Here is a 57,671-nt window from a genome sequence, read left to right as displayed (position 1 = left end):
GGTAGTGGGTTGCCAAAATCATCTGCCAACCTTGAATATGGATAAAGTGCTCTGCCGCCCGCAACGGTTATGTTGCCATACCCTCCGGGACTGTTATTATAACTATTGATTCTTGTATAACCCGCGCCAAAATCAAGTTGCAGATTTTTTATCGGTATAAGAGTATTCTCAGATCGTACGTTGATCCTGTCATCCCTATTGCCAACAAGCGTTGCCGTATTGCAGTCATACCCCCCGGAAATTAAATACGTAAAGTTGTTTCCACCCCCGCTTAAGTTTAGCCCGTATTGCCGGGTCACGTCCGGTCGGTACAAATATTTTTCAAAATCCTTTCGTACGTCCTGCTTTCGTAGTGCATTAATTTGTGCGTTTGCATCGGCATCACTAATCGCTCCGGACTGCTGCTTAGCCAGTATTTGCACCACAGGGCTTACCGGTGTATAGTTATAAGGGTCGTTTATAACTCCATCGTAATATCCCTGCTTAAAAAGCAGCTGCTCTACGTCAATATATTCTGAAGGGGACATATCTTTTTTGGTAAAAAGATCAGGCCTTGCAGTATAGATCAGGTTAGTGGTAAACGAAAGCCTTGAATGCTGGTTCAACTGGCCTTTCTTCGAGGTAAGTACGATTACGCCGTTACCAGCTCTTGCTCCCCAGATAGCGGATGCGGCTGCATCTTTTAAAATGGTGATGCTCTCTATGTCGTTGGGATTAATATTATTGATATCACCCTCATAAGGAAAATGATCCAGGATAATTAAAGGCGCGGTGGAAGCCAGGCCAAGGGTGCTGATTCCTCTTATTTGCACGGGAGCATCTGCATTATTACGGTGATCAAAAAATACCGAAGGCGCTATTCCATCCAGCCGGGAAAGGATGGAAGTACCGGTGCTACGGTTAAGCAGTGCCTTATCTATCTGCTCATAGGAACCTGTGGCGCTTTTCTTATCAAATTCCTGGTAGCCGGTAGATACGGTTACGTCATTTAACTCGACCACGCTTTCCGTTAGGATCACGGAAAGCGGCGTTTCACTGACGGAATCTACCCGAATTTCCCTGGAAATAAAACCCACATGGGTTACCACCAATACCTGGTGTTGCTGTACGGGTATTACAAAATCACCGCTAGCACCCGTTATGGTTGAAAACGTTGTTCCTTTTACGGTTATCGTCGCTCCGGGCAATAAACGGTTACCGGTGCGGGAACTAACGGTTCCGGATAGTCGAATATTTCGCTGCGCCATCGCATGACCGATCAAAAAGAACGTTATTAAAACAGCTGTTGTTATTTTCATTTCATTTAGTTTGGTTTGAAGTATATTTTGATTGTTTATCGGTGATCACAAGAATGGTAAGCAACCTGTCTGTGAATTTTATTTGAAGGCCGTGACACTTTAGCATTTCCTGCAGCAGGGGCACGCTTATGTCCTCAGCGCCGCTGATTTTTTTTAGGATCATATTACCCAACCCGCTTTCGTCTATTACCGGTATATTGCCGTAATTATTATTGAGCGAATAAATAATGCTTTCCAATGAAGAGCCTGCCCCTTGCGTGGGAGAAACTGCTATATCCCGGGCTGTAACTGTGAGTGTGGAATTAGCGCTAATAACCCAGCAAGGCATTACCCTTTTTTCCAGCCTTCCATGCAGCTGCAAATAAAAATCGAGGTCTTCATTTATTTTTCGTGTAATAGCTTCTATAGGCAGGCTTGTTGCAAACGAGGCCTCATAACACCAGGCATTTTTTTGAAGCCATTCCCTGGAAACGGGCTTCCCCCGTATATAGGCATACCTGCTTTTATCGGCCATACCAAGCTGAATAAAAGCAGGCTGCAACCTTGGCCCATACAGCGCACGCATGTACAAATCCACCACCGGTACATTCACCATCGAAATTCTTCGAATACCCCTCACCGTATCTATAACTGTAGTAAACCGTTCGGGAACATTATCCATGTAAGAAGTAAGGGCACTGTACATTACTGAGGCAGGGTAACTGAAATCAGGGATAGTAGTTTCATTGAGGTGCAACAATGGGTGCTGGTAACTAAAGTTGTCTATGTCCCGCTTAACAGGCAACTGCAACTTATCGCCCGCCAGTATTGCACTAATGTTAGCCTCCGTAATATATTCAGGATACGTTATGGAAATAACGGTATCGTTTCTAACCAGTATTTCGTGTGGTATGTAGGTATGGGGAAACAATTGCGCAAGTACTGTATCTTCTGCTATCACCGCCAAATTAAGCGGAGCTATATTTTTCCTTTTCAGGAAAGAACTAACCTGCCTTTCAGATTCGGGGGTTACCATTAATACCTGCAACTTGCCTTCGAATTCTTTTTGCAGCGAATCGAGGCGCGGCATTGCTTTAATACAGGCAATGCATCCCGTGGTCATAAAATCTATCAGCACCAGTTTATTGTTCAAATCTTCGGTTTTGATTTCAGAGGTGGTATAGTGCATAACCTTTAATAATGTTATCGGCGGCATTCTGTCACCAATACCAAGAGGTTGTAAAGAAGTCAATTGCCCCTTGCTCATAAGCGGGCATAGCATTATCATTAAGCAATAAATCTGTTTCATTGCATTGGTTTTATTGGATGATTAAAGCGGTGAATGGGGTATAGGTAAATACTGCCTAAGTGGGGTTCTTAGGCTTGCGCTCGTAGAGATTTTTGAGCCATTGTACCAGTGGGTTTACAGAACCGTTTTCCATAAGAATAATAATTTAACGGGTGGTTTCATTATTGTTCGGTAAAAGGGGTGGTTGTATCTCCTGCCTGTAAGGAACTTTTATTACAGGCCGGTCAAATATTTGAGATTGTTCCCAATAAAAGCAAAGATGCCTTAGGTCTCTTTGTAATGTTCTGCGCAATTGGGCACTTGGTTCCTGCTTATCCAAATCGTATTGATCATTTAATACCTGTGTTACCAGGTGGGCTGCTGCAGTTGCATCTTTCACCAGGCGCAAAGCATACCGTTCCAGCAGGGGCCGGTAATAAGCGCCGGCGCTTACCGTGTTAGTTTGTGTTTGTGTCATTGCCGTATATTTTGGGGCTGCTAATGAATTATAAAAAGGGGCAGTGTTTTTATACCAATAGTGTATAGGAGTAAACAATGCGGGAAAAGAAGGCGCGTACACTACCTGCGGGAAGCTAACTGCTGTTGCCTGCAAGGCAAGGCAGGAATAAAGAGCGGAGCCCAAATTTTCATTACTAAGACCTGAGAAAATGTCCCTATAACAAAATGAGCAGCCGCTCCTTAAAGAGTTATCTGTATTTATTTTTTGTCTCATTGCCCGGAATTCTCAGGCCCCAGTAATGAGAGTTAAAATTGAATCCAAATCAAATATAGTAAAAAAAATATAATGACGTACATGTACGACAACACTTTTTTCTTTCTTTCATTACTTACGTTTCGAAATGAAAGTGCAAGATCATATAAGTCCTATTGAACAGTACGTAATTGATTTTATCAGAAAATTCCGAATTGATAAAGAACTTTCTCAGGAAGATATCGGCAGTATAATAGAAGTTTCCAGATCGTATATTGGAGATATAGAAAATCCCAACAGCAGGGCTAAATATAACTTAACACATATAAATGCGTTGGCAGACTATTTTGATATTTCACCACAAATTTTTCTTCCAGAGAAGGCTTTAATAAAGAAGCAAAATAAAATGAAAGGTATTACTGCAACTTCGCCAAAAAATATAAGGCAAAGTGAAAAGATTATTAAGAAGAAGAGGAACATTAGTTCATCTGGATCAAAAAAGTAAGAGCAACTTATTATCCATTTAACGTATCTATATACTCCGTACAAATCTTTTGAACGACAGCTTGCATTTGATAAATACGATCTATTAGTTTTTTTAATTCCTCTTCTGTAATCGAATAATCATTCTTATACCGTGCATCCACGTAACCTCTTTTCAGAAGTTCAAATAAATGTATCTCTTCACTATCATCTATAGGAAATGGGAATATAGTAAATAACTCCTGCGATAGTTGCTTTGCATAATGTCGAAGCTTATCCAGGTTATGGGTCTTGGGCTTGTATCCAGTGAAGACCAACAATACCGTATTATAAAAATGTTCTGCCGCCTGATGCAACAGAAATACCGATTTCTTAAATTTCTTTTTGTCAAGATACAGCAACACGCCGTCAATAAAATCTGAGGCATCAACAAACCAAATATCATAATACATTTGGGCAATAGATTTCATTTCCTCTTTAGATAATATCCTCGGGCTAGAAAATTCAATTGTTTCATTATCTGATAATAAAACTCCTTCATTAATGATGTCGGTGAAAAAGTATTGCCCAATTTCTAGACCCTCATTGACGTATTTAACATCATGTATAATTGCATTTACTGGCGTCTTAAAAAGGCTACGACTTCGATTTACAATTTTATCAATTATATCGTATTCCTTTAATACGCTATTCTTGGTTACAATTAAGAAATCGTAATCGCTTATATATTCATAATCTGTACCATTTTCAAAATATCTGTGCTCAACCCAAGTGTTTGTTGCATGGCTGCCAAACAATATAACTTTTTCAGGCGCGGCCACTTCTTTAATGATCTTTACGATTTGAAGTATTTGCTCCTGTTTTATTTGAGGAAGATGGGAGAGGGAAGTCTTCATAAAGCAAAAATAAAATTATAATATTAGTATCTTGAATTTTTGAAGAACAAAAATTATCTTGTAGTATGACGCTTTATGAATTTAATGCATTGGATGAAATGGAGCAGGCCGAGGCTGTTTGGGATTCTGTTTTTATTGCAGACCGTGAAGATTCCGAGCACAATATTTTATTATACCAACGAGATGCGTTTTATATCGAAGTTTATTATCACAAAGAATATAATGTAATAAGAAGATTTCGATCATTTTCATCAACAGAACAATTGAATCCGTATTTGGAAAAAATGAAGCTAAAAAATAAATTTTAATTTCCAATACCGGTTGAATTTAAAAATGACAGACTTTCAAATCTTTAAACAAGTAGTTGTTTTATTGTATTCAAAAATTTTCCCTAAACATAACGGAGGAGAGTACACGTTTTCGCAAATGGCTTTTAAGCTAATTGTTATTTGGCTACCAATTTTAATCCTGCTGATTTGGTTAATAGCAAAAGCCCTTCATAAATTTTAAATAAGGGCATCTTATGATAAATATATATTCCAAATAATGCAATTTCCTTAATACAATATGATAGGCCATTTCAAACTAACTCAACGAAAATTTATAGTATCTTCACCGTATTATAACGCTGACGGCTACACGAATCATTTCTTTTTAATACGGGGTACAATTTTTTGTCCTCTGTGACCTTCTGCCGGGCGGTTTATATTGGCAGACACGTGGGTTGAAATCATGAAGTTTTTCGCAGTAATTTTAAACAGAAGAAAGGAAAATGGAGAAGCTTAGGAGAGTGAATAATGATTTTGTGTAAGGAAGAACCCTCGTCGGTTGCCATTTAATTTACAATTTCCAATCGTAGTTTGTTTTATCACAACCACATCTGATTCTTTTTTTTACTGTATCGTAATTTTTGACTGAAACAGGTTTTTTACATGCTGTTAACTGGCAATAAAACAGTGCTTCCATAGCGTTCAGATCTATCCAAAAAGCTTTGATATCTCCTAACTTTGGAGAAATTGAATTGTCATGCGAAAGCAGGTTTCCTAAAATGTTTGAATTGATTATTCTGTCAATAATTGGCATTTGGGCCTTTAATTCATTGCTGCATTTGTTTATTTTGGCCTTAAGTTCATTTAATAATTCGTCTGGCATTCGCTTCTCATTTAGCTCATTAAATCTAAAATTTACTTTCACTTCAAGATTTACAGCAATATCTTTTAGCAAATGTTCAAGGTATTTTCTGATGGGATTTGCAAGTATGCTAACATCACCCTGAGCTAAACTAGCTTCGATAATTGTTCTTAACTCGGATGGCTGGTCATCGACGTGTGTTCCATCTGACTCATTGTATTTTAACTCATTGATTGACCAATTTTTTCTTTTTGCAAGTTGGGATACATACTGATACCATTCGTGTTCGTGGGTTAATAAAATTATTTGGCAATCAGCGAATTTTTCAAAAATTAAATCTGCGAATCGCTTTCTATGATTAGTGTCAAAACTTGAAATAACGTCATCTAAAACCACAAATTTATTTTCCTTATTGAATGCGGCAACTGACGCTAAAAAGAATGATAATCCAAAACAGTTTAAGTGTGATTCACTAAAATATTTTTGTGGTGGAGATGTGGGGCCACCTTTGTATTGATACTGAATTGTAATCCCGTTTAACTCATCTTCCTCGCCAATAGTAATAATCTTCAATTCCTTGAATTGCTCTCCTGGGTTCATAAACTGATAGTATTCATTTATTGTATCTGAAAATGTGCTTATGAAATGCTGCAATCCTTCTTTTTGCTTTTTCACAAATTCATTGTAAATGAGTTCCATAGATGCTCTTTGATCTTCAAGAACTTTCTTTTCTTTTTCAAACTTCTTTATTCTTAAAAAAGCTTCTTTTGCAGATGATATATTTGAGTAGGTTACAGTATTGTTATCCTTTTTTAATGATGTTTGTATAACATCTATTTTCGTCGCTAGGACTTCTACAGTTGCAAAGTCTACTTTGGTAAGTTTCAATTTCGAAGGTTCTGAAATCATATTGCCGGATGTGACCTTTTCTTTTCCTTCTTTCTCGTACATTGAAATTTTAGTGATTAAATCCTCAATCGCTTCTTTAATAGATTTAAACCTTTCATCATTATAATAATTATCAATTCTTAAATTATCGAGCCTCTTTATTCTTTCGGTTGCAATTTTCGTAATTGATTCTTTGGTTGAGTCAAAGGCAGCTTTCATTTTTAAAGACTCTTCAATTTCCTGTAATCTATTCTTAATGTCTTGAACTAGCTCATCCTTTCGCTTGGGTTGTAAACATAAAGGACAAGTATCATCTTTATGAAACTTTTTTTCAATAACTGTGCTACCAGCTTTTAGCAAATCGGCAAGAAAAACTTTCATTATATTTTGAACATTGTCAGCAATTTTCTTATACTCGTAGTAGTACTTACTATACTCTGAATTAAGAAGTTCGATTTCACTTTTAAGAACCGTCAAAGCAGTTTTACTGTTTTCAAGAAATCTAAGCTCGTTTAGAATCCTAATATTTGCAGGCGCTTTTAGTAAGGTCAGAACTGAATCGATATCATTTAAGGAGTTGACAACTATGGCTAAATTCAATGGAGAAATAATGTGATTAATTTTCTCAAACAAATCTTTCTCTACACCGATCGAAGCGCCTATTTTTTCAATCTGTAATTGCTTTTGAGTATTAATCTGTGATTCGTAGTTCTGACTTTTTATTTCAGTTTTTAATGAGTTGTACCCTTTTTTCAGAACTTCTTTTATTTTATTAACTTCAGCATATCCGATTACATCCGACAAGCTTTTGAGTTTTTCACCTTTCGGTTTATCAATGAAGTCTCGAAGATGTTGATAGCGAAGAATAAGATTTTCTTTTTGAGTTTTACTGATGTAAGAAATAAAATCGGTGTCCTTATTGGAAAACTCAGAAACTAACTTTCCTTTTTTAGATGTAAGGGTTTTTGACGAATTAAAACGGTTCCTTGTAAATTCAATTTCAACAAATGAAGTATCTGCATCGGAACAAGCAGAACTTCTAAGGGCATCATTGAGAACAATCTCGGAACCCGACAGGTGTGTAACCTCATCATTAAAAAACCATTCTAAAGAATCGGATATGCTACTTTTTCCCGTGCCGTTATCGCCATATAGCAGAATAGACTTTTCAGAAAGCGACAACTCTATTTTATTTTTAACGCCGCGAAGGCCTGATATGACTATTTTTTTAATTTTTGTTGACATCTTTATCTCGTAATTTTTGAAGTTCATTTTTTAGATTTGTGTCCGACAACTTTCCCTGTTGATACAACTTCGCAAGAGAATCCGCAAGTACTTGGTCGACATTTTCAATGTTAGTTATGTTCAAAAAGAAGTCTTCCAAAATTTCAATTCCAGATTTTACTTTGTTATCCATATTGTAGTTTATTTAAAATAACTCCAGTCAATTTTAAAATTTACATTTAATTCGCTGCTATGTATTTCAGCGCCAGTCTTATTATTACAGATAGGGTAAACACCAAAGTGCTCAACAAAACTTAAAATAAAATAGCTTTCAAGGTCTTCAATTCTGAAATGCCAGTTTGCTTTAAGAATATCAAAATTTATGTAAGTAAAAAGCAAAGGAGATTTTTTTCTATAATTCATTAAACCAACATTTTTTGATTTTCCGCCAAAATGCCCAATCAATCTATTCCTAATATTATTTGTTTTCCTTTCACTCATGCCTATGTAAAGCAACCTCGACTTGTCAAACGGGTATTCTATAAATGTGTTTTGTGAAAAAATAAAGTACAGCCCCACTACTCCGCTTAAATATTCTATGTTGGTGGCTTCAAAAGGCTTTGCTTCATCAAAGTAAATTGAAATAGTTTGCATTATTTATATTGTTCAAGTTTCATTTATCCAAAAGGGATACAACATTTGGAATTAAACTATAATGGATGCTAAGCTAAAAGATAAACTTGATAACCAAAAACTGGTAATTATATCTTATTGCCTTTTTAAAAATGTAGCATTACCTGCTCACCAAAAAAATCAGCAAGCTCTTTCATTTCATTTTTAGGATTATTAAAAACCATCTGTCTGTATACATTAACATTCCATAATAATATTTATTAATCATAGGGTGCCAGACCTAGGCTTGCCCGCCGACACTTGATGGCATTCTCCTTTAAAATACTTACCATTAGATTCGAATGAGACGAGGATACACCGGATAAAGATTATTAAGAAATAGTTGTTTTGAAATCACTTCGTTTGTAGATTAGCTCATGTCTAATATAAATCTCCCTAAATATGAACACCCTATTATAAAATATAGCGAGTTGGCTTACAAACGTAGAAGTTTAATATTAAATCAAACTATTGACCTTGAATCTGCAATGAGTAGATATATTTCTATTTTTTATGTATGAGATTTATACACGATGGAAGAACTAACCCAACTAATTTTAAATAATATCACTTTCAATAAAAAAATACTTATAGTTAAAGAAATAATATCAACAAAAGACACCCTTTTCTTAAAGGCGCATCCAACAATTTTTAAAGATTTAGTGAAAATTAGGAAAGTAAGAAATGAAATGGCTCATACTATTCTTTACATTCAAGATACATTTGTTGGCAATAGACATAAATTAAAACAAGACGTTACTAAGTTGGGTAATAAACAAATAGAGTTTGATGAAAAAAAATAACAGAATTATCAGAAATGATAAATAAGTATTTTACCGTTTTTTATCATTGGACTAATATTATCCCACCGCCAAAAAAATGAGCTTCCCCTGCTTCTTCCTTCGCCTAGGGTACTTGCAAATACAGATTATCACAACCTATGCGATGAGGTTAAACTAATAAAAATGGCTTTTAAAACAATGGTTATTTTGGACTGATTTGGTTAATAACAAAAGCCTTTCATGAGTTTTAAATAAGGGCATCTTATCATCAAACCAACTCTTCGAAATTTATAGTATTGCATTTATTACAACGGTAACGGCCACACGAATCATTTCTTTTTAATACGGGCTAGCATCTTTTGTTCTCTGCGCCTTTCCGCCGCGCGGTTTAAATTGCCCAGCATGCGGCTTGCAAGCTGAAAATTTTTGTACTACTAGAATAAAACGAAAAAGTGGCGCTTGCCTCGAAATGGGAGGGGCCTTACCGCCCTTCCGGTGTATGGCGATTCATTCATCACCAGGTAATGCTGTATATAATCTAGCTTCCGCTTCGGGACGTTTGATTGTGAGAGGGTGTTGTCTCCCATAATGCTGAAATAAATGATAGAAAATTTAGCCAATGTCTAACATTCAAATTACTTTAATTTTTTTAAACAAGCAACAGGTCAGTCTAGCTTAAAGTGCTTCGAAAACATAACGGTTAGGTTTGCACGTTGTTTTCTCAAGTGGCGTTTAATTACTGTCTTGGTGTAACTTTTAATTCTACTGATTTAGCCAATAACGAAAACATTGCTAAATCCGAATCGTCGTCTGGGGATTTAGTTAATAATTGTTGGTTTTTAAATCGCCTTGTATTCGTCTTCGCATAGTCTTTCATAAAAATTTTACCTTGTGAACCGCTTCATTTATCAATAAAAAAATTAACTTAGGTGTTCTAATTGTAACATCCCACCGGAAAAGAGAACTGCTTTGTGCTTTTAAACAGTGCAAATCGTAAGAGGTATTAAATAAAAAGCCCCACAGAGCGCAAGCGATGCAGGGACTGAGAAAATCTTCGGCTTTGGCCTTGCGGCGCGAGCCTTATTGTGATTTGTCTTTCAATTCAAATGTACATCAAAATTTAAAATAAAAATACGATGCCGGAAAATCAAATTTTATCTCTCGACCTCGGAAGCAATTCTATAGGAGCCGTTGTAAGAAATGCAATTGAAGAAAACCAGTTTGGAAAAGCTACGGTTACTACTTTTGAAACCGGCGTAGGAAAGGACAAAGAAAATAAATACACCATTTCTCTTGCAGCTAACAGGACCAGTAAGAGAAGTATCAGGCGGCTTTATCAATCGAGAAAATACAAATTATGGGCAGTATTGGAAGCGTTGATTAAAGACCCAAATAATTTGTATTGTCCCATCAAAGGAGAAAGCCTGAAACGTTGGAAACATTACAACAAAGAGGAAGCACAGAAAGAAAATGGTGGAAGGCAATATCCGGTAAATGATGTACTTTTCGCCAACTGGATCAAGTTAGATTTCAACAATGACGGAGTTCGGGATTACATCAGTCCTTACCAATTACGTAACGAGTTAGCTAATGTAAGGCTCGACTTTACCGTTGAAATAAACAGGTTTAAACTTGGAAGAGCTCTTTATCATATTGCACAACACCGTGGGTTCAAGAGCAGCAAAATTGTAAATAATAAAGATGATGAAAAGCGTGAACAGAGTGAACGGACAGATCACAATGAGGAAGGCAACATTGGGGCTGAAAAACGAAAACAAGAGAATTTTATAAAGGAATTAGGAAAGATAGGGTTTGCTTACGATCCTGAAAAAGATACAGTAGGATCATTATTTGCCCGAGTGGAAACAGAAGGCATTCATCACCCCGAAAGGAAAACGGAAGGAATTCGCATTCGCAAGAATCTGCATCAATATGTCACCCGAAAAATGTTGATTAAAGAAGTAAAGCAGATTTTTGGGGTTCAGCAATTGGACTTCAACGATATTTTCGGGGAAAAGAATACCAAAATTTCTATAACTCATTCTTCAATTTTCTGGCAAAGGCCCTTGCGTTCACAAAAAGGATTAGTCGGTTGTTGTACATTAGAAAGCTGGAAAATATTTGATAAGAAAAAAGGCAGAGAAGTTTTTGTTGGCAAAAAAAGGTGCGCAGTAAGCAGACCGGAATTTGAAGAATTCCGGTCATTGAGTTTTATTAATAACATTGCTTATCGGGAAAAAGGGAAACACGATAATGAATGGCATTTTTTGTCTAAAGAAATGCGACATGAACTTTACCGGGAAAAGTTCTTTGTTCAAAAAGATTTTGAATTTTTTGATATTGCCAAATGGATAAAGAAGAAAAACAGGCATGACAAGTGGGAGCTTAACTACAACTATAAAACCAATGTATCAGCCTGCATTGTGTCTGCCCGGCTAAAAAAGATCTTTGATGAAGATTGGAACAAACCTGTTACAATGGTCGACAGAAGTGGGAAACCTTATACAGTTCCCTTTTATGAAGATTTATGGCATGTATTATTTGGAAGCGATGACCAGGACTTTGTTGAAGAATATGGGAGATCAAAATTGAAATTAGATGACGAAAAAGTTCAGCAACTGCGTTCACTATGGTTTACCATGCCGGTGGACTATGCACAATTGAGCCTTAAGGCCATCAACAATATTCTACCGTTCCTCCGCGAAGGCTTTATATATACTGACGCAGTATTATTAGGTAAAGTGCCGGAAATTCTCGGTAATGAAATCTGGAACAAGAATAGGGTGTTTATCACGGAATCGCTCAAATCCTCTGTAATTGAAAAGAATCGTGAAGAAAAAAGATTATTAAATATTGTCAATAACCTTATTGCTCAATACAAAGCTCGTCCAAAAGGCAATGACCGTTTTGCAGACCATGATACTTCTTATGTAGTTGGTTCAATAGATGCGCAACTTCCTTCTGGAAGTAATGAACGAGATGATGTACAAATAGCAAGAGCAGCTGAAGAAGGTTTTGGTAAGGAAACATGGAAAAAGCTTTCTGAGGAAAGGCAAAATGCACTGGAGCAAATTACTGAATACTACCAGCGATTCTTCAAGTCCGGTCAACGTGATTTTTATAAACTGCCGCGACTAGGGGATGCTATGAAAAAGTTCCTTGCAGACAATTTTCCAAATCAGTTGTATTGCCCGAACACATTTAAAAAATTGGAAACTGGAGAAGAAAAATGCCACTGCGGAAAATGCAAAAGGCTAAATAAACTTTACCATCCTTCCATGATTGCCATTTATTCGCAGGCAAGAGATGAATATTACAAATACGACGGCAAAGGAATACAAAAGGTAATGCTTGGTTCGCCCAAAACAGGTGCGTTCAAGAACCCAATGGCCTTGCGTACTTTGCATGAATTAAAAAAATTAGTCAACTATTATATTGTCACGGAGCAGGTTGATGAAGAAACAAGAGTCGTAGTAGAAGTAGCTCGTGAATTAAACGACACCAATAAGAGATGGGCTATTGAAAAATACCAGGAAATCAGGCGCAAAGAAAACGAAGAATTTGGAGCAGCCATTCTTGAATTACTTAATGATCCTGAAGCAGTAGGTTCGTTAGCCAATGCAGATTCAGATAGTGATATTGATAAATTTCGGTTATGGTACGAGATGATTGAATTGCCTGAAGGATTTGAGAAAAGTGGTAAATTCACCGCGGTTGAAGATGACCGCACAGCAAAGGAACGAAAAGGTAAGCGTAAAAAAAAGAAAGATGGCGAAGACGAAGATTTGGATGAAATGGAGTATTATGAGTTTAGTGAAAACCATTTTGAAAACATCAAAAAGGAAGTATGGGTAAAACTTAAAAAAGCAAAAGATAGTGTAGTTGAAAAATATAGGCTTTGGAAAGAACAGCAGTGCTTTTGCATTTATACCGGTAATCCTATTAGAATTACAGACTTGTTTAAAGACTCTGTAATTGATATAGAGCATACTATCCCTTGTAGTATTTCATTTGATAATAGCGTTGCCAATAAAACAGTTTGCTTTGCCAACTACAATCGTAATACAAAAAAGAATCAAATCCCTACTCAGTTATCCAACTATCCCGAAATAGAAACACGTATTGCCACATGGAAACAAAAAGTAAAAGATTTAGAAATGCGGGTAGAGTTCTGGAAAGGAAAATCTAAACGAGCCAGTACACCTGAATATAAAAACAAAGCTATCCGAGAAAAACATCTATGGCAGTTTGAATTAGATTACTGGAGCAATAAAGTGGACCGATTTACCATGAAAGAAGTAAAACCGGGCTTCAAAAACAGTCAGTTAAAAGACACACAAATTATTTCTAAGTATGCCCTTCACTACCTCAAATCTTATTTCAATCATGTAGAAGTGCAGAAAGGGGAAGTAACAGCGCAATTCCGAAAGATATTTGACATACAGGAAACTGGAACAAAAAAAGACCGTAGCAAGCATAGCCACCATGCTAAGGACGCAATGGTATTGTCTGTAATTCCCGTTGCTGCTATTCGTGACAGAATGCTGGAGCTTTGGTATCAAATAAGAGAAGAAGAATTATTGCTTAAGTCAAATACAGAAAAAAAGAAATCGGCTATCGAGGAAAAAATAAAACTACTTAAGGATGAACTATTACAACTAAAATATCAATGCAATCTACCAAAAGGATTTAACAATAGCATAAAGCAATTAGATGAAACCATATTAAATAATAACATTGCCCGAAACCGTTCGGTAATTCCTGCTTCTAAAAAAGTGCGGTTTAAAGGAAAAGATTTTGTGGCCAAAGGAGATGCGATCAGGGGTGAATTGCATCTGGCTACCATGTACGGAAAACTTCAAATGGTAGAAAGAGATGAGAATGACAAGCCATTGAGGAATGAAAAAGGTGAATGGAAATTTTTGGAAGGCGATAGTGCTTTCAAATTTGGTCTTAGAAAAGGAGTTGATAAAAACCTGGACATAGATAAAATTGTTGATCCTGCATTAAAAAGAATAATTAAAGATCAAATGAGCAATCGCTCACTTGCTAATACTTTGAGTGAAGATGGCGGACTTTATATGTTAAATAAATCCGGTGAAAGAGTCCATAAAATCAGGCATATACGTTGTTTTGCAAATGACGTAACAAACCCTGTTCGAGTTAAGAAGCAAGACATTCAAAGTAATAAGGAACATAAAAATTATTATTGGGCTAAAAATGGTGAAAACATTCTATGCGCTCTTTATCAGAAAAACATCAAAGACAAAAAAGGCAACAAGAGAATTGATCGTGAATTAGAAATCATTACCCTTATGGACGTTGCCAAATTGGTGCAAGCAGGTGAAATTAAAAGTATTGATGATTTGGAAATATACAGAAAGGATAAACAGATCGGTGAAGTAATCATTGATGAAAACGGTAACAAAGAAAAACCTTATGCAATATTCAAGCCGGGCATAAAGGTGATTTTTTATGATGAAAATCCAGATGAGTTATATAAAAAAGAAGACGAAAGGAACGATGACTATAAAAAAAGGATTAGCTATCGTACTTACGTTTTAGTGAAATTTTCAGGAGTACAAATTACATTTAAGCATCATTTAGAAAACAGAAACGATGACGAATTAAAGAAAGCATATCCAAAAGATGAATATGGAGGAGGCGGTACTATTGGGTTTACCAAGAAGGTTTCGGATGCTTTAATACAAAACAAATTTAACAATTTTGAGCCCTGGCCTAAATTGTTATATACTATGAATTGGTTAAGTATGGTCATCGAAGGCAAACACTTTGAAGTACTGCCGGATGGAATGGTAAAATGGAAAATATAAAATGATCAAGTGCACCTTTTTTTAGCAATCTGTCTTTTTTTAAACAACAAACAAATGCTAATTGAAATACACAATAACATCAAAAAACAAAATTGGCAGCGATGAAAAAGTTCAACCTGCCGTAATAAATATGGTATTTAAAATGAACCATTATGGATCAACTCCAGCCTTGCACATACTACCACATTTTTAACCATGCCAATGGCGATGAGGCTTTGTTTCGGGAGCCGGAGAACTACCGGTATTTTCTACAACAGTACTATAAACATATAAATGGCATAGCGGATACATATGCTTATTGTTTGATGCGAAATCATTTTCACCTGCTGGTGCGCTTAGAAACGGCGGAGGCTATTACCGCACACCTGCCAGGTTTCAAAAACCTGGCAGGTGTGGCCGCGTCTAATTTATTAAGCAAGCAATTCTCCAATTTTTTCAACGGCTATTCAAAAGCATTTAATAAAAAATACGAACGGCGGGGTTCTTTGTTCTTAGAGAATTTTACAAAAAAAGCCATCCTGCAAAAAGATTACCTGGCAGCAGTTATTTTATATATTCATCTTAACCAGGTAAAGCATGGTTTTACTCAACATCCTGCTCATTGGAACGTGTCATCGTTTCATAACTTTCATGTGGAACGGCTGCCCGTTTTAAAAGCGCTTTATGAAAACTCCGAAAATTATTTCAGGCTGCATGAAGGAAAAATAAATAGCTACGCGGAATATGACAACCTGGAGCGTTATTTATTGAATTGAAAACCATACATGATAAAACGCACACTATACTTCGGCAACCCCGCCTACCTCAAAACTACCAACGAACAAATGGTGATAGAAATGCAAGCTACCGGCGAAACCAAATCGGTGCCTATAGAAGATATTGGCTTAATAATCCTAGACCACCAGCAAATAACCATCACACAATCTTTACTGGCAAAACTGCTGGGCAACAATACAGCCGTTATTACCTGTGACGATAAGCACCACCCCGCGGGTATGCAGCTCTGTTTAGACGGGCATACGCTACAAAGCCAGAAGTTTAAAGCACAGATTGCGGCCACTGCCCCATTAAAAAAACAATTGTGGCAGCAAACGGTAACAGCTAAAATAACAAACCAGGCAGCTGTATTAAAAGAACAAAGGCCGGAAAATGTTCCTGCAGACCACGCTGGTAAATATTTAATAAATCTTGCCGCTGCTGTAAAAAGCGGTGATACCACCAATTGCGAAGCTAAAGCGGCCATGTATTATTGGAAACATGTATTTCCCGCTTTCTTGGAATTTAAAAGAGACCGGTTTGGGCTGCCACCCAATAACCTGCTCAATTACGGTTATTCTATTTTACGGGCATTAGTGGCGAGAAGCCTCGTAGCAAGCGGGCTCCTGCCAACGTTAGGTATTTTTCACCGCAACCAGTACAACGCTTATTGCCTTGCCGATGATGTAATGGAGCCTTACCGCCCTTATGTAGATAAATTAGTTTGCGCAATTATAAGAGGCAACGGGAAATTTTTGGAAATGACTCCCGCCATGAAACGGAACCTGCTAAGCATACCGGCATTGGACGTAATAATTGACGGGCAAAAAAGCCCTATGATGAACGCTGTGCAACGCACCACCGCGTCTCTTGCCAAATGTTTTGAAGGTGAATCGAGGAAAATGCTTTACCCGTTTATGGATTAAGTTTCCGTATAGGGCTGGCACCCATTGCTATCCTTACCGGCACCGTGAGTGAGTAGCTAAAATAAATTTCGGCAAATTTTCGTTCAACACTAATAGCAATAATTATAACCATGTATGAGCGCCTGAACGCATACCGTATTATGTGGATATTAGTACATTTTGATTTACCGACCGAAACAAAAAAAGACCGGAAGAACTATGCGCAGTTCAGGAAGAAGATTATGGCCGATGGTTTCAATATGTTCCAGTTCAGCATGTATATAAGGCATTGCAGCAGTAAAGAAAATACAGAAGTGCATATTAAAAGAGTAAAATCTATATTGCCACCCAAGGGCCATGTAGGCATCTTAACCATTACAGATAAACAATTCGGCATGATGGAAATCTTCCGTGGGCATGAACCAACACAACCGCCCGAAACCACCCAGCAACTGGAACTTTTTTAAACGAAAACAGGAATAAAAAACTGAAACATATCCATTTTTTTATTCCTGCAAAAGTAGTTCAAACACTGTATTAACAAGCCTTTCAGCCAAATGCGATGTGAAAGAACTAAGTTAATATCATTCGTTGAAAGCAAATCACAACGGTTCGATTCCGGGAACGATTCTAAAACTTGATGTGAAAGAACTAAGTTAATATCATTCGTTGAAAGCAAATCACAACATGTAGGTCAACATTCTGCCTGTAGTATTGGATGTGAAAGAACTAAGTTAATATCATTCGTTGAAAGCAAATCACAACAATATAGATGCAATAATAAATTCCTGGGCTGATGTGAAAGAACTAAGTTAATATCATTCGTTGAAAGCAAATCACAACTCCATTACTGTAATTCCAATTTTCCCTGAAGATGTGAAAGAACTAAGTTAATATCATTCGTTGAAAGCAAATCACAACGGCAACGGCTGCTTCCTGGAGATCTTTATTGATGTGAAAGAACTAAGTTAATATCATTCGTTGAAAGCAAATCACAACAATGTTGAAGTAGGTGTTATCATCTGGCAGGATGTGAAAGAACTAAGTTAATATCATTCGTTGAAAGCAAATCACAACAGATGCAATAGCTTGGTCAATATAGAGCAGATGTGAAAGAACTAAGTTAATATCATTCGTTGAAAGCAAATCACAACCCATTGAAGAAAACATCGCAAGTGCTAATGATGTGAAAGAACTAAGTTAATATCATTCGTTGAAAGCAAATCACAACATATCTACAGGTGGTAAAAATATCGGGTTGGATGTGAAAGAACTAAGTTAATATCATTCGTTGAAAGCAAATCACAACTGCGAGAACGTGGCGCCGTAACACATTAAAGATGTGAAAGAACTAAGTTAATATCATTCGTTGAAAGCAAATCACAACTATTACAAGACAAAGACGAAAACGAATTAGGATGTGAAAGAACTAAGTTAATATCATTCGTTGAAAGCAAATCACAACTAACGGTTCAGAATTGGTAGAAACTTTTGGAGATGTGAAAGAACTAAGTTAATATCATTCGTTGAAAGCAAATCACAACTTTACAAGATGTAAACGCTTAACCTTTTGGGATGTGAAAGAACTAAGTTAATATCATTCGTTGAAAGCAAATCACAACGGCAAAACGCCTACTGTTCCTGTGGTAGATGATGTGAAAGAACTAAGTTAATATCATTCGTTGAAAGCAAATCACAACAAGTAATAACGGTTTCCCCCCGGGTCTCAAGATGTGAAAGAACTAAGTTAATATCATTCGTTGAAAGCAAATCACAACGTATTCCTGCTCTTCGCCCGTTCTTACCATGATGTGAAAGAACTAAGTTAATATCATTCGTTGAAAGCAAATCACAACGCCTTTGCTTCAGCTTCAGTGTATTTTATTGATGTGAAAGAACTAAGTTAATATCATTCGTTGAAAGCAAATCACAACGGAAGATATGATACGCTGAAATATAAGTTCGATGTGAAAGAACTAAGTTAATATCATTCGTTGAAAGCAAATCACAACGGTTCTAATACTTCTGGCATAAATTTTTGATGTGAAAGAACTAAGTTAATATCATTCGTTGAAAGCAAATCACAACTAATTTACCATTATGAAAAATTGTTTTAAGATGTGAAAGAACTAAGTTAATATCATTCGTTGAAAGCAAATCACAACAGCAGTGGGGCATTACTAAATGCAGTGCCAGATGTGAAAGAACTAAGTTAATATCATTCGTTGAAAGCAAATCACAACATTACCGTTGCAACAGGTGGTACAGGCTATGATGTGAAAGAACTAAGTTAATATCATTCGTTGAAAGCAAATCACAACAGTGCAGCAGGAGGTAATTCTGGTATAATTGATGTGAAAGAACTAAGTTAATATCATTCGTTGAAAGCAAATCACAACGTAGGAGTTCACCCATACATTACTCAAACAGATGTGAAAGAACTAAGTTAATATCATTCGTTGAAAGCAAATCACAACAACATAACAAATTGACTCCATGTAAAAGTGGATGTGAAAGAACTAAGTTAATATCATTCGTTGAAAGCAAATCACAACTTGTGCATTAGTTTTATTTGAGTAATCATAAGATGTGAAAGAACTAAGTTAATATCATTCGTTGAAAGCAAATCACAACGTTGTTTGCTTTGTTAAAAAAAATCCCTGGATGTGAAAGAACTAAGTTAATATCATTCGTTGAAAGCAAATCACAACTGACTATCATTAAGGCCAATGCCTTCAATAGATGTGAAAGAACTAAGTTAATATCATTCGTTGAAAGCAAATCACAACGTTGTTAGTGTAAGTATCTACAGAAGGTTGGGATGTGAAAGAACTAAGTTAATATCATTCGTTGAAAGCAAATCACAACTTGAATCCTTCAACTGCAAATGAATATGAAGATGTGAAAGAACTAAGTTAATATCATTCGTTGAAAGCAAATCACAACAACACCTCTCTTATTATAGCGTTTATCCCGATGTGAAAGAACTAAGTTAATATCATTCGTTGAAAGCAAATCACAACTACCAGGAAATAATATTCTTAAGAAACTTTGATGTGAAAGAACTAAGTTAATATCATTCGTTGAAAGCAAATCACAACCTAAAAACTTTTTGGTAGCAGTTATTCACGGATGTGAAAGAACTAAGTTAATATCATTCGTTGAAAGCAAATCACAACTAACCGATGTTAACCTGTATGTTTCTACCTGATGTGAAAGAACTAAGTTAATATCATTCGTTGAAAGCAAATCACAACTAACTCTTTCATTCACTGCAACCACAGGTTCGATGTGAAAGAACTAAGTTAATATCATTCGTTGAAAGCAAATCACAACATTGGAGAGTGCGACAACTTCGATTATCAGATGTGAAAGAACTAAGTTAATATCATTCGTTGAAAGCAAATCACAACCGTGTGCCGCCGTTGCCGAGCAACATTTCTGATGTGAAAGAACTAAGTTAATATCATTCGTTGAAAGCAAATCACAACAAGTTGCCCGGCAAGGGCAGATTTCCCCACGATGTGAAAGAACTAAGTTAATATCATTCGTTGAAAGCAAATCACAACAGCCAAGGGTCTATCATTACGGCTATTATGGATGTGAAAGAACTAAGTTAATATCATTCGTTGAAAGCAAATCACAACTAATCCATTCAATTCAATGCATATTGAAATGATGTGAAAGAACTAAGTTAATATCATTCGTTGAAAGCAAATCACAACTAATCCATTCAATTCAATGCATATTGAAATGATGTGAAAGAACTAAGTTAATATCATTCGTTGAAAGCAAATCACAACTAATCCATTCAATTCAATGCATATTGAAATGATGTGAAAGAACTAAGTTAATATCATTCGTTGAAAGCAAATCACAACTAATCCATTCAATTCAATGCATATTGAAATGATGTGAAAGAACTAAGTTAATATCATTCGTTGAAAGCAAATCACAACTCAAGCCATACCTTTGGGTTAACTGTATCGGATGTGAAAGAACTAAGTTAATATCATTCGTTGAAAGCAAATCACAACAGCTGTAGTTACTGCTTTCAATAAATTTTTGATGTGAAAGAACTAAGTTAATATCATTCGTTGAAAGCAAATCACAACAAAGCAAGCTGGACGCCGCCGCGCCGCGAAGATGTGAAAGAACTAAGTTAATATCATTCGTTGAAAGCAAATCACAACCTGCTTAATGCATGGCCGTTTACGGTTGTAGGATGTGAAAGAACTAAGTTAATATCATTCGTTGAAAGCAAATCACAACATCCATTATTTGAGCATTCAAATCGCGGAGATGTGAAAGAACTAAGTTAATATCATTCGTTGAAAGCAAATCACAACCAAAGTTTGCCTATGCGGAGCCAGCGGCCTGATGTGAAAGAACTAAGTTAATATCATTCGTTGAAAGCAAATCACAACTAATAAAACAGGGACTACATTTTCCTGAAGGATGTGAAAGAACTAAGTTAATATCATTCGTTGAAAGCAAATCACAACCCCGGTCAAATTCTTTAAATGGGTTCTCTTGATGTGAAAGAACTAAGTTAATATCATTCGTTGAAAGCAAATCACAACTCTTGCTCAACCGATAAGAATTGACAGCTTGATGTGAAAGAACTAAGTTAATATCATTCGTTGAAAGCAAATCACAACTTAATGATAGAAACTATGTTAAGAAGGAATGATGTGAAAGAACTAAGTTAATATCATTCGTTGAAAGCAAATCACAACGGGTAACTACCGGGTGATGATCGGGCTTGGTGATGTGAAAGAACTAAGTTAATATCATTCGTTGAAAGCAAATCACAACTGGCTATCGTTTATGCCGATGCCTGAAATGGATGTGAAAGAACTAAGTTAATATCATTCGTTGAAAGCAAATCACAACACTTATACTCGCCACATATACAAGACCATTAGATGTGAAAGAACTAAGTTAATATCATTCGTTGAAAGCAAATCACAACAGGAGCACAAATGTTAGCTGTGTATTTTGGGATGTGAAAGAACTAAGTTAATATCATTCGTTGAAAGCAAATCACAACAAGTAACATTGGCTCTTTAAATTGTCGTAAGATGTGAAAGAACTAAGTTAATATCATTCGTTGAAAGCAAATCACAACAATTTAAAGCGGATCTCGAAAAACTTTAAGATGTGAAAGAACTAAGTTAATATCATTCGTTGAAAGCAAATCACAACGATCTCGATTTCGCTACAACCGACTTCTGGGATGTGAAAGAACTAAGTTAATATCATTCGTTGAAAGCAAATCACAACAGCACCATTGCAGGTAATACGCTGGTAATTGATGTGAAAGAACTAAGTTAATATCATTCGTTGAAAGCAAATCACAACTAAGATTTATTTTATAATTAGACTGCATGCGATGTGAAAGAACTAAGTTAATATCATTCGTTGAAAGCAAATCACAACATTATGTCGTCTGGTAGTCCTATGTATTGAGATGTGAAAGAACTAAGTTAATATCATTCGTTGAAAGCAAATCACAACACACGTTGGGCAATTTCTTTTTGCAAATCGGATGTGAAAGAACTAAGTTAATATCATTCGTTGAAAGCAAATCACAACAGTCTCACTGGTAGTAATGAAACCTTGTATGATGTGAAAGAACTAAGTTAATATCATTCGTTGAAAGCAAATCACAACTCCGGTAACAGGTTGTCTATGACGGGTGCCGATGTGAAAGAACTAAGTTAATATCATTCGTTGAAAGCAAATCACAACCGTGAACGTGTAGTGAAATATCAAATCCCGATGTGAAAGAACTAAGTTAATATCATTCGTTGAAAGCAAATCACAACTGGCAGGCCTGGGAAACCGTAAGGCTATAGAGATGTGAAAGAACTAAGTTAATATCATTCGTTGAAAGCAAATCACAACTTGCAGGCGCGGATTACAATGGTGTGGTCTGATGTGAAAGAACTAAGTTAATATCATTCGTTGAAAGCAAATCACAACTTATTGGCAAGCAATTGTTGAAGATGCAATAAGATGTGAAAGAACTAAGTTAATATCATTCGTTGAAAGCAAATCACAACCATTAAGCGAGTATTGTCTATTTTCATGAGATGTGAAAGAACTAAGTTAATATCATTCGTTGAAAGCAAATCACAACTTACCGGGTTGATAGTATTCCGGGAACTTCGATGTGAAAGAACTAAGTTAATATCATTCGTTGAAAGCAAATCACAACTGCAATATGGTTGTAATTAACGGGGTGAAGATGTGAAAGAACTAAGTTAATATCATTCGTTGAAAGCAAATCACAACTAATCTGTGTGTGTGCCCCGTACTGCCGGAGATGTGAAAGAACTAAGTTAATATCATTCGTTGAAAGCAAATCACAACTTGAGGCCATGAGCCCTAACGATAAAGAGTGATGTGAAAGAACTAAGTTAATATCATTCGTTGAAAGCAAATCACAACTTTGTATGCTCATTCTTTTCCTCCAACGTTGATGTGAAAGAACTAAGTTAATATCATTCGTTGAAAGCAAATCACAACAAAGGCAACACAGTAGTTGCAAAAACACCAGATGTGAAAGAACTAAGTTAATATCATTCGTTGAAAGCAAATCACAACTATATTACCGTTATGGCATTTCTGAACCAAGATGTGAAAGAACTAAGTTAATATCATTCGTTGAAAGCAAATCACAACTATATTTTGCAGGTCCGGAAGATTTTTATGATGTGAAAGAACTAAGTTACTAACATTCGTTGAAAGCAAATCACAACTGTGTAATGCGGCAATATAATGGTAAGAAATTGATTAATATTATTTTAATAAATTTCCCGGTATAAAATACGATGCCGCATACTGAAGCTCTTCTTTCTCCTCTTTAAATTTCTCAAATGCCTGCATATACCAGTTTGAGTCTGCAGGGTCATCTGTAAAATCTTCATAAACCATCACCTGGTAAAACGCTCCATTTTTCCAGGGCTCAATACCCAATATGCCAGGGCCCTGTTCTTTTACCCGATTAAGCACTTTTTCAAAATCATCTTCAGAGAAATATTTAATTCCTGGTGCATCAAAGCCATCGTTGAGGTTTTGCAATCCATAAAAAATACACGTATCAAGAAACGCTTCTTCCCGTTTAATTATATTTTCCATTTGCTTGTTTTAAAAGTATGAAGAAATAGTATGGTACATAAAAAGCCTGTTGGTTAGGGGTCTATACTAATATGGCAGCCGTGACCCCCGAGGGCATATATCTTGGGTTCCTGTTGATAGTTTCTGCACCCCTGCCATACAGTACATATTCCAGCGACATACATAATAAGATTAAAGAACCGGGTGGGGTAGGTATTGCCAGGTCTGTTACCTGTGCCGGTATTTCGGCATCGGTATAGTCAATGGTTAATACCGTTGCATAACTGCCCGTTGGGGTGCCGTCGTTTACATCGCATCCCGTGGCCAGTATATTACATTGCACGTGATGGGTATGCGCCGGGGCATTAAGCTCACGGGTAGGGTTATACGTAGGTATTTGTAGCTGCAAGAGGCCGTTGGCCGCATGCACCAGTTCAAAATTTACATGCCAGCGCTCTTTTACCGAAAAGCTGCTGTTGAATTTGCAAGGTGCAAACCATGTAGTGCAGTTGCCTGTGGTTAAAAGATTTATATCCAGCCCTCTTACCACGTGCAGCATGCACGACATAAGGCGCGGGTACACCAGGTGCCTTTCCGGCAGGGTAATATTATCGGTTATGTCCTTGTGTAAAGTCTTGCACATTTTGCCGGCTTTGGCAAAGAGCTGTTGGCGGGCCAGTTGCGCTTCGGAATGGTTGGCTACCTTTCTTACCGGGCGTGAAAAGTTTTTCCCGTTTTTTATAAAGTATATGTTGTTGCCGAGTCGTCCCTTTAAGAGACCGTTGATAAGTATTGCCATGGGATGTTGAGTTTAGTGGTGAATGGTGAATGGTGAATTGGTGAATGGTGAATGATCAATGGTGAATGATCAATGGTGAATCGTGAATGGTCAATGGTGAATAGTCAATGGTGAATAGTCAATTGTGTTAATTACTGCTATGATAATTGTGTGCATCAATTATTCTTCTTTTTAAAAAGAAACAAGGCCGTCTTAAGCCGGCCCGTTTCTTCGGGTAGCGGTTGCTGTTAGCTTACCGTTACCTCACCGGTAAAAATACTGGTGGCGGATTTTTTTCCGTCTTGTGTTACAAACGATATCCATGTTTCTACCTGCTGGCCGGCAAATACTGACGCATTCAGGTCGGCGGTCATATCGCCGCGTGAGCTGCCGATATCATACACGGCCTGCTGTAGGGCAGGGCAGTAGGCTACCGCTACGGCCAGGTCGGTGGAACTGGCAATGCCCGAGCCGCTGTTGTCCGTCCAGCTAAAGGTGAGGATGCCGCCTGCACCAGCCGTTACGGCCGGTGAAAGTGCGTTGGGCAGGTCGCCCCTGGATACTAACGCTAAGGCATAATCGATACTTAGCGTGGGGTAGGTGCCCGTTACCGCATTCTGGATGTTGTAGGACAGCGCGCTGTTGATGCCTGTCATCCGCACGCCGAAGCTGCGAAACGTAACTTCCAGCAAGGCCGACATGGGCTGCAAAAAGCGCATGACCAATGCAAACCTGGCCTGCTGTGCCAGTTGTTTTTCTGATGGCGTAAAGCTGCGCTTGCCTGGCTGGCTGCGCATATACGCTATTCCCTTCCAGCTTCCGCCGATGACGGTGCCTACTGTGCCGGAGAAACCTCCGAGGATACCTTTACTAATGGTTCCCATAAAAATTGAAATTTAAATTGTGAATAAAATGGTTACTGTTCCATACGCTTGCAAAGTGGTATACCCCGTATGGTACCTCAATATAACGGGCTGCCGTATGCGCAATTATGTTTTTTAAAGGCGCTTGCAGCACTTTGCTGCCATGTGTAGCAGGTTGCCTGTTATTGCCTGGTTTTGCGTGATGCCTTGCCAGCACCTATATTATCTCCAGCATTTTTCTACGCATTTTTATGTACGTATTTACTTTAGTTAGCTTTTTAAAAAATCAGTATAAATACTGATTTTTTGTAAATGATCTTTTTGCATATTTATGGCATCCCGTAACTAACCCGGCATTTAAAGTATGACCGCTTATAATTTTATACAAAATGAATTACGGCTGATGGAGATGCAACTTTCCGTGTCGGCGCTACCGCCCGATTTTAAGCTCAGCGATGTATTTCTCGACGGCCAGCAGGTAATGCAGGAGCTTAATATTAAAGAGCGTACCCTGCAGCATTACCGCACTACGGGTAAAATTTCTTACTCCGATAGCCTGGGTAAGATCTTTTATTTTAAGCATGAGATAGCGAGGCTGCTACTCGAGGGCAGGCGCAATTTTAAGAATGGTGTAAAGCGTAAATAAATTACCACCTTACTGCAGCAGCTTGCCGGAGACACGCGAGTGTTTTGCGGCTAACAAAAGGGGGAATGAAGGCAGAATAATACCTGATTTATTGCAGGCATGTTCGGCAGCTTGCGAACGTGAAAGCCGGAAGGCAGCTATAATATAGCCAGGTGGCAGCCGGAAATGAAGGTTTCTTCGGTGGCCGTGCACCACAAGGGGCCAAATGCGACAAAATGATAACGGCCTGAAAATTAGAATGGGTTATTGAACAAATAAATAAAAACGGCGTTTACGGTTTATAGTTAGTACGATGGAATGCAATACAAAAAAAAGGAATTAAATTTATAGTGTTACCGGATGTAAGACGTACTTCATACACGGTTTTGCAATTAGAGACCGGTAACAAGACGACCCTTGTTTTTACAGGGGTTTCCGTTTTTTTGAGAGTAGGCGAAGAGTGCAGATTATATAATCCGAAACATGCCGTAGGTATTTGCAGGCAAACTGTTTAAAAAGAAAAAAGAAGGGATAAAGAAACCAGCGAAATGGAAAGGATAATAACTAATGCAATTAATACATTTAACACATGCCTTCAGCTGTTCATAGAATGAATATTTAACTTACTACAATTTAAAATATTTATCAAGGTTCCGGATAGTTTGTGGTCCATTTAATATTAACTATAATCTCCCAAAGAAAACTATTGAAATCGCTGCATAATGTTATAAGCAGCTCTTGCGTCGTTAAAATGTTAGATTGTAGCACCGTTAAACCGGGGTAAATATCCTTTACAATTTCACCGTCGTCGTGAATTTGTCCCCACAACCGGTTTTCTATTTTTGAAATATCATTTTTTAATAAATTGATCAGCTCATCCTGTGCTACAAATTTGCTTAAATAATTGTCCAACTCTTCCACCAGATTTTTTTCAAAGTTATCTTTTACAACTACTGCAAGCCTGTTCTTTAAATGCACATTTTCGTCGGTAATAAAATTTAATAACCGCCTGTAAGTATCAATCTCATACTTTAACTGTGGTAAAATTAATTGCTGCATGACTTGTTTTCTGATTATTACAAAGTCTCTTCAATTATTATGATTATACATTCCTAAACTACGCAAGTAAGAGTAGCAATTATATGGGCTGAAATCATTAATGGTTATGACATTCATCAAGTTGGCACTACCGGGAATTAATTACCTGGCTATACTTTGCGTTATCTTACAGCTTAAAAAAGTGCGTATTTTAATCCTTATGTCGTTAGTTTTGGTTCGATAGCGGCTTCTACCGTGGCCTCTTTTTTTAACAGCGTTTTACAGGTTTAGTTGGTGGAGTAGAGTGGGAGCTTTTAATGAAGTTATAGTTGGGTTGTTTTTAAATACAATTGTTGGTTTAGAGATTGTATAGCTACTATGCGTGTTCGAACGACCGCCTGTTGCGGTGGCAGATCCGATGTTTCGTCTTTACTGGTTATGATTACGCTCGAAGATATGAATCAGCTGCGAGAGATTGCAGCGAGGGTGAGGAGCATAAGTGAAGCTGACTACCAAATAAAAAACCCCGCCGGCGGCGGGGTTTCATGGAATAATTTTAATTCCAGGGGTAGTGATCTTTTAGCAGGATAGCTTGAATATAATTTTCAAAAGGTATTGGAAAAATGAAGCTGACTGATACCGGACTTTATGATTTTCTGTTGGATAATTGAATATGGCTCTTTTCGAAGGATTTGGATTGTAGATTAATGTCTCCTGACATCAATCAACTTCGGTACAAAGATAAGGAGCTCAACCCTGGTGCGGAAGCGGACTATTGACTAATTCCATGCCTGTTGAAAATACCGGCCTGGTAGTATATACACGTATTGTAATAAAGTAAATGTCCGTTATACTAAGCTTCACTAATTCCTTATTAGTCCTATTTATCGCAATGATATTCTTTGCCTATATCTAATAAGTCCTGGCACACCGTAGGCTTATCTTTAAAGTAAGTAATAAACGCACCTACTTCCAGGGTGAAATTGACAGGTTCTGCAACTTCAGCATTTCCAAAAGCGCCCGACGCTTGGAACAGCAAGCCGGCCAGTTGTTCGATCCGCCGGGCAGTAATATGAAATCCAAATTCACCTTTACGCTTTGGGGTGGCAGCGGTATAACAAAATTCTGATGAAATTTCATATAACTGGCGCCCTATATAAGCTGCCGTAAAATACTCCCAGGCAATATCTGCATTCGCAGAAGTTCCCGCAACCGTTTTTTTGGGAACGATAATTTCGTATACGTTGTCTTCGGACTCTTTTAAAAACAGGGTAAACTCTTCAAGACCATAGCCCTTAAATTCATTAATTTTTATGGTTATCATCAGGGTAAGATTTGTAAGCGGGCGTAAGATAAAATTTTTTAACGAAAGTTGTTTCTCCCGGAACTATTGATGTAGTATTTGCCGCCGCTCATTTAAGCATCCCTGCCCTGCTACTCGGGTCAAGCAATTCATTTGAAATAATATGTGAGTAGCTCAAAGTTTTTCCTTAATAAATTTATCCTCTTATGAGGTAATTTTGCTGATTTTAGCAAGAGAAAAAGCCCCGATGCCCATTACGATATCACGAACAGCAACATCTAAATAATTTCCACTTGCTAATAAAGTCATTGCAATTAATGTTAACCAGGCTGAAACAATATATCCTCCGATTATTGGTTTGGCCAGTACAATCAAACCTGCGATAACTTCAATTACTCCAACTATCATCATAAAAGTATGTGGTGTGAATGGAATTAAATGTGCAATGCCCGGGTTAAGATAATTTTCCCATTGCGTTAACAAGTCGGTGAATTTGTCAATTCCCGCAACAATTGGAACAATACCAAATGTGTACTTTAATAAGTGGAACGTTGGTTTAAGCTCTTGATTTAAATTAGCGATTGCCATCTTGATTTATTTAGATTGTGTTTGATAATATAGCCCATACCATATTGGAGTGTCATTCAATCGAAAAGGTTACAAAAAGCGTTTGTTCATTAATAAACGGGGAGATTTTTTTCGAGTCCGAAGCGGGCATGGTACTATGAACTGCATAGAAAAAGTGCTGTAAGTTAAAGGCGAACACTTACGCTGTTAAGGAAAAAAATGGCTTTACTGTCACTGTAGACCTCATTCTAACGGTTGATAATATGTACTACTTAAATAAATTGACCAAACAGCATACCCTTGCGTTTTTAAATAACACGCCTCTTTTGTTAGTTGGCGGTCTTTTCTTATTATTCCGCCGAAGAACATGTTCTATTTTTCATCACGCTGCTCTATTATTCGAGGAGGGATTGGTGAAAAATACGTATCCGAAGAGTAAAGCAAATACTAAATACACAATGGCGCATATCCAAATGGAGGTCAAGGCAGTGTTATGTAATACCAATTTAATTGATGCAAGTCCGCCGATAAGAAAATGTGTAAAGTTACCGATTGCTATAGGTCTGCTATATATACCACCAATTAAATTTGCCTTAGCAGTCCAGTTTAGCATTGCAAATCCAAAGTAAAGAGCACCTAGGATTTGGAAGACAATAGGAGTTAACTCGGTAAAATTTAAAAAGTGTGAAACTTCTTGAGGCATAAATGTTAAAATAATTCCTACCGCTCCCAAAATAGCCGCACTTATTGTCATTAGTAACTTAGTATTCATTAGGTTAAGTCTTTATTAAAAAATAAAATTAAGGAGACATATTGTCTTTCAAAAAATCAAGGTCAAATTATTAAAAGCAATTTTGTCTTGTTGATTTTTAAACGATCCTTCTCATATAAAATTGCCATCAACATAAATAAAAGTATCCAGAAAGCGCCCATGTAACAAATTTTGATGGGGTTTGTACTATGCCTCTGAGTTGACTGGTGTCCCCCTTCTGCAAGCCGCGTGGGCAGGTTTCAATCACGAACCAATAATAGAATAATTCAGACTTCTATGTTTCCCTTTGAATGTTGAGTTTATTAATCAACATTTTTTTATTCTTTTTAATTCTTGTTTGTAACCTTTTTAATTCCCCGCCACTCTATGTACTTCTGAAGACTGAATTGTGGAAATTAATTTTCTTATCCGTGCACGATGAAAATTGAGAACCCGGTTTTCAAAGCATCAGAGTTGGTATATATTTTTAATAGAAACATTTAAACTGAGAATTCTTCACTTCAAGGATATTATATGAAATACAAAAAGCAACTTCTTGTGATGGTATCATTATCATTGTTCGTTATTCTGTCTCAATGTAAAAAGAATGATACACATATGGATGAAAAGGATGATCCCGCATTGATCAGCCAGGGAAAACAAATTTTTCGCGATGATACTTTTGGGGATGAGGACTTCTGGAGCGGGCTATTACACATAGATAAAGCGATTGCCGGAGCGAAGAATGGTGGATTTGGCGCTGGGGTTAGCCCGAAAACGGCATTGGCTGTTGGATTAAAAGTAGATGCCGAAGCCCTGCCTCCTGAGGTTGTTGCAGGAATAAGTTCCGGTGCAATAGACCTTAACGACCCGGCTACAACACTTACCTTATTAAAATTAAATGCCGTAGTTGGTGTTAAGGGAACTTTCAGTTCTTCCGGTTCATTAAAATCAATAGGTATAACCTGTGCATCCTGTCATTCAACCGTAGATAATTCATTTGCACCCGGAATTGGTAAACGGCTTGATGGATGGCCAAACCGGGATCTGAACGTAGGAACAATAATTTCACTGACCGATAATGCGCAGCCGGTAGCGAATTTGCTTCATGTAGATGAAACGACATTGAGAAGTGTGCTGGCAGCATGGGGTCCTGGAAAATTCGCAGCTGTATTATTTATGGATGGAAAGGCATTGCGCCCGGACGGTTCTGTTGCAGCAAATTTAATTCCTGCGGCTTTCGGCCTTAAGAATATCGGGTTAACTACGTATACGGGTTGGGGCGATATAAGCTATTGGAACTCGTTTGTGGGAAACCTGGAGATGCACGGGAAAGGGACCTTCCATGATTCCCGTTTGAATGATCCGGTAAAATATCCGATAGCAGTTGAAAATAATTTTGGTAATGTTATTAATACCCCCGATTTGATCACATCAAAACTTCCCGCTTTAAAATCCTATCAACATTCTATTTCGGCACCTAAACCTCCCGCAGGTAGCTTTGACAAGGCAGCAGCTGACAGGGGTAAAGGCGTTTTTCTTTTGAAAGCCAAGTGTGCATCTTGCCATGCTTCTCCGGTATTTGCAGATAATATTTTGCATGACGCTTCGGAAATTGGCATTGATGATTTTGAAGCTAAAAGGTCTCCAACTGGTAAATATAGAACAACTCCATTGGGAGGTTTATTTACCAGGATGAAAGGAGGATTCTATCATGATGGAAGGTTTGCTACGTTAAACGATGTGGTTAACCATTATAATACCTTCATGTCTTTAAATCTGACAACTTCCGAAAAGCAGGATCTTGTGGAATACTTAAAATCGTTATAAACGGATTGTTTAACAGACCCTTTCAGTACTGTTCCGTGATGATGAATAAAATGCCCATGTGGATATTTAAAGCTAAACCACACATTTCATTTGTGCGTCAGATTCCCAAATAATGATTTTCGTCTTTGACTAAATATTTAAGAATGGCTGTCAGCGTAAATAAAATAGCTTTGACTCATAACCGATCGAACTCTTTCGAAAAATATGAGCCTTTGCTGTATAAGATTGCGACTAACCTTGATTTTTCCGATAACGAATCGTACGAACTGATTTACCAGGCCAAACTTCATGTGATTAATCATAGTTGCCATTCTGATTTATATGGATTTAGAGCCTGGTGTTTAAAAATTATGGTTAATAAATGCATTTTTAGAATAAGTCAAAATATTGTTAACAGACACAGGTTTCCAGAACTTAGGCCGCGTGTTTTGGGGTACCCGCGAACTTCTGCAACTAATATTCATGATTTATATCTGAGTCTTCGAGTTGTATATGTTTTAAAAAAAATAATAGGGGTTGATGACATCGAAATTGCTGAAATTCTGAATACAACCCCCATAGAAGTAAAAAAGAAGTTTGAAAGGGCGATATCATTTCTCAACAATCGCTAAAACAACTTTCTGACTGATAGTTTGTAACCTTTCCAAGTTCGTTTACTCTTATATCATAAAATACACTAATAAAATTAATTGAAACTCATGAAGCAAAATGGAAATACATTTTCAGGGCATTATAATGAAATTGAATTAAAAAAAATCAACGGAAATAAGCCTGTCGGTCCAATTGAAAGATTACAACATACCCATACAGTTACAACGGACGACGAAACTAAAATAAAATTAATTGGTGAGCATTTTAAGCAAATAATGATTTTATTGGGACTTGATATGAATGATGACAGCCTCAGGGATACACCGGAACGCGTTGCGAAAATGTATGTTAAAGAAATATTCAGCGGCTTAAATACCGAAAATAAGCCTGCGGTTGCTCTTTTCGAAAATAAATATAATTATAGAGAAATGATCGTAGAAAAGAATATTACAATTTATACCTATTGCGAACATCATTTTGTTCCCATTGTTGGTAAAGCACATGTAGCCTACTTCTCCAGTGGAAATGTTATAGGACTTTCTAAAATCAACCGGATAGTGGAATACTATAGTAAAAGACCGCAGGTACAAGAGCGTCTTACAAATCAAATAGCAGAAGATTTGAAGGAAGTACTGCAAACAAATGATGTTGCTGTTGTTATTGATGCCGTACATTTTTGTGTTGCATCAAGAGGCGTAAAAGATACAAACAGTAGTACAATGACCTCTTTTTACGGAGGCAGGTTTTTACTACCGGATATAAAAAGTGAATTCCTGAAAATGATTAACTAAGAAGAAGGTATAACGAGAGGGAAAATAAATTACATATAAAATCCAAAATAAAATGGAACAAGATATCATAAAAATAAAAATAATCGAAAATATTACGCACGACGTTTTGCGCATAGTAACTGAAAAACCTCTGGATTTTAATTTCTCACCTGGACAAGCTGCCGACATATCTATCAATAAAAATGGTTGGCGAAACGAAAAAAGGCCTTTCACATTTACAAGCCTTCCATCTGATGATTACCTTGAATTTACTATTAAAACTTATCCATCTCATTACGGCGTTACCAGGGAGCTTTTGCAACTAAAGAATAATGATGAATTAATTTTGCATGATGTTTTTGGATCTATCGCCTACACAGAGGAAGGCATTTTTATTGCAGGCGGAGCCGGAGTGACCCCATTTGTTTCTATCTTCAGGCAACTTGATTCAGAAGGTAAGATTGGCAGCAATAAGCTGATCTTTGCTAACAAAACCGCATCTGATATAATCAACGAAAGGATATTTACAAATTTATTAGGTAAAAATTTTATCAATATCTTGTCTGAGGAAAAAAGCGAAAATTATGCCCATGGATATATTACTGAAAACTTTCTTAAGGAACATATCTCAACTATAGACAAACACATTTACTTATGTGGCCCCGAGCCTATGATGGATGAGATAGAAAAACAATTAGCGAATTTGGGTGGAGATAAATTTATTATCAAAGAAGAATTTTAAAAATTGGGTGTTTAAAATTTAGGAAGTAATTGTTGAGGCTTATTGTGCAGATTAACCAAAGCGAAATTTATTTATTTCATTTCAATAGTTCCTATTTTTTACCATTTTCAAGGCAAAGACAGGGCATAGTTGCGGCCTCCTAAGAAGTGACCGACTAATTTCATTGAAAATGTGGTTTGTTACGGATCGTTTTAGTAAACGAAAATACATTTAGGTTACTTGCAGTTTTGCCCAATTTTAGTAAAGGGATTGAGAATTTCTCCACATAAAACGATGTTTCTTTGAATAGTAACCGTACCATAAGGCTCATAAAAACCGCCGATATCAGCCAGGTATTAGAGCTTTATAAACCATTCGTTACGTTAACTACTATAACACCTGAATATGAAATTCTCCAATTCGAAGCTTTTTCGAGGGAAATTAGAAATACTACCACTTACTATCCGGTATTGGTTTGTGAAATAAATAATATAATCATAGGGTATGCTTTGGCCAAGAGATACCGGTTGGCAGCCGGTCATCAATGGTCTGTGGAAACAAGTATTTATGTAGAATCAGGACATCATGGTAAGGGCGTTGCAAAAACGCTGTACCAGGCATTATTCAACATACTTAGACTCCAAGGTATTGTCAATGTGTTCGCCGGCCTGGTTTTGCCTAATACAAGGAGTGAAGTATTTCATAAAAACCTGGGATTTCAGGAAGTGGGCATCTTTAATAATGGCATATATAAGCTTGGTAACTGGCATGAATATAAAATGGTTGCAGCTGAGCCTGAACGAACATTCTAAGAACCCATTACCTCAAAAATCGATAAACGAAGTGATCCCAACACCAATGTTCCGGACAATTTTTTAAGAAATGAATAGATGCTGCTAATTTCTTTCTAGGGTAATTATTCTACCAGGTTACGAAGAAGGTATTTGTATTGAAGGTAAGGCGGATATGACATTGATATGAAGATCGAGCGATATGGACTTAGTTGGCAAGAGTTAGAAAAAAATTTCTTTTTTGCTGTAACCCTTCTCTTCCCCGGATACTCTAATGAAGTTGGATGCACCTCTTGATCCTGCAAGGGAGATATTAAAGACAAAAAATTATATTATGAATTACGCTACTGTTTATAAAAATATTGAGCAATATCCTGACTCGGTGGTTATCCAGGAGATACTGATGGGAAATAGGGAATTGTTTGAAATTTTAATCCGGCGATACAACCCTGATCTTTATAAAACAGGAAGAGGCTATGGGTACAATCACCAGGATACTGAAGACTTAATGCAGGAAGCATTTATAAGTATCTTTCAAAGTCTTTCTAAATTTGAGAATCGCTCTTCTTTCAAAACATGGATGATAAGGATAATGCTGAACCTGTGTTATCATAAATCTCAAAAACTTAGTTATCGCAATAAGCCCACTATAGAAATATCAGTTAACGAAAATTCCGGATCCATGTTTTTAACTACCAACCATAGCGACCCCGACAGGTCTATTGTAAACAAGGAATTAAGAAATGTTATTGAGGCTGCCCTCAAAAATTTACCTGAAGATTACAGGATGACTTTTACATTGAGAGAACTAACGGGGCTAAGCGTAGCCGACACTGCTGAACTATTAAACATTACGGCCTCCAATGTAAAAGTGAGATTGAACCGTGCCAAAATGATGCTCCGCAATGAAATAGAAAAGATTTACTCTCCCGAGGATATTTATGAATTCAATCTTATCTATTGCGATAAAATAGTGAACAATGTAATGAAAAAAATCCTTTAATTAAAAGTCCTTACTTGTTTTATGCCAGAAAAAAAAGGTTACCTGATTATATATACAGGGATGAGAAAAAAACTACTCATTAATTTTATTCCACTTTTATTTTCCACTTTAATTTTGAATGCCCAGGTTTATACTGAAACTTTTGAAGGGATTACTGGTGCGGGTAAACCTACAACATTTACCAATAACGGTCAGTCATTTACGGCTATCACTGTAACACCGGGAGGCACTTTGGGCGGCCTTTTTGGCGTTTACATACCATCAAATACATGGATAATGCCTAACCCCGGAGGTGGATCTACGACCAATACTTCAGGGGGATTTGGGGTAGGTACCAGTTGTACTTCGGGAAGTTGTACGGGTGTTTCAGATAAATTTTTGGACAATGGATCCAGTATTGGTACCGGCCAGGTATATTCCATAAAAACTACTGATAATCGCTTATTCAACATTATAAGTGTACATCTGTTTTTTTCTTCTGATCATGGTAATACTAATGTAGCTCCGGGGAGTGTAATTATCAATGGGAAAAAGGCGGGTGTAACTGTGTTTACGATAAATAAAGTTTCAGGTTTTATTACCGGGTTTGCAACTAATAATGGATTTAATTATATCAATTTTGCCACGGAAGGCGGATCTGATTTTAGTAAGGTGGCTATTGATGAAATTGAATTCAGATGCAGTTCTGCCGTCAATTATTTTGCGGTTGATAATTTTACCTGGACGCCAGCTTCGGTATTACCTTTGCAACTGGTAGATTTCGCAGGCAGAATACATGACCACCAGGTTTTCCTGTCTTGGCATACCGCTGCTGAAATAAATACCAATCACTTCGAATTGCAATGGAGCAATAATTCAGTAAACTGGCAAACTATCAACAGCCAATCAGCTAAATGCAATAACGGGGCAGGCAACAACGTGTATGCGTATACGCAGAATAATCCCGGGGATATTAATTTTTACCGTCTTAGAATAGTTGATAATGATGGAAGGATTACAGGTAGTAATGTATTGAGGATAAGTGAAAGAAATAGCAGGGAAATTCAATTTTATCCAAATCCCGTTTCAAATAAGTTGTTGATTATACTCCAAAAAGATGAACCTGCTGTTGTTCAATTTATAAATAGCAATGGGCGACTGGTAAAAACAATGAAACTCATTACAACCACAACATGGGTAGATATAGTTAATTTTGTTCCGGGCATATATACCATGAAAATTATCCAGGGTGCAGCTATTAAAGAAGACAAGATAGTCAAATTGTGAATATTAAGAATTAAGTCATCGTTTTAAAACAAAATGAATTAGCAATGGAATGACTCACAGGGTATACCTCTCCAACGTTGTGTTCATTTACGACTAATATTTACAAACAGGGAACCTGACTTCATTAACGCAAAATCACTTGCTTTTACAATCTGTTTAGTGCTTTCTGTAAGCCTTAAATGAAGTGAAGCAATATCGACTGTGGAAAAAAAATCCTCTTTACTTGCTGCAATAGAAAAGCCATCAGCTGCAGCTTTTATTCTCGAGGTTTCACTACCCCAAATTATTACTTTCATTTCAAATGCCCTGGCAAAATTTGCAACTAACTTACCAATTTTACCATAGCCCCAAATTCCTAATTTTTGCCCATGCAGCGCTTTGCCAATGTTTGTTTGCCATTGTCCTTTTTTCATTTCTTCGATAGCTTGGGGAATCTGCCTTGAGGCATTCATAATTAAGCTCCATGCTAATTCTGCCGGAGCTATTGGAGATCCGACTCCTTCTGCAACCGCAACTTTATATTTATTGCAGGCTTGAAGATCAAGGTGAGTGGATATTTTTCCGGTTTGGCTTATGAGTTTTAATCGAGGAAGCATTGATAAAAGTTCTTGAGATATTTTGGTGCGTTCTCTTATTAATACTAATACTTCTGCTTCTTTTAACGTTTCTGCCAGGGTGCTTAATGACGTTGATGTGTCATTGCAGATGGTAACATCGTGATCTTGCAAAAGTTTAAAGCAATCAAGACCTCTTATAGCATTTTGATAATCATGCGGTATAACTATTTTCATCGTATTGGACGTCTTTAAAATCTGCCCGTCTGCGGGTGAGGAATGATAAAATTTTCGAAAGATAGGGTTGGGACAAAATTAGAAATAAATAATCATTTTGCTTGTATTCTTTTGCCTACTTCTATATTTGATAAATTTCGAATAGGGGTAGCAGTTGGATTTAATAAAAGCAGTTGGGGTTTATTACTTGCAAAATTCTAAAAGGTTGCGACGAAAAACTTTTTCAATATGATAAGATATATGGCGTAACACGTTTCGCCCTTCTGGCAACGGTCATGCGCTGCCAATCGCGGATGCCATTCAGTTAATCCGGACCTTTGGGTTTAGTCATTGTATGTTATCTCTTTCTCTGCCTGAAAAAAAATTCCCGATTCATTAATTAAAAAAATTCCCTATGCATGTTATTTGATATACCAATAATATGATTAAGCAGGATACCCTGGTAAAAACGAAAGAGGATATCCCTGGAGCATTAAATAAATATTTTATGGATGAACTTTTTGCTTTCCTCAATTCTATCTATCCGCTATCTCAAAAAGCGATAGACTACCTAACCAAAAATTTAAAAGAAATAGAAGTGCCCAGGAAAAATTTTGTACTTAAAAAAGGTAGAGTATGTTATAATATTTATTTCGTTAAGAATGGCCTGCTAAGATGTTTCTATACCAAAAATGATAAAGAAATAAATTCATGGTTTATGAAAGAGCAGGATGTTATTTTTTCTGTTGAAAGTTTTTTAAATCAAATACCCAGCCGCGAAAGCATACAGACGGTTGAAGACTCCCATCTTTATTATATAAGTTACCCCGAATTGCAATATTTATATAACCATTGTTCCGAATTTAATTTTATCGGCAGAGTTGTAACGGAAAAATATTACCAGCTGAGTGAGCAAAGGTTATATTCATTAAGAATGCAAAAAGCAATCGATCGATACAATTTTATTTTTAATCACTTTCCTCATATCATATTAAGGGTTCCTTCCAAATACATAGCATCTTACCTGGGGATTACTGAAGAAACATTAAGCAGGATAAGAGCTTCCAGGATCAATAACCACGCGTAAATTTAAGTACCGGATACGTTCCCCACTGTTTTCTCAAAAAAATTTGCGTAACTCAAAAGTTACCTATAAATTTGGGTAACCTAAAAGTTACTTAATATGCAAAAAGAAATCAAACACACTTTTTACTTTACCCAAACTCCGGAAGAAATTTGGGACTATCTTACAAAACCCGAATTAATGGAGCAATGGCTGATGCCAAGCGATTTTCAGCCGGTTGTTGGTCATCATTTTCGGTTTACAAATCCAAACAACACATTTGTGGTTTGCGAAGTGTTAGAAGTAAAACCCTTCACGAATTTGGCTTACGTTTGGAAAAACGATTGGGCAGTAACCAAAACGCCCTATACGTCAAAAGTAAGTTGGACACTCACTGCTATTGAAGGTGGAACGGAATTATTATTGGTGCACAGCGGATTTGAATTATTTAAAGATCTGGTAGCACACAATAGCGGCTGGGTATTTTTATGTAACAAATTGGGTGAACTTTTAAAAGTGCCTAAAAAATGAGTACGCAAACACTTGACGCATTTCAGGTAATTGCCGACCCAAGCCGCAGACAAATGTTGATGCTGCTTTCAAAAAACAGTATGACAATAAACTCTTTGGTAGAAAATTTTGATATGAGCCGGCCTGCTGTTTCAAAGCATGTAAAAGTTCTTTACAACGCTGGCTTCATTTCTATTACAGACATTGGCAGAGAAAGACATTGTGTTTTAAAGCAAGATGGTTTTAATGAGTTACAGGAGTTCATCAATTACTTTGACAAATTCTGGCTAAAGAAACTTCAAAAATTAAAAAACATTTTAGACAACAAATTAAAAAAATGAAAGCAGTAGTTATAGGCGAACCTTCGGGAGCACCCATGGAACCCATTTTGAGTGTTTATCCAAGACATAAAGCAATTGTAGATAAATACATTGCTGAAGGAGAAGTAATTGGAATCGGACCATTTACTGATATGGGAAATATGGCAATTTTCAGAACCCGCGCAGCAGCCGAAGAATTTGTAAAAGAAGACCCGTTCATATTGGAAGGAATAGTAAAGTCATTTGTAATTCGTGAATGGAATGAGACCATGTTATAGTTTCCAAAACTAACAATAATGTCAAAAGAAAATAATTATGTAACCGCCACATATACTGTAGACATTGAAGTTGCAAAACCTTCAAATGTTGTTTTCAATCATATCGTTGAGCTTTCAAAATGGTGGGTTGAAGAATTTGTTGGCGAAGAGTTGAAACTCAATTCAGCGTTTATTTTAAAGGTTGGCGACACACACTTCTCAAAAAACAAAGTGATTGAATTTGTTCCGGACAAAAAATTTGTTTGGGTTACAACCCAGAGCAAACGCAGCTCCGATAACTTTGACTGGACGGGTACCAAAATGATTTTTGAATTGTCTCCGAAAAATAACGGCACACTGATTACATTCACTTATGACGGAGTTATTTTTGAAAATGAACAAGGCAGGTTGAAAGAAATTTGTGATTACTGCATTAAAGATTTGCTATACAAACATCTTGAAAGCTTTACGTCAACAATTGAATTAGCAAAATCACCGCAAGAAATTTTTAGTTGCTTAATAGATGTTACTAATTGGTGGAGCCTGGATTTTGAAGGCAATAGCAAAGAGTTAAATGATGAGTTTACTATTCATCATCCTGATCAACATTATTCGAAACAAAAGTTAGTGGAAGTAATTCCCAACAAAAAAATAGTCTGGCTAGTTACGGAAAGCACACTTTACTGGCTGCGAATCAACAAGCACGAATGGACAAACACAAAAATGATTTTTGAACTTATAGCGGAAGGAGAAAAAACTATCCTCCACTTTACTCACGAAGGGCTAACTCCCAAAATGGAATGTTATGCCATGTGTGAAAACGGTTGGACTATGATTATTAAAAGCTGGCTCATACATTTCATTACCAACGGAACACCATCACCTGAAATAACTAAGGCAGCCGAAATCAGAAATAAAATTCTTGCTCACCAAACAAAATAAATATGGCAAAGCAAAATTTCAACCGCAGCATTACGGTACATATTAGTGCTGGCGAAATCTATCTGATGCCAAATATATATTTTGATTTTAAACGATTTTATAAATTCTGTATTAACTCAAGAATTTATTTTCGTCCTTGGAAAAAGATGGAATTGGCAGCTTACGGCAGGGTCTGCTGTGCCGGAATTTTATATCGTTCAGCCCAGACCGTTAGCCCACCCGATAGCAATCGGGTTTAATAACTATAGATGAGGAAAAATACAAAGGCTCAAAAATGAAAGTCGGCTGGAACCACCGCCGATAGCGTTACAAAAGATGAGGGTTTGCACGGCAAGCATAGCAGTTCATGAAAGCTGCCGCTATCAAGGGTCGCAATCTTGTCTCGTATTTTTTTCTAAATACCGAAATTGGTAACTTTTGGGCAAGTAAGAATTAATGATATTGATAATGTCATCTAATGCCTTTAAATAATAATGGTGTAGGCTTATATTCTTTTTCATTGAATAGCCATTGTAGTCTAAAAAAAATTCGTCACCACTAGTCACCATAACACAATAGTTATCGTAACGGTCTTTAAGAGAGTCAAGTCCAAAATTGTTAATGGAAGCAGACGACTCTTGAAAACTTAGCAGCGGCTTTGAAAAAACAATAGTGCCCTTCTTTTTTCCAAGAGATGTTTTAATAATTTTAATAGACTTGGCTGTCAATATATATGTTGTAGTTCCTTTAAAAAGTAAGGTAGCATGATTAAATGTCGTTAATGATAGTTTGAATGCAGAAAGTGGTTTTTTTGGGGGGTTAACGGAAGATTTGGTTTGTCCAAAAGTGACAGTAGCAAAAAGCGTCAATATTATTAATCCAAATAGTTTCATGGTGTTACACTAATGGCAGCTACGGTAGGGCTTAGTGCTGTGCTGGAAATTTATAACGTCCAGCCCATACTGTTAGCCAAATGAAAACCATATTGAAGGTATGCACAAAAGCTCAAAAATGAAGGCCTGCCAGAACTGCTGGGTGGTGGGCCATAAACTTGCTTGTAACGGCCACGCTTTTACGCAGGTCTGAAAATATATTTTCGTTTGCCCATAACCGTTGCCAAAGTTCCAGCCGGCCAGCTGCTGATAAATAAAGTTAATTGTCACATTTACTAACGCTTCATAAATGTCTTGACAACATCCGCCAGGAAGGCGAATACTGACGAAACATTAAGCAGGGTAAGAGCTTCCAGTGTAAATAATTGATTTTTATCAAACTACCCTTTTTCTTCCGTTACGTAACTTTACATTGAAAATTCAAATGGTATTTGTTTTTTAAAATAGCCCTTGCTCGTTTGGGTTTCAAATTGATAACAGTTATGAGCGTAAGTGAATTTACAATATCTCTTTATGAAGAAATGGAACTAAGTTTAGCCGAAATAGGTGCTTCATCGGGTTCTGATTTACAGAAATTTCGTTTATCGTCACATGTTATTTTGAATGCTATTTCTAAACTTAAGGCTTTCGTTCAAAATTATAAATTCACTACCAAAGAAGAAGAGATTAACTTTTTTAAGCACCAGAAACCGAAATTCTACAGCAAGTTAATTTACCACCAGAAACTGGCGCGTATACAATCTCACCTTCCAATTTCAGCTGTGCTCGACAGCAGGAGCTATTACCTTAATGAGCTGAGAAAGATAAATGATTACTTGAACGACAATTATGAATTCTTAACGTACTATCGGTCACAGGCAACTTCTATGGATGAAATGTATTTTCTGCGAAAGGAGCCCGACTCGTGGCTATTGATGAATTTTGAAGAATATGAGACTGACCTGAGCTTTAGTACAGTATATGATCATAAAATTTCAAAGATCATCGCATATGAATTGCTTTCAGAATTCATCAACTCTACATTGGCGAAGCTGGAAATACAACGCGATTTATCTGGCGGACAACCTTCGTTATCCCGGGCAGGTGTTAACTGGACGGGGTCAAAGGTTTCGCTGGTAGAATTATTATATGCTTTACAGTCTGCGGGGTCATGTAATAACGGAACAATAGACCTTAAGCAATTGGCCAGCCATTTTGAAGCGTTGTTCAATATAGATCTGGGAAATTATTACAGGGTGTTCCAGGAGATGAGAATTCGTAAGATAAACCGGACAACCTTTCTCGATCAATTGAAAGAGCGCCTGATACAAAGAATGGATGAAACTGATGAAAATCCGAAGTTTAAATGATTATCATATAAAGAAAAAAGCAATTCATTAAATTGACATTTATCAAGAAAATCTAAAGTTTCAATAATTAGTTTAGCTGAAAAGACTATTTATGAAAAATTCAATTATGTTAACTGCAGTTCTCATTGCAAGTTTTTTTTATGGATGTAAAAAACATAGCCTTCCTTCTAGCGTTACCGGTACTTCCACTCCCTTTTTTGACTCAGCGGTACAATATTTGCAATTCTATCTTTCATCATATCGATTTAACCAACTAGATTTTTCAAAAAGTAAGATACTAACGAATAGATATGGAAATGCAGGCATCCTGGTTTTTGAAAGAGGGAATGACGACACTAAATTCTTATTATTGAAGAAAACCAAGTCAGGTTATTTCGGTAATTGGATTGATCTGTCCGGTTTAAAAGGCTCTTCACATTATCGGAGTGGAGAAATATTTATTGATCGCATTGATGATGTTTCTATGACGACATTAAAAGTGGATAGTAATAAAGTCGTCAAAAATGAAACTATGTATAAAACCATTTCAAAATTTGACGATACCTATTTTGATAAGAGCCAATATTTACCTAAAAGGAAAACACCTTCCAGTCTGGAGAAAGAAAGCGCTGTACTTCCGGAAGTAATAATTTATTACGATGTAAATAGTAGTGGCGTCGATTACTTCAGCTGGTATTGGCTATTAGATCAAATGCCTTCGTCGAGTTATGATTATTTCACAGCTGGTTCTGGTGGCGGTGGGGGTGACATCAATTCTTCCAGTTCAGGATATACCCCTGTGGTGTTTTCTCCAACATTTTATAGCCCGGATGAACCAATATTGGATCTTGGAAAAGAATTAAGATGTTTTAGTATTGATGCCACTTCAACTTACAGTATTTCAGTGAATGTTAATCAACCTGACCCCGGAACGAGAGATATCATTAATCCTCTATCTTCCTTTCCGGTAGGACATACTTACCTGACACTCGAGCAACATAATGCCGATGGAAGTTCTGTTATCCGTAATGTAGGGTTTTATCCAAGAAATACTGTAAAGCCTGGAAGCGAAACCGATGAGTCTGTTTTTGGAGAGGATAGCTATACTCCTTATGATGTAACATTAACCTTTGTTGTTACCGGACCTGAGATGAACACAGTAATTGGTAGAATTGAGGATCAGCAAGCCCTGCAATATGATTTAAATAATTTTAACTGTACTAATTCGGCGATGGATGCTTTAAAAAGTATTAATGTTAATTTGCCCTCTACAAAAGCGGATGAAACGCTTTTTAGTGGTAATGACCCCGGAGATTTGGGCGAAGACATCAGAAATATGAATCTTGATAATTTTAGTTCTCAAAACGGGAACAGGAAAATTACAAGAACTGTAAGTAATTCCAATAATCAATATCCAAAAGGAAAAGCAGGGACCTGCGGATGAAATTATAAAATAATGATTATGAAAAACAGAAAATATTTTCTTGTGATATTCCTACTCATAATTACTGATGCTTGTAGTTCACAAAAAAGAAGTCTTAGCCCCGGCGAACAAAATAGCGTTAACTTATTTAATGATTTCAAAAATTACCTGGTAAATTCTATAAATAAAAATGAAGATATTGGCGATGCAAGCCATATAAAATATATATTACTGCACTATGTTTTTGTCAATAAAAAACCTCGCAGTTCAAACTTGGCAATACCAAATGAAAAAGATCTTACAACGAGCCAGGCGCAAACTTTAAAGAAAGAGGTGACCACGTTCTATAACTATCTGAAGGAGCATCAAAAAGATAAACTGGCTGAGAATGTAACACTTATGCCTATACGCATTAGTAATGATACTTTAGTTTATAATGGTTTAACTGGATTTCAGAAAAAAAATACCTTTATTTTTTTCGATAAACGTTTTCCCGGTAGGACACTTGGATATGTGTTATTTATGCCCGTGATAAAAGATATTTCCACAAATTCAAGAATCTGGTCATGGACTTTACTATTCAAATTTGGAAGATATATGTTTAAATCCGTGACGGGTGAAGAGGGGTATGAATATATGTTTGACCCCGCGAATTTCAAGGAAAAGCCTGCAATCGACCCTTCATTTTGATCCTGTATATAACTGTTAACTATAGACGCAAATACCTGTTTACACTAACTCATCCTAATCTTCCTCGGGCCATTTCGCTGCCTTTTTTGTATTATTCTTTATCAGGCACCAGTTTGTTTTCAAAAAATGAAATTATTTTTTACCGAATACGGTTGATAGTGTGAAAGAAGGGCTTTTTGCCTTCAGATATTTGTGTAAGAATCATCAAATACTTTAAGATGCTTACAAATATCTCATGGAAAGAATATTCCATTTTTATACTGGTTATTATTTTTTGTTATTACGTAATTCTCATTTTAGTTTTTTATAGGAACGACATTATTAACCTCATTAAAGATATTAACTATCCAGGTAGGAAACGGGTTATTAATATTGATTCCCATCTGGCTGATCAAGATGAAAAAGATCTTGTAGATCTTGATATTGATTCCCGTGATATTATTAACCAGGTGCAACAGGAGATTAGATCAAACTTGGAAAAAGCTAAATCAAAAAGTTTTATCAGGGAAGAAATTATGCAATCCCTACAATTAGTTCTAAAGAATAATAGTACTGTAAAGAGAATACAACAACAGGAGGCTATAAATAATTACATACGCATGATGTGTGAAAGTATATGCTCCATTCATCTCAGTAAAGAGGAAATCAATCAGTTGTGGATAAGGTAAGAATGAGTGGAGCTTTTTTTTTAAAATTAAAATCAAGAATATGAAAATGCAAAGAATCAAACCAGTGCAGGCCGGGTTAATTAAAAGAGGGAAAAAGAATGTTATTTGTTTTGTTGTTTTTTACTTTTTCCAGTTAGTTTATTTGTATGCCCAGGACGGCAATGCCGGAATCAATGAGGCCAATACTAAGGTGCGTGGATACTTTGACGCGGGAACTAATTTAATGTATGCAGTAGGAGCGATTGTAGGATTAATCGGTGCTGTAAAAGTGTACCAGAAATGGAATGCAGGTGATCATGATACCGGAAAAGTTGCCGCTGCATGGTTTGGGAGTTGTGTCTTTTTAGTGGTGGTTGCTACCGTTATAAAATCATTCTTTGGGATATAAGGGAGGGAATGGTCAATCGTGAATGGTCAATAGACAATTTAATAAAATCTAAATCACATGCAAAAGATACTAATAAAAAAACTTCATGACTACATACGGGAGAACAACCCCGATATACTAGTTCAATTGGAGGAAGAAAAGAAGGTAACTGAATACCTATCCGATAAAATAAAGTTAGTAGATGGTTTACTACAGGAAACCGGAAAACAGCCTGCTTATATTATTGAAGAGGCCTGCATGGACATACTAACGGAGGATTTGCGGCCTTCAAAGTATCATTATATCTATGGCATACTCGAAGAAGAATTTGAAGCCACTTACAGGCGCTTACAAAATTCAGGAACCTTACAATTTGAAGTAATTAACCTCATAAAATACAGCCAGCCCTTATTCGATGCCGTAGGATTTACATTGGAAAATGAAGATAACAGGGAATTAAAATATTCGGTTACAGGAGCTATTGCTGAATACTTAGAAAGCAACAAGTAAAAACCTGCCTGTCGGCAGACAAGTATGAGTCATGAGTTATAACAGCCAGCAAAAATTACAGGATAATATTATTGCTATAGGAATGGCGTTGGAATGGAAAGAAGGACAATTGCTTTCAGACAAAAATGTGCAGACCTTAAAAAAGTATGCCGGGTTCGGAGGGCTGAAGGCCATATTATTTCCAAAAGCACCAGTAGAAGAATGGAGGAAACTCAACGCTTCAAAAGAAGATATACAACTCTATCCCCAAGTGATGGCTTTGCATCAGTTATTGCAAAGTCATTTTAATGAAACGGAATATAAGCAGGTAATTGATTCGATTAAAAACAGTATTCTCACTGCATTTTATACCCCTGCCATAGTACCTCAAACTTTATTCAATATATTAAAAGAGCAGGGACTTAAACCTACAAGTATTTATGAACCCAGCAGTGGTGCAGGGATATTCCTAACGGAAGCAGTAAACGCTTTTCCGGATCTAAAAAATATTACAGCAGTTGAAAAAGATATGCTGACGGGACGGGTATTGACTGCTCTCAGCAGCTCGATTCCCGTTCCTGTTTCTGTACAGATCAAAGGTTTCGAAAATACTTCCCATGATGAAAACGGGAAGTTTGATTTAATAGTAAGCAATATTCCATTTGGAAATTTCCGGGTGTATGATGAAACATTACGCGATGAAAATTTATCGGGAAAGATTCATAACTATTTTTTCGAAAAAGGCCTGGATAAAATTAAAGAAGGCGGGCTGTTGGCCTACCTCACCACTGATTCGTTTTTAAACAGTCCATCCAACCAAAAGGCAAGAGAATATTTATTTACGCGTGCAGATTTTATTAGCCTGAATGTAATGCCTGATAACCTGATTAAGGATACCGGTAACACAGAGGCTTCCAGCCATTTGTTGATTGTTCAAAAAAATACAGGCAAAATCGATTTGTCGCATAGTGAGCAATTACTCTTAGATACTATTGAGTTAAACAACGATTATGGAGATTATCCTGTAAATAGTTATGTATTCAATCACCCGGAAATAGTTTTAGGTGATGAGATAAAGCCCGGCAAAAATCAATATGGTAAAGCCCATGAGACTATTTGGCAACATGGAGATATTAATGCAATAGGTGAAAAGTTAGCAGCGACGATTAGCGAGGGAATAGCTAAACGATTCGACAAAGAAAAATTTGTTTTAGAGGTAACGGCAAAAGAAAGGATTGCAAAAGGCAAGCAACTCACTTATCTGCCAATGCCTGAAAACAAGGCCGATAACTCTTCTGTGCAATTGGGTTTATTTGATGCTGCACCTGCAGCCAATATTAACCGGGCTATGGCCTATATCAATGACCTAGATGCTACTGTTGTTCAAAAACAAAGTGCCAGAATTTTAAACATTATTAAAACCAAAGACAAGCCGGATCATGAAGCCATTGTGATGCTTACCGCTAAATCATCAGGCTTTAAGCAATATGTTTATAAACTCTATTCTAATATAGGCGAAGTTCAATTCCCCGTTAACTGGATGAGCGCTTCCGCCATCCATCATGAGCTCAACGACTTATCAAACAAGTTACAGGAATACCCCCATCAATTTTATAACGAAGGGGAATCAGCGTTTCATGTTGCATTTAATAAAAGGGACGGACAATTAGATGAATTAACCAATCCGAATCCTTATCATAAAGATGGAACATTGATCGTCCACAATGGCAGCGTAGGTTTTGTTTCTTATGAAGCTTCTGAAAAAGAACACCCTGTTTTTATACCAGCCAGGGATGATAAAAAAGATATTGATTTTTATGAACAATATACCAAGGTAAGAGATACTTATTTACAGCTTGCCGATAATGAGAGCGAAGTATTACGAAAACAACTGAATGAATTGTACGATGCCATGGTATCTGGCTTTGGCATGTTGAATACTGCGTCTAGCCGTCACCGTATTATAAAGGATGAGGCATTTGGTTTTATGGTACTTGCATCCCTGGAAAGGAAAGAAGGAGATCAATATTTTAAAGCCGATATCCTTACGCAATCGCCTATACAGCAGGTGGCATTCCATACAGAAGATCCCTTAGAAGCTTTGGCAAAAAGCTTAAATGATAAGGGGGTAGTGGATCTTGATTTTATTGCGGCGGCAATTGGCGGTACAGAAAATGAAACCATTCGTGCATTAGGCGATCATATTTATTTGAACCCTGCAAACAAAGCCTGGGAAACTTCTGATCAGTTTTTAAGCGGTAATGTTGTGATTAAACTTGGTCTGGCAAAAGAAGCAGCAGAACAAGCTCCTGAAAATGCACAATTACAAAGAAGCCTGCAGGCATTAGAAAAAATACAGCCGGAAAAAATTCCATTTGAATTATTAGATTTCAATTTGGGCGAAAGATGGATACCACAGGAATATTATAATCGTTTTGCTTCGAGCCTTTTTGAACTGACTACAGAAATAAACTATTTTTCTTCCACCGATAATTTCAAAGTGAAGATTAACGGGAGCAATGCAAAAACCAACCAGGAATATGCTGTTACCACCAAAAGTGGCAAAACATCGTATGGCCATACTTTGCTTGAACATGCACTGGAAAATACTACTCCATTTTATACTTATGAGGTTGACTTAGGTGATAAAACCATCCGTGTTCCTGATAACGACGCTATACAGTTAGCGCATCAAAAGATTGAATCTATCCGCAACCATTTTACAGAATGGCTCAAAGAATTACCATCGCAAGATAAAAATGAAATAGAAAATCTCTATAACAACACATTCAACTGTTATGTATTGAGAGAATATGATGGAAGCCATTTACAATTTCCCGGATTAGATAAACAAAGATTAGGCATTGAAGACTTATATAGCTCCCAAAAAAATTCGGTGTGGCGTATCATTCAAAACAGGGGCGCCCTGATTGACCATGAAGTAGGCCTGGGTAAAACCTTAACGATGATCGTGGCAGCTCATGAAATGAAGCGCCTTGGAATTGTAAACAAGCCGGTAATACTGGCATTAAAATCCAATGTAAACCAGATAAGAGAAACCTATCGTAAGGCTTATCCCAATGCAAAATTGTTAGCGCCGGGAGAAAATGATTTTACGCCTGCAAAGAGAATACGGCTATCGCATGAAATCAAAAATAATAACTGGGATTGTATCATCTTAACGCATGACCAGTTTGGTAAAATACCACAGAGCCCCGAAATACAACAACAAATATTCCAGGCTGAACTGGATAATGTAGAGAAGGATCTGTACACCTTAAAACAAACGGGTGGAGAAGTCTCCAGGCGCATGCTGAAAGGTTTGGAAATAAGAAAAAATAATTTACAAATAAAGCTGAGTACGATTCTCAGGGATATCGAGCAAAAGAAAGACGCGGGTATCAACTTTAAGGACCTCGGGATTGATCATTTGTTCGTCGATGAATCACATAAATTTAAGAACCTCACATTTACCACCCGGCACGAACGGGTTGCGGGATTAGGCAATATGCAGGGCAGCCAGAAAGCTTTGAATATGCTCTTTGCCTTACGAACACTCCAGGAAAAATTCGACAGTGATTTATGTGTAACCTTTTTATCAGGTACCCCCATATCCAACAGCCTTACAGAAATGTATTTACTCTTTAAGTACCTGCGGCCACATGAAATGCAGCGACAGCAAATTGAAAATTTTGATGCATGGGCAGCCGTGTTCGCCAGGAAAACCGTTGACTTTGAATTTTCTGTTACCAATGAAATTATTGCCAAGGAACGTTTCCGTCATTTTATTAAAGTCCCTGAACTCGCGCTCTTCTATAATGAAATCACGGATTATAAAACAGCCCGCCATATCAATTTAGATAAGCCCGAACTCGATGAGCAATTAGTAAATATTCCGCCAACGCCCGACCAGCAGAAGTTTATTAAAAAGCTAATGGCCTTTGCAAAAACAGGGGATGGCGAATTAATAGGAAGGCCGCCCTTAACCAAAGAAGAAGATAAAGGCCGGATGCTGATTGCTACCAACTACGCAAAAAAGATGGCGGCAGATATGCGGCTTATCCATCCATTTATTTATGAAGATCATCCCAACAACAAAGTAAACGTATGCGCCAGGAAAGTAGCAGAGTTATACCAGTTAAGTAATCAACAAAGAGGCACCCAAATCATCTTTAGTGATATTGGGACGCCGAAGACTGATGCTTTCAATATCTATGATGCTTTAAAAGATAAATTAGTCAATCATTTTTCAATACCTACCCATCATATTACTTTCATTCACGACTGGACGGACCGGCAAAAGCCCGAGCTGTTCCGCAAAATGAACAATGGTGAGATAAGAATATTGTTGGGTAGTACCGAAAAGGCAGGCACCGGTTTAAATGTTCAGCGAAACGTTATCGCGATGCATCATTTGGATATTCCATGGAAGCCTTCGGAACTGGAACAAAGAAATGGCCGGGGTGCAAGGCAGGGAAATATCCTGGCGAAGCAAGCGTATGGCAATAAGGTAAAGAATTACATCTACGCGGTTGAGCAATCACTCGATAACTATAAGTTTAACCTATTGAAGAATAAGCAAACTTTTATTAGCCAGATGAAAAACTGTGAGCTGAATGTACGGACGATCGATGAAGGCGCTATTGACGAAAAAAGCGGGATGAATTTTTCAGAATACATCGCTATTCTTTCAGGAGATACCACGCTCCTGGAAAAATCTAAAATGGAAAAAAAGATTGCCGTGTTGGAGAGTTTAAGAAATGCCCATCATAAAGAAGTCATAAGATCAAGATTTCAATTGGAGAGTTTCGAAAGAGATAAAGAGACAACCAGCCAAACTTTAAGTAAGCTTACACAGGATGAGGTTAGCTATAAAAGCCAGTTGCAATTTGATAAAGAAGGGACGAAGATTAATTCAATACAATTAGATAGTTTCAACTCTGCGGACCCTGAAGCCATTGGAATTTATTTGATTAAACTTTCCGCAACATGGAAACCCAAAACCGCGGAAGATAATACCCAGAAAATGGGTACGCTCTACGGATTTGATTTATATATCCGAAGTCAAAAGGAAACGTATGAAGACAAGGGGATGTTTGAATACCGCTATCAGAATGTTTATTATGCTGAAAGTAGTAAAACCGGGATAAAATATACCTGGAACCAGGGGCATATCAATATTGATAATCCAAAAATTGCAGCAAGGCATTTTTTGAATGCCATCGACCGGGTGGACACATTGAAAGAAAAATATCAAAAGAACCTGCAGGAGCTGGAACAAAATATTCCCATGTTACAGCAATTAGTTTCAAAGCCATTTGAAAGAGAGGAAGAACTATCGCAATTGAAAAAAGATGTTTCAAAATTAGAAAGAGAAATTTCTATAAAGATCCAGGCGAATCAAATGAAGCAACATAACGCACCAGATGATAATACAGTTGAAATAAAAGAAGCGCCTGTTATAAAAATGGAGTATAAAGAATTAAAAACGGAGAACAGTTGCTTATCAGAAAAAGAAATCCCTCAACGAAAGAAACGGAGTTTGAGGATTTAAAATATTAGTAATGACGACAAGCGTATACGCAATCAATAAAGGCAGTTCACTTTCGATTCACTTTGGTTCACCCAAATGGCTTTTATGGCAATGTAAATTGCTTCGGGATTTGAATTATGAAACGGGTTTGTAAATAAAAATATTTTTTGCAGAATACGGATCATAGTGTGAAAGAAGGCTTGTAAAGGATATGAACTTTGTGTCCTGTTCTTTTTAAAAATGCGGCAGAAATTAAAATGTTAGTAATGAGCACGAGTGTATATAATATCAATAAAGGAGTCAACAAACCCATCGAATTTAAGGGTTTGAAAGCCCAGTATATCTGGTATTTGGGAGGTGGATTATTGGGCCTGCTGATCCTGTTTGCGATTCTCTATATCTGTGGCGTAAACACATTTGTTTGCCTGGGATTGATTGTAGCACTCGCAACAGGATTATTTATGTATGTGTACAAGCTCAGCCGTACTTATGGGGAACATGGAATGATGAAGAAAGTGGCCAGGAAAGGCGTTCCGAAATTAATCACCTGCAGAAGCAGGAAAATATTTATGAAACAGTAATGGAAAAGCAATTAGAAGACATATTGCCGGTTATGGGTGTGGAGCACGATGCTATTTTATCAAAGCAGGGTGATATTACTGTTGGATTCAAAGCAGGCTTGCCGGAGATATTCACCTTATCAGATAAGGATTATGAAGCTTTTCACCAGGCATGGATCAAGGTCATAAAAGTTTTACCCCGCCACAGTGTTTTTCATAAACAAGATTGGTTTATTGATTGTAAATACCAGCCTGATTTTTTGAGCGAAGACCAATCCTTTTTATCCCGCAGCAGCGAACGTTTTTTTAATGAACGTCCTTATTTAGCGCATACCTGTTACATCTTTCTAACGAAGAAACCTGTGGGAAGAAAAGTGGCTAATTCACTTTTTTCAAATTTAATAAGAAGATCCATTGTGCCCGAGCAAACCCTGAAGCCGGCCATGTTGCAGGATTTTTTGGACAGCGTGGGGCAGTTTAAAAAGATACTGGAAGACAGTGGGTATATTCATCTGGAAAGATTATCCAATGAACAATTATCAAGTACGAACCAACGGGCAGGCGTAATCGAAAAGTATTGTTTCCTCTCCGAAGGCGATCGCATCATCATAAAAGATATTTCATTCAAAGAAGGCATAAGGGTGGGAAATCAATGGGCACAAATCTATACGTTGGCTAATGCAGAAGATCTTCCGGCTTTGTGCGGGTCGAGGATCAATTATGATAAATATTCCACCGATAAAACGAAGTTCTCTATTGGCTTTGCTTCACCGCTCGGGCAGCTCTTACCGTGCAATCATATTTTTAATCAATACATTTTTATTGATGATTATAGAAAGACCATCCAGAAGCTCGAAAGTAAAAGATTACGCCTGCAAAGTCTCAGTGCCTATTCAAGAGAAAATACTATCGGAAGAGATGCTACGAACGATTATTTAAATGAAGCGATCTCGGGTCAACGGCTTCCTGTAAAGGCACATTTTAATGTGCTCGCCTGGACAGAGAATTCAGAAGAACTAAAGGATATTAAAAACCTGGTGAGCTCAGCATTAGCACAGATGGATGCCGTCCCCAAACAGGAAGTGGATGGGGCACCACAAATCTATTGGGCAGGGCTGCCCGGTAACGAAGGAGACTTCCCGATGAATGATACGTTCGACACATTTGCAGAACAAGCCTGTTGTTTCCTCAATCTTGAAAGCAATTATTATTCATCGCTTTCACCTGTTGGAATAAGGCTGGGAGAAAGGCTTACCGGCAAGCCGGTTCATGTTGATATTTCAGATGAGCCGATGAAGAAAGGAATCTGCACCAATCGTAATAAATTTATTCTCGGGCCATCAGGAAGCGGTAAATCTTTTTTTACCAATCATATGGTGCGCAGTTATTATGAGCAGGGAACCCATGTGGTATTGGTAGATGTTGGGCATAGCTATAAAGGCTTATGTGATATGGTAGGCGGGTATTACTTCACTTATGATGAAACCAATCCCATTCGTTTCAATCCATTTTATATCGGTGAGGGAGAGGTGCTTGATACAGAGAAAAAAGAAAGCATTAAAACATTGCTTCTGGCTCTCTGGAAGAAAGACAATGAAAATTTTAATCGAAGTGAATATGTAGCGCTGAGTAATGCCTTGCAGCTTTATTTTGAAACCCCATCCCGGCCTTCCCCTGAAGGGGAAGGAGGCATCTTCAGATGCTTCGATACGTTCTATGAATTCCTGCAGACTGATTTTGTACAGGTATTACAAGATGATAAAGTAAAGGATAAGGATTTTGATATCTCCAACTTCCTGTATGTGCTTCGGCCATATTACAAGGGCGGCGAGTTTGATTATTTATTAAACGCCAGGGAGAACCTCGACCTGTTACAACAGAGGTTTATCGTTTTTGAGCTCGACAATATCAAAGACCACCCCATTTTATTTCCTGTAGTAACGATCATCATCATGGAAGTTTTTATTTCCAAAATGCGCAAGCTGAAAGGTGTCCGCAAAATGATCCTGATAGAAGAAGCCTGGAAAGCGATTGCGAAGGAAGGCATGGCAGAATACATCAAATACTTATTTAAAACAGTTAGAAAGTTTTTTGGCGAAGCTATCGTGGTAACCCAGGAAGTGGAAGATATTATTTCGTCACCGGTAGTGAAGCAGGCCATTATCAATAATTCAGATTGCAAAATTTTGCTGGACCAATCCAAATACCAGAACAAGTTTGACCAGGTACAGGAATTGCTGGGCCTGACCGAAAAGGAAAAAGCGCTCGTGCTCTCTGTCAATAAAGCCAATGACCCGGCAAAAAAATACAAAGAAGTTTTTATCTCTCTCGGTGGAATGCTCTCGAGGGTATACCGGACAGAAGTTTCTATGGAAGAATATTTAACCTACACCACGGAAGAAAGTGAAAAGGTAAAAGTGCAGGCTTATGCTAAAAAGTATGGCGACATGAAAAGAGGGATTGCTGCTTTGGCGAACGATTTAAAAAATAAAAATTAAAATATGAAAAAGATATTATTCTGCTGTTGGTTGTATGGCTGTAGCTCGCAGGTGAACAATAAAAATTTTATTTCGGGTATCTATTGCCGTGAGGTTACCAACGAATATAGTATAGGCAAAGATACATTGGTGATTGGCCCAATTAACGAGACTACGTATTCTATTATTCATAAAGCGACTTACCAACGAATCAAAGAACGTCATTTGTTACCTCCGGAAAGAAAATTTGAAAAATGGACAGCCAGTTACGATGAACATAATCAAACATTAAATGAAAATAAAAGAGGTAAGATTTTTTTATTTGATGCCTCAAAAGATATTTTGCTGGTAGGCAGCAGTATCTACAAAAAAATAAAATAGAAAACATGAAAAAGCTGTTGGTGTGTATAGGTTTCTTTTTGTTGGGAATGACGGCCAGTGCACAGGACCCGATCCTTGATGTGATCAAGGCAGGGATAAAGAAGGCAATTATTGCGGTTGATCTTAAAATACAACGATTGCAGACCAAAACGATCTGGCTGCAAAATGCACAAAAGGTTATTGAAAATGCTATGTCCGAACTAAAGTTAGGGCAGATCACTGATTGGGTACAAAAACAAAAGGATCTGTACCAGGATTATTTTGATGAACTCTGGAAAGTGAAGGATGTGTTATCGTATTATCACCGCATCAAAGAAATTACGCAGCAGGAAGTTTCTTTAGTTAAGCAATATCACTCCGCATGGAACGGGGTCAGGCAGGACGGGCATTTTACCGCAAATGAACTCCTTTATATCGGACAGGTCTACACCGGCATCCTGGCGGAGAGTGTAAAGAACCTGGATCAGTTGGCGCTCGTCATTAATTCCTTTACGACTCAAATGACGGACGCGAAAAGACTCGAAATCATTAATAAAGCGGCAGACGGAATGCAGCAAAATTATGATGATCTCGTGCAATTTAATTCCCGCAACATCGGGATTTCGCTACAACGTTCCAGGGATGAAAATGATATTAATGTAGTTAAACTCTTATACGGAATACAATGAAAAAAATGCGTTTGCTCTTTATTGTTATGTTAGCCGTGCAGATCACTGCTGCGCAAACTTATGACGAATGGTTCCGGCAGAAGAAAACACAGTTGAAATATTTAACCGAGCAGATCGCGGCTCTGCAGGTGTATGCAGGTTATGTCGAAAAAGGTTATAAAATAGCAAAGAATGGATTAGATGCGATACATGCCATTAAACAAGGTGATTTCTCTTTGCATGATAATTATTTTTCTTCTTTGAAAAAAGTCAATCCTGCCGTTAAAGCCTATTCGAAGATTGCCGCAATCGTTGCCATGCAAATTAACATAATAAAGACCTGCCATCAGCAGAAATTAAATATGAGTAGCAGCAAACAATTTAACGGTAATGAGATAAGCTATGCAGGAACAGTTTTTGAAAATGTATTGAATAGCTGTACGGATATCACCGATCAATTAATTGTGATTACAACGGACGGCCTTTTACAAATGAAGGATGATGAACGGATCGAACGGATTGATCATTTATATAATAATATGCAAGATCGGCTTTCATTTGTTCAGCATTTCGCCAATGAAAATAATATGCTTGCTATTCAAAGAATGAAAGATCAAAACGACGTAGAAGTTGGCAAGGAGTTATATGGGGTAAAGTAATAGGTTATAAGTAATAAGTGATAATTAAAATGTGGGGTATGAAAAAGTGTGTGTGGATTATAGTAATGATAATTTTTATAAAAAGCCATAGTTATGGCCAAACACAGGAGGCTAAACAATTGCTGCTGGACGTTGGGAAGCTGGTCCAGCTAAAAAACATTTTAATGGACCTGAAAAAAGGATATGAGATTGTGTCCGGGGGCTATACAGCTATTAAAAATATTTCAGAAGGCAATTTCAATTTGCATAACATCTTTCTCAGCAGCCTGCTGGAAGTAAGCCCTGCTGTAAAGAAATACAAGCGGATCGCAGATATTGTTTCAACACAATTAAAGATTGTGTCGCAATATAAATCAGTATTGCGGCAACTCAAAGCCAGTGGCAAGTTTACCATTTATGAAATCACCTATATCCAAAATGTTTATTCCAATCTTTTTAACCAATCCTTAAAAAACCTGGATGCGCTCGCTACGATTGTTACAGCAGGCAAAATGCGCATGTCTGATGATGAACGATTGTCGGCCATAGATAATGTATGGAAGGAAGTAGATAACGAATATAACTTTTTGCAGCATTTTAATAACCAGGCTAAAGTGCTTGCCCTGCAAAGAGCCAAAGAGCAGAATGATATTTCAACCATAAATCAACTTTATAATGTGAATCAATGAAAAAGTGGGTAAGGGTGATCTTAACGATCGCGGTGGGTATGATGCCAAAGTTAATTTTTGCACAAGGCGTCTCTGATGAAATCGGCGGACTTCAAAAAGTATTAGACCAGCTTTTTGACGAGATGCTTCCGCTGTGTTCTCAATTAATTGGCGTGGGGCGTGGCCTTGCAGGATTTG

The 57,671-nt window shown here is 37.2% G+C and carries 49 protein-coding genes and 1 CRISPR repeat array (2 of these 50 only partly in view); of the genes, 34 read left to right on the top strand and 15 right to left on the bottom strand.

The features are described 5' to 3' along the window. The 3 genes from FW778_RS14455 to FW778_RS14445 form a co-directional block, all read right to left on the bottom strand. Positions 1-1,298, bottom strand: partial view of a SusC/RagA family TonB-linked outer membrane protein gene (locus FW778_RS14455; protein ID WP_150415460.1) — the start only. Its footprint begins 1,675 nt before the window's first position; the window shows 1,298 of its 2,973 coding nt (coding positions 1-1,298); it begins with the start codon at positions 1,296-1,298; its stop codon lies off the left edge, out of view. A 1-nt stretch (position 1,299) separates the two neighbouring features. Then, a complete protein-coding gene (locus FW778_RS14450) occupies positions 1,300-2,586 on the bottom strand; it encodes a TlpA family protein disulfide reductase (protein WP_150415459.1) in 1,287 nt (428 codons plus the stop codon). Positions 2,587-2,731: 145 nt separating this feature from the next. Beyond that, complete coding sequence (locus FW778_RS14445; RefSeq protein ID WP_150415458.1) at positions 2,732-3,298, bottom strand: hypothetical protein; 567 nt, start codon at positions 3,296-3,298, stop codon at positions 2,732-2,734. A 127-nt stretch (positions 3,299-3,425) separates the two neighbouring features. On the opposite strand from FW778_RS14445, the gene FW778_RS14440 reads away from it, so the two are divergent. Then, complete coding sequence (locus FW778_RS14440) at positions 3,426-3,782, top strand: helix-turn-helix domain-containing protein (RefSeq protein WP_150415457.1); 357 nt, start codon at positions 3,426-3,428, stop codon at positions 3,780-3,782. 10 nt (positions 3,783-3,792) lie between these two features. Here FW778_RS14440 and FW778_RS14435 read toward each other — a convergent pair whose 3' ends face one another. After that, positions 3,793-4,656 carry a HEPN domain-containing protein gene (locus FW778_RS14435; RefSeq protein ID WP_150415456.1) on the bottom strand — a complete coding sequence of 288 codons (864 nt, stop codon included), beginning with the start codon at positions 4,654-4,656 and terminating at the stop codon, positions 3,793-3,795. A 65-nt stretch (positions 4,657-4,721) separates the two neighbouring features. On the opposite strand from FW778_RS14435, the gene FW778_RS14430 reads away from it, so the two are divergent. Beyond that, positions 4,722-4,964 carry a hypothetical protein gene (locus FW778_RS14430; RefSeq protein ID WP_150415455.1) on the top strand — a complete coding sequence of 81 codons (243 nt, stop codon included), beginning with the start codon at positions 4,722-4,724 and terminating at the stop codon, positions 4,962-4,964. Between the two features lie 532 nt (positions 4,965-5,496). On the opposite strand, the gene FW778_RS14425 is transcribed toward FW778_RS14430, so the two are convergent. After that, entirely contained in the window at positions 5,497-7,947 is a 2,451-nt protein-coding gene (locus tag FW778_RS14425; RefSeq protein ID WP_150415454.1) for an AAA family ATPase, read from the bottom strand. Positions 7,948-8,100: 153 nt separating this feature from the next. Continuing rightward, complete coding sequence (locus FW778_RS14420) at positions 8,101-8,553, bottom strand: hypothetical protein (protein WP_150415453.1); 453 nt, start codon at positions 8,551-8,553, stop codon at positions 8,101-8,103. 551 nt (positions 8,554-9,104) lie between these two features. Here FW778_RS14420 and FW778_RS14415 point away from each other — a divergent pair. The 5 genes from FW778_RS14415 to cas2 all read left to right on the top strand — a co-directional run bounded on the left by FW778_RS14415 (position 9,105) and on the right by cas2 (position 17,315). Further along, positions 9,105-9,374, top strand: a complete 270-nt coding sequence (locus FW778_RS14415) for a hypothetical protein (protein ID WP_150415452.1) — start codon at positions 9,105-9,107, stop codon at positions 9,372-9,374. Positions 9,375-10,489: 1,115 nt separating this feature from the next. After that, positions 10,490-15,187: a type II CRISPR RNA-guided endonuclease Cas9 gene (gene cas9 / locus FW778_RS14410; protein WP_150415451.1), complete on the top strand. Its 4,698-nt coding sequence runs from the start codon at positions 10,490-10,492 to the stop codon at positions 15,185-15,187. A gap of 152 nt (positions 15,188-15,339) precedes the next feature. After that, a complete protein-coding gene (locus FW778_RS14405) occupies positions 15,340-15,942 on the top strand; it encodes a transposase (protein ID WP_150415450.1) in 603 nt (200 codons plus the stop codon). A 9-nt stretch (positions 15,943-15,951) separates the two neighbouring features. Then, entirely contained in the window at positions 15,952-16,869 is a 918-nt protein-coding gene (gene cas1, locus FW778_RS14400) for a type II CRISPR-associated endonuclease Cas1 (protein WP_150415449.1), read from the top strand. Positions 16,870-16,979: 110 nt separating this feature from the next. Beyond that, positions 16,980-17,315, top strand: coding sequence for a CRISPR-associated endonuclease Cas2 (gene cas2, locus FW778_RS14395; RefSeq protein ID WP_235906263.1), 336 nt, complete (start codon positions 16,980-16,982; stop codon positions 17,313-17,315). Between the two features lie 94 nt (positions 17,316-17,409). Further along, positions 17,410-23,615: direct repeats of the CRISPR family, unit length 48 nt; unit sequence GATGTGAAAGAACTAAGTTAATATCATTCGTTGAAAGCAAATCACAAC. Positions 23,616-23,655: 40 nt separating this feature from the next. Here the strand turns inward: cas2 and FW778_RS14390 are convergent. From FW778_RS14390 to FW778_RS14380, 3 genes are all read right to left on the bottom strand, one after another. Further along, positions 23,656-23,994, bottom strand: a complete 339-nt coding sequence (locus FW778_RS14390; RefSeq protein ID WP_202552254.1) for a hypothetical protein — start codon at positions 23,992-23,994, stop codon at positions 23,656-23,658. A gap of 61 nt (positions 23,995-24,055) precedes the next feature. Continuing rightward, positions 24,056-24,772 (bottom strand): hypothetical protein, encoded by a 717-nt coding sequence (locus FW778_RS14385; RefSeq protein WP_150415448.1) that lies wholly within the window; start codon positions 24,770-24,772, stop codon positions 24,056-24,058. 227 nt (positions 24,773-24,999) lie between these two features. Then, the gene (locus tag FW778_RS14380; protein ID WP_150415447.1) at positions 25,000-25,635 is read right to left on the bottom strand and encodes a DUF6266 family protein; all 636 of its coding nucleotides are present in this window, start codon (positions 25,633-25,635) and stop codon (positions 25,000-25,002) included. A 343-nt stretch (positions 25,636-25,978) separates the two neighbouring features. Between FW778_RS14380 and FW778_RS14375 the strand changes: the two genes are divergently transcribed. Next, positions 25,979-26,260 (top strand): MerR family transcriptional regulator, encoded by a 282-nt coding sequence (locus FW778_RS14375; protein WP_150415446.1) that lies wholly within the window; start codon positions 25,979-25,981, stop codon positions 26,258-26,260. Between the two features lie 624 nt (positions 26,261-26,884). Here the strand turns inward: FW778_RS14375 and FW778_RS14370 are convergent. Then, the gene (locus FW778_RS14370; RefSeq protein ID WP_150415445.1) at positions 26,885-27,298 is read right to left on the bottom strand and encodes a hypothetical protein; all 414 of its coding nucleotides are present in this window, start codon (positions 27,296-27,298) and stop codon (positions 26,885-26,887) included. A 357-nt stretch (positions 27,299-27,655) separates the two neighbouring features. Between FW778_RS14370 and FW778_RS14365 the strand changes: the two genes are divergently transcribed. Further along, positions 27,656-27,868, top strand: a complete 213-nt coding sequence (locus FW778_RS14365; protein WP_150415444.1) for a hypothetical protein — start codon at positions 27,656-27,658, stop codon at positions 27,866-27,868. 289 nt (positions 27,869-28,157) lie between these two features. On the opposite strand, the gene FW778_RS14360 is transcribed toward FW778_RS14365, so the two are convergent. From FW778_RS14360 to FW778_RS14350, 3 genes are all read right to left on the bottom strand, one after another. Further along, positions 28,158-28,601 (bottom strand): hypothetical protein, encoded by a 444-nt coding sequence (locus FW778_RS14360; protein WP_150415443.1) that lies wholly within the window; start codon positions 28,599-28,601, stop codon positions 28,158-28,160. Between the two features lie 183 nt (positions 28,602-28,784). Then, entirely contained in the window at positions 28,785-29,168 is a 384-nt protein-coding gene (locus FW778_RS14355) for a hypothetical protein (RefSeq protein WP_150415442.1), read from the bottom strand. Between the two features lie 361 nt (positions 29,169-29,529). After that, on the bottom strand, positions 29,530-29,919 hold the full coding sequence (locus FW778_RS14350; protein ID WP_150415441.1) for a hypothetical protein: 390 nt from the start codon (positions 29,917-29,919) through the stop codon (positions 29,530-29,532). A 513-nt stretch (positions 29,920-30,432) separates the two neighbouring features. Between FW778_RS14350 and FW778_RS14345 the strand changes: the two genes are divergently transcribed. From FW778_RS14345 to FW778_RS14320, 6 genes are all read left to right on the top strand, one after another. Further along, positions 30,433-31,728: a hypothetical protein gene (locus FW778_RS14345; RefSeq protein ID WP_150415440.1), complete on the top strand. Its 1,296-nt coding sequence runs from the start codon at positions 30,433-30,435 to the stop codon at positions 31,726-31,728. A 698-nt stretch (positions 31,729-32,426) separates the two neighbouring features. After that, positions 32,427-33,110 carry a GTP cyclohydrolase I FolE gene (gene folE / locus FW778_RS14340; RefSeq protein ID WP_150415439.1) on the top strand — a complete coding sequence of 228 codons (684 nt, stop codon included), beginning with the start codon at positions 32,427-32,429 and terminating at the stop codon, positions 33,108-33,110. Between the two features lie 52 nt (positions 33,111-33,162). Then, positions 33,163-33,831, top strand: a complete 669-nt coding sequence (locus FW778_RS14335) for a ferredoxin reductase domain-containing protein (protein WP_150415438.1) — start codon at positions 33,163-33,165, stop codon at positions 33,829-33,831. Positions 33,832-34,112: 281 nt separating this feature from the next. Next, positions 34,113-34,622 (top strand): GNAT family N-acetyltransferase, encoded by a 510-nt coding sequence (locus FW778_RS14330; RefSeq protein ID WP_150415437.1) that lies wholly within the window; start codon positions 34,113-34,115, stop codon positions 34,620-34,622. A 313-nt stretch (positions 34,623-34,935) separates the two neighbouring features. Beyond that, positions 34,936-35,604, top strand: a complete 669-nt coding sequence (locus FW778_RS14325) for a sigma-70 family RNA polymerase sigma factor (protein ID WP_150415436.1) — start codon at positions 34,936-34,938, stop codon at positions 35,602-35,604. Positions 35,605-35,625: 21 nt separating this feature from the next. Further along, a complete protein-coding gene (locus FW778_RS14320) occupies positions 35,626-36,870 on the top strand; it encodes a T9SS type A sorting domain-containing protein (RefSeq protein WP_150415435.1) in 1,245 nt (414 codons plus the stop codon). An 83-nt stretch (positions 36,871-36,953) separates the two neighbouring features. On the opposite strand, the gene FW778_RS14315 is transcribed toward FW778_RS14320, so the two are convergent. Beyond that, positions 36,954-37,661, bottom strand: coding sequence for an NAD(P)-dependent oxidoreductase (locus tag FW778_RS14315; protein ID WP_150415434.1), 708 nt, complete (start codon positions 37,659-37,661; stop codon positions 36,954-36,956). Between the two features lie 421 nt (positions 37,662-38,082). Between FW778_RS14315 and FW778_RS14310 the strand changes: the two genes are divergently transcribed. The 5 genes from FW778_RS14310 to FW778_RS14290 all read left to right on the top strand — a co-directional run bounded on the left by FW778_RS14310 (position 38,083) and on the right by FW778_RS14290 (position 40,732). Continuing rightward, positions 38,083-38,727, top strand: coding sequence for a Crp/Fnr family transcriptional regulator (locus FW778_RS14310; RefSeq protein ID WP_202552253.1), 645 nt, complete (start codon positions 38,083-38,085; stop codon positions 38,725-38,727). 96 nt (positions 38,728-38,823) lie between these two features. Further along, positions 38,824-39,234: an SRPBCC family protein gene (locus FW778_RS14305; protein WP_150415433.1), complete on the top strand. Its 411-nt coding sequence runs from the start codon at positions 38,824-38,826 to the stop codon at positions 39,232-39,234. Beyond that, complete coding sequence (locus FW778_RS14300) at positions 39,231-39,554, top strand: ArsR/SmtB family transcription factor (RefSeq protein ID WP_150415432.1); 324 nt, start codon at positions 39,231-39,233, stop codon at positions 39,552-39,554. Before FW778_RS14305 ends, FW778_RS14300 begins: the two co-directional genes overlap by 4 nt. Next, entirely contained in the window at positions 39,551-39,811 is a 261-nt protein-coding gene (locus FW778_RS14295) for a YciI family protein (RefSeq protein WP_150415431.1), read from the top strand. The genes FW778_RS14300 and FW778_RS14295 overlap by 4 nt, the downstream gene beginning before the upstream one ends. Positions 39,812-39,829: 18 nt before the next feature. After that, complete coding sequence (locus FW778_RS14290; protein ID WP_150415430.1) at positions 39,830-40,732, top strand: SRPBCC family protein; 903 nt, start codon at positions 39,830-39,832, stop codon at positions 40,730-40,732. Positions 40,733-41,094: 362 nt separating this feature from the next. Here the strand turns inward: FW778_RS14290 and FW778_RS14285 are convergent, their stop codons facing one another. Further along, positions 41,095-41,580, bottom strand: a complete 486-nt coding sequence (locus FW778_RS14285) for a hypothetical protein (protein WP_150415429.1) — start codon at positions 41,578-41,580, stop codon at positions 41,095-41,097. Between the two features lie 506 nt (positions 41,581-42,086). Here FW778_RS14285 and FW778_RS14280 point away from each other — a divergent pair. From FW778_RS14280 to traJ, 14 genes are all read left to right on the top strand, one after another. After that, positions 42,087-42,953 (top strand): RteC domain-containing protein, encoded by an 867-nt coding sequence (locus FW778_RS14280; protein ID WP_150415428.1) that lies wholly within the window; start codon positions 42,087-42,089, stop codon positions 42,951-42,953. A gap of 91 nt (positions 42,954-43,044) precedes the next feature. After that, complete coding sequence (locus FW778_RS14275) at positions 43,045-44,376, top strand: hypothetical protein (protein WP_150415427.1); 1,332 nt, start codon at positions 43,045-43,047, stop codon at positions 44,374-44,376. Positions 44,377-44,394: 18 nt separating this feature from the next. After that, positions 44,395-45,045 carry a hypothetical protein gene (locus tag FW778_RS14270; protein ID WP_150415426.1) on the top strand — a complete coding sequence of 217 codons (651 nt, stop codon included), beginning with the start codon at positions 44,395-44,397 and terminating at the stop codon, positions 45,043-45,045. Between the two features lie 218 nt (positions 45,046-45,263). After that, positions 45,264-45,713: a hypothetical protein gene (locus FW778_RS14265; RefSeq protein WP_150415425.1), complete on the top strand. Its 450-nt coding sequence runs from the start codon at positions 45,264-45,266 to the stop codon at positions 45,711-45,713. A gap of 40 nt (positions 45,714-45,753) precedes the next feature. Further along, positions 45,754-46,101, top strand: a complete 348-nt coding sequence (locus tag FW778_RS14260) for a DUF4134 domain-containing protein (RefSeq protein WP_235906262.1) — start codon at positions 45,754-45,756, stop codon at positions 46,099-46,101. Between the two features lie 57 nt (positions 46,102-46,158). Next, a complete protein-coding gene (locus FW778_RS14255) occupies positions 46,159-46,590 on the top strand; it encodes a DUF1896 family protein (RefSeq protein WP_150415424.1) in 432 nt (143 codons plus the stop codon). A gap of 31 nt (positions 46,591-46,621) precedes the next feature. Next, positions 46,622-52,123 carry a helicase-related protein gene (locus FW778_RS14250; RefSeq protein ID WP_150415423.1) on the top strand — a complete coding sequence of 1,834 codons (5,502 nt, stop codon included), beginning with the start codon at positions 46,622-46,624 and terminating at the stop codon, positions 52,121-52,123. Between the two features lie 245 nt (positions 52,124-52,368). Next, positions 52,369-52,683: a DUF4133 domain-containing protein gene (locus FW778_RS14245; RefSeq protein WP_150415422.1), complete on the top strand. Its 315-nt coding sequence runs from the start codon at positions 52,369-52,371 to the stop codon at positions 52,681-52,683. Next, positions 52,683-55,160, top strand: a complete 2,478-nt coding sequence (locus FW778_RS14240) for a TraG family conjugative transposon ATPase (protein WP_150415421.1) — start codon at positions 52,683-52,685, stop codon at positions 55,158-55,160. Before FW778_RS14245 ends, FW778_RS14240 begins: the two co-directional genes overlap by 1 nt. Positions 55,161-55,163: 3 nt before the next feature. Further along, entirely contained in the window at positions 55,164-55,520 is a 357-nt protein-coding gene (locus FW778_RS14235; protein ID WP_150415420.1) for a hypothetical protein, read from the top strand. A gap of 5 nt (positions 55,521-55,525) precedes the next feature. After that, on the top strand, positions 55,526-56,188 hold the full coding sequence (locus FW778_RS14230; RefSeq protein WP_150415419.1) for a conjugal transfer protein TraI: 663 nt from the start codon (positions 55,526-55,528) through the stop codon (positions 56,186-56,188). Between the two features lie 5 nt (positions 56,189-56,193). After that, the gene (locus FW778_RS14225; protein WP_150415418.1) at positions 56,194-56,826 is read left to right on the top strand and encodes a hypothetical protein; all 633 of its coding nucleotides are present in this window, start codon (positions 56,194-56,196) and stop codon (positions 56,824-56,826) included. A gap of 38 nt (positions 56,827-56,864) precedes the next feature. Next, on the top strand, positions 56,865-57,494 hold the full coding sequence (locus tag FW778_RS14220; protein ID WP_150415417.1) for a TerB family tellurite resistance protein: 630 nt from the start codon (positions 56,865-56,867) through the stop codon (positions 57,492-57,494). Beyond that, positions 57,491-57,671, top strand: the 5' end (the start) of a protein-coding gene (gene traJ / locus FW778_RS14215) for a conjugative transposon protein TraJ (protein ID WP_150415416.1). The gene runs 989 nt beyond the window's last position; the window shows 181 of its 1,170 coding nt (coding positions 1-181); it begins with the start codon at positions 57,491-57,493; its stop codon lies off the right edge, out of view. The genes FW778_RS14220 and traJ overlap by 4 nt, the downstream gene beginning before the upstream one ends.

Origin of the sequence: Ginsengibacter hankyongi (assembly GCF_008710285.1) — a bacterium.
Lineage (GTDB): Bacteria > Bacteroidota > Bacteroidia > Chitinophagales > Chitinophagaceae > Ginsengibacter > Ginsengibacter hankyongi.
This window is presented reverse-complemented; position numbering and strand designations above follow the sequence as displayed.

Excerpts from the sequence above, each read along its gene's own strand:
- FW778_RS14450 (WP_150415459.1), bottom strand. The coding sequence starts at position 2,586 with ATGAAACAGATTTATTGCTTAATGATAATGCTATGCCCGCTTATGAGC.
- FW778_RS14445 (WP_150415458.1), bottom strand. The coding sequence starts at position 3,298 with ATGAGACAAAAAATAAATACAGATAACTCTTTAAGGAGCGGCTGCTCA.
- FW778_RS14440 (WP_150415457.1), top strand. The coding sequence starts at position 3,426 with ATGAAAGTGCAAGATCATATAAGTCCTATTGAACAGTACGTAATTGAT.
- FW778_RS14435 (WP_150415456.1), bottom strand. The coding sequence starts at position 4,656 with ATGAAGACTTCCCTCTCCCATCTTCCTCAAATAAAACAGGAGCAAATA.
- FW778_RS14430 (WP_150415455.1), top strand. The coding sequence starts at position 4,722 with ATGACGCTTTATGAATTTAATGCATTGGATGAAATGGAGCAGGCCGAG.
- FW778_RS14425 (WP_150415454.1), bottom strand. The coding sequence starts at position 7,947 with ATGAACTTCAAAAATTACGAGATAAAGATGTCAACAAAAATTAAAAAA.
- FW778_RS14420 (WP_150415453.1), bottom strand. The coding sequence starts at position 8,553 with ATGCAAACTATTTCAATTTACTTTGATGAAGCAAAGCCTTTTGAAGCC.
- FW778_RS14415 (WP_150415452.1), top strand. The coding sequence starts at position 9,105 with ATGGAAGAACTAACCCAACTAATTTTAAATAATATCACTTTCAATAAA.
- cas9 (WP_150415451.1), top strand. The coding sequence starts at position 10,490 with ATGCCGGAAAATCAAATTTTATCTCTCGACCTCGGAAGCAATTCTATA.
- FW778_RS14405 (WP_150415450.1), top strand. The coding sequence starts at position 15,340 with ATGGATCAACTCCAGCCTTGCACATACTACCACATTTTTAACCATGCC.
- cas1 (WP_150415449.1), top strand. The coding sequence starts at position 15,952 with ATGATAAAACGCACACTATACTTCGGCAACCCCGCCTACCTCAAAACT.
- cas2 (WP_235906263.1), top strand. The coding sequence starts at position 16,980 with ATGTATGAGCGCCTGAACGCATACCGTATTATGTGGATATTAGTACAT.
- FW778_RS14390 (WP_202552254.1), bottom strand. The coding sequence starts at position 23,994 with ATGGAAAATATAATTAAACGGGAAGAAGCGTTTCTTGATACGTGTATT.
- FW778_RS14385 (WP_150415448.1), bottom strand. The coding sequence starts at position 24,772 with ATGGCAATACTTATCAACGGTCTCTTAAAGGGACGACTCGGCAACAAC.
- FW778_RS14380 (WP_150415447.1), bottom strand. The coding sequence starts at position 25,635 with ATGGGAACCATTAGTAAAGGTATCCTCGGAGGTTTCTCCGGCACAGTA.
- FW778_RS14375 (WP_150415446.1), top strand. The coding sequence starts at position 25,979 with ATGACCGCTTATAATTTTATACAAAATGAATTACGGCTGATGGAGATG.
- FW778_RS14370 (WP_150415445.1), bottom strand. The coding sequence starts at position 27,298 with ATGCAGCAATTAATTTTACCACAGTTAAAGTATGAGATTGATACTTAC.
- FW778_RS14365 (WP_150415444.1), top strand. The coding sequence starts at position 27,656 with ATGCGTGTTCGAACGACCGCCTGTTGCGGTGGCAGATCCGATGTTTCG.
- FW778_RS14360 (WP_150415443.1), bottom strand. The coding sequence starts at position 28,601 with ATGATAACCATAAAAATTAATGAATTTAAGGGCTATGGTCTTGAAGAG.
- FW778_RS14355 (WP_150415442.1), bottom strand. The coding sequence starts at position 29,168 with ATGGCAATCGCTAATTTAAATCAAGAGCTTAAACCAACGTTCCACTTA.
- FW778_RS14350 (WP_150415441.1), bottom strand. The coding sequence starts at position 29,919 with ATGAATACTAAGTTACTAATGACAATAAGTGCGGCTATTTTGGGAGCG.
- FW778_RS14345 (WP_150415440.1), top strand. The coding sequence starts at position 30,433 with ATGAAATACAAAAAGCAACTTCTTGTGATGGTATCATTATCATTGTTC.
- folE (WP_150415439.1), top strand. The coding sequence starts at position 32,427 with ATGAAGCAAAATGGAAATACATTTTCAGGGCATTATAATGAAATTGAA.
- FW778_RS14335 (WP_150415438.1), top strand. The coding sequence starts at position 33,163 with ATGGAACAAGATATCATAAAAATAAAAATAATCGAAAATATTACGCAC.
- FW778_RS14325 (WP_150415436.1), top strand. The coding sequence starts at position 34,936 with ATGAATTACGCTACTGTTTATAAAAATATTGAGCAATATCCTGACTCG.
- FW778_RS14320 (WP_150415435.1), top strand. The coding sequence starts at position 35,626 with ATGCCAGAAAAAAAAGGTTACCTGATTATATATACAGGGATGAGAAAA.
- FW778_RS14315 (WP_150415434.1), bottom strand. The coding sequence starts at position 37,661 with ATGAAAATAGTTATACCGCATGATTATCAAAATGCTATAAGAGGTCTT.
- FW778_RS14310 (WP_202552253.1), top strand. The coding sequence starts at position 38,083 with ATGATTAAGCAGGATACCCTGGTAAAAACGAAAGAGGATATCCCTGGA.
- FW778_RS14305 (WP_150415433.1), top strand. The coding sequence starts at position 38,824 with ATGCAAAAAGAAATCAAACACACTTTTTACTTTACCCAAACTCCGGAA.
- FW778_RS14300 (WP_150415432.1), top strand. The coding sequence starts at position 39,231 with ATGAGTACGCAAACACTTGACGCATTTCAGGTAATTGCCGACCCAAGC.
- FW778_RS14295 (WP_150415431.1), top strand. The coding sequence starts at position 39,551 with ATGAAAGCAGTAGTTATAGGCGAACCTTCGGGAGCACCCATGGAACCC.
- FW778_RS14290 (WP_150415430.1), top strand. The coding sequence starts at position 39,830 with ATGTCAAAAGAAAATAATTATGTAACCGCCACATATACTGTAGACATT.
- FW778_RS14280 (WP_150415428.1), top strand. The coding sequence starts at position 42,087 with ATGAGCGTAAGTGAATTTACAATATCTCTTTATGAAGAAATGGAACTA.
- FW778_RS14275 (WP_150415427.1), top strand. The coding sequence starts at position 43,045 with ATGAAAAATTCAATTATGTTAACTGCAGTTCTCATTGCAAGTTTTTTT.
- FW778_RS14270 (WP_150415426.1), top strand. The coding sequence starts at position 44,395 with ATGAAAAACAGAAAATATTTTCTTGTGATATTCCTACTCATAATTACT.
- FW778_RS14265 (WP_150415425.1), top strand. The coding sequence starts at position 45,264 with ATGCTTACAAATATCTCATGGAAAGAATATTCCATTTTTATACTGGTT.
- FW778_RS14260 (WP_235906262.1), top strand. The coding sequence starts at position 45,754 with ATGAAAATGCAAAGAATCAAACCAGTGCAGGCCGGGTTAATTAAAAGA.
- FW778_RS14255 (WP_150415424.1), top strand. The coding sequence starts at position 46,159 with ATGCAAAAGATACTAATAAAAAAACTTCATGACTACATACGGGAGAAC.
- FW778_RS14250 (WP_150415423.1), top strand. The coding sequence starts at position 46,622 with ATGAGTTATAACAGCCAGCAAAAATTACAGGATAATATTATTGCTATA.
- FW778_RS14245 (WP_150415422.1), top strand. The coding sequence starts at position 52,369 with ATGAGCACGAGTGTATATAATATCAATAAAGGAGTCAACAAACCCATC.
- FW778_RS14240 (WP_150415421.1), top strand. The coding sequence starts at position 52,683 with ATGGAAAAGCAATTAGAAGACATATTGCCGGTTATGGGTGTGGAGCAC.
- FW778_RS14235 (WP_150415420.1), top strand. The coding sequence starts at position 55,164 with ATGAAAAAGATATTATTCTGCTGTTGGTTGTATGGCTGTAGCTCGCAG.
- FW778_RS14230 (WP_150415419.1), top strand. The coding sequence starts at position 55,526 with ATGAAAAAGCTGTTGGTGTGTATAGGTTTCTTTTTGTTGGGAATGACG.
- FW778_RS14225 (WP_150415418.1), top strand. The coding sequence starts at position 56,194 with ATGCGTTTGCTCTTTATTGTTATGTTAGCCGTGCAGATCACTGCTGCG.
- FW778_RS14220 (WP_150415417.1), top strand. The coding sequence starts at position 56,865 with ATGAAAAAGTGTGTGTGGATTATAGTAATGATAATTTTTATAAAAAGC.